The 57671-nt window shown below is 68.6% G+C and carries 56 protein-coding genes (2 of these 56 running past the window's edge); 30 read left to right on the plus strand and 26 right to left on the minus strand.

The window, feature by feature from the left end; all coding sequences use genetic code 11:
• A protein-coding gene (locus LFM09_RS17115) for a bifunctional phosphatase PAP2/diacylglycerol kinase family protein (protein ID WP_414097537.1) crosses the window boundary here: on the minus strand, positions 1–862 show its 5' portion. 503 nt of this gene lie to the left of the window's left edge; only the first 862 of its 1365 coding nucleotides appear in the window; the start codon lies at positions 860–862; its stop codon lies off the left edge, out of view.
• Positions 863–978: 116 nt separating this feature from the next.
• Between LFM09_RS17115 and pafA the strand changes: the two genes are divergently transcribed.
• Positions 979–2337, plus strand: coding sequence for a Pup--protein ligase (pafA, locus tag LFM09_RS17120; protein WP_414097438.1), 1359 nt, complete (start codon positions 979–981; stop codon positions 2335–2337).
• Positions 2338–2340: 3 nt separating this feature from the next.
• Here the strand turns inward: pafA and LFM09_RS17125 are convergent, their stop codons facing one another.
• Positions 2341–6579: a hypothetical protein gene (locus LFM09_RS17125; RefSeq protein WP_414097439.1), complete on the minus strand. Its 4239-nt coding sequence runs from the start codon at positions 6577–6579 to the stop codon at positions 2341–2343.
• An 87-nt stretch (positions 6580–6666) separates the two neighbouring features.
• On the opposite strand from LFM09_RS17125, the gene LFM09_RS17130 reads away from it, so the two are divergent.
• From LFM09_RS17130 to LFM09_RS17190, 13 genes are all read left to right on the plus strand, one after another.
• Entirely contained in the window at positions 6667–7671 is a 1005-nt protein-coding gene (locus LFM09_RS17130) for an oxidoreductase (protein ID WP_414097440.1), read from the plus strand.
• Positions 7672–7707: 36 nt separating this feature from the next.
• The gene (locus LFM09_RS17135) at positions 7708–8535 is read left to right on the plus strand and encodes an alpha/beta hydrolase (RefSeq protein WP_414097441.1); all 828 of its coding nucleotides are present in this window, start codon (positions 7708–7710) and stop codon (positions 8533–8535) included.
• Positions 8536–8595: 60 nt separating this feature from the next.
• On the plus strand, positions 8596–9561 hold the full coding sequence (locus LFM09_RS17140) for a helix-turn-helix transcriptional regulator (RefSeq protein WP_414097442.1): 966 nt from the start codon (positions 8596–8598) through the stop codon (positions 9559–9561).
• Complete coding sequence (locus tag LFM09_RS17145; RefSeq protein ID WP_414097443.1) at positions 9558–10529, plus strand: helix-turn-helix transcriptional regulator; 972 nt, start codon at positions 9558–9560, stop codon at positions 10527–10529. The genes LFM09_RS17140 and LFM09_RS17145 overlap by 4 nt, the downstream gene beginning before the upstream one ends.
• 18 nt (positions 10530–10547) lie before the next feature.
• Positions 10548–10820: a bacteriophage holin gene (locus LFM09_RS17150; RefSeq protein ID WP_414097444.1), complete on the plus strand. Its 273-nt coding sequence runs from the start codon at positions 10548–10550 to the stop codon at positions 10818–10820.
• Positions 10813–11106, plus strand: coding sequence for a Sec-independent protein translocase subunit TatA (gene tatA, locus LFM09_RS17155; protein WP_414097445.1), 294 nt, complete (start codon positions 10813–10815; stop codon positions 11104–11106). Before LFM09_RS17150 ends, tatA begins: the two co-directional genes overlap by 8 nt.
• A 111-nt stretch (positions 11107–11217) precedes the next feature.
• Positions 11218–12126 (plus strand): twin-arginine translocase subunit TatC, encoded by a 909-nt coding sequence (gene tatC / locus LFM09_RS17160; RefSeq protein WP_414097538.1) that lies wholly within the window; start codon positions 11218–11220, stop codon positions 12124–12126.
• Positions 12123–12983, plus strand: coding sequence for a diacylglycerol kinase family protein (locus LFM09_RS17165; RefSeq protein WP_414097446.1), 861 nt, complete (start codon positions 12123–12125; stop codon positions 12981–12983). The genes tatC and LFM09_RS17165 overlap by 4 nt, the downstream gene beginning before the upstream one ends.
• Before the next feature lie 45 nt (positions 12984–13028).
• On the plus strand, positions 13029–14870 hold the full coding sequence (gene htpG, locus LFM09_RS17170; RefSeq protein WP_414097447.1) for a molecular chaperone HtpG: 1842 nt from the start codon (positions 13029–13031) through the stop codon (positions 14868–14870).
• Positions 14871–15284: 414 nt separating this feature from the next.
• Positions 15285–18023 (plus strand): DEAD/DEAH box helicase, encoded by a 2739-nt coding sequence (locus tag LFM09_RS17175; protein ID WP_414097448.1) that lies wholly within the window; start codon positions 15285–15287, stop codon positions 18021–18023.
• Between the two features lie 96 nt (positions 18024–18119).
• Entirely contained in the window at positions 18120–18800 is a 681-nt protein-coding gene (locus tag LFM09_RS17180; protein WP_414097449.1) for a DUF4333 domain-containing protein, read from the plus strand.
• A gap of 58 nt (positions 18801–18858) precedes the next feature.
• Entirely contained in the window at positions 18859–19653 is a 795-nt protein-coding gene (locus tag LFM09_RS17185) for a hypothetical protein (RefSeq protein WP_414097450.1), read from the plus strand.
• Positions 19654–19690: 37 nt separating this feature from the next.
• A complete protein-coding gene (locus LFM09_RS17190; protein ID WP_414097451.1) occupies positions 19691–20860 on the plus strand; it encodes a GNAT family N-acetyltransferase in 1170 nt (389 codons plus the stop codon).
• Here LFM09_RS17190 and LFM09_RS17195 read toward each other — a convergent pair.
• Both LFM09_RS17195 and LFM09_RS17200 read right to left on the minus strand, forming a co-directional pair.
• On the minus strand, positions 20857–22407 hold the full coding sequence (locus LFM09_RS17195; protein WP_414097452.1) for a hypothetical protein: 1551 nt from the start codon (positions 22405–22407) through the stop codon (positions 20857–20859). The two genes, LFM09_RS17190 and LFM09_RS17195, sit on opposite strands and share 4 nt — an antisense overlap.
• Before the next feature lie 30 nt (positions 22408–22437).
• A complete protein-coding gene (locus tag LFM09_RS17200; RefSeq protein WP_414097453.1) occupies positions 22438–23382 on the minus strand; it encodes a 5'-3' exonuclease in 945 nt (314 codons plus the stop codon).
• A 127-nt stretch (positions 23383–23509) separates the two neighbouring features.
• Between LFM09_RS17200 and LFM09_RS17205 the strand changes: the two genes are divergently transcribed.
• On the plus strand, positions 23510–24631 hold the full coding sequence (locus LFM09_RS17205; protein ID WP_414097454.1) for a M24 family metallopeptidase: 1122 nt from the start codon (positions 23510–23512) through the stop codon (positions 24629–24631).
• Entirely contained in the window at positions 24628–25074 is a 447-nt protein-coding gene (locus LFM09_RS17210; RefSeq protein ID WP_414097455.1) for an Lrp/AsnC family transcriptional regulator, read from the plus strand. Before LFM09_RS17205 ends, LFM09_RS17210 begins: the two co-directional genes overlap by 4 nt.
• Positions 25075–25077: 3 nt before the next feature.
• Here LFM09_RS17210 and LFM09_RS17215 read toward each other — a convergent pair whose 3' ends face one another.
• Positions 25078–25647 carry a hypothetical protein gene (locus tag LFM09_RS17215; RefSeq protein ID WP_414097456.1) on the minus strand — a complete coding sequence of 190 codons (570 nt, stop codon included), beginning with the start codon at positions 25645–25647 and terminating at the stop codon, positions 25078–25080.
• 27 nt (positions 25648–25674) lie between these two features.
• On the opposite strand from LFM09_RS17215, the gene LFM09_RS17220 reads away from it, so the two are divergent.
• Positions 25675–26079 (plus strand): winged helix-turn-helix transcriptional regulator, encoded by a 405-nt coding sequence (locus tag LFM09_RS17220; RefSeq protein WP_414097457.1) that lies wholly within the window; start codon positions 25675–25677, stop codon positions 26077–26079.
• Here LFM09_RS17220 and LFM09_RS17225 read toward each other — a convergent pair.
• From LFM09_RS17225 to LFM09_RS17235, 3 genes are read right to left on the minus strand one after another with little or no spacing between them, the layout of a single operon-like run.
• Complete coding sequence (locus LFM09_RS17225) at positions 26069–26668, minus strand: ABC transporter ATP-binding protein (protein ID WP_414097458.1); 600 nt, start codon at positions 26666–26668, stop codon at positions 26069–26071. The two genes, LFM09_RS17220 and LFM09_RS17225, sit on opposite strands and share 11 nt — an antisense overlap.
• Positions 26665–27264, minus strand: a complete 600-nt coding sequence (locus LFM09_RS17230; RefSeq protein ID WP_414097459.1) for an ABC transporter ATP-binding protein — start codon at positions 27262–27264, stop codon at positions 26665–26667. The genes LFM09_RS17225 and LFM09_RS17230 overlap by 4 nt, the downstream gene beginning before the upstream one ends.
• Positions 27261–29708 carry an ABC transporter permease gene (locus LFM09_RS17235; protein ID WP_414097460.1) on the minus strand — a complete coding sequence of 816 codons (2448 nt, stop codon included), beginning with the start codon at positions 29706–29708 and terminating at the stop codon, positions 27261–27263. The genes LFM09_RS17230 and LFM09_RS17235 overlap by 4 nt, the downstream gene beginning before the upstream one ends.
• Positions 29709–29880: 172 nt before the next feature.
• Here LFM09_RS17235 and LFM09_RS17240 point away from each other — a divergent pair, with 172 nt between their 5' ends.
• The gene (locus LFM09_RS17240; RefSeq protein ID WP_414097461.1) at positions 29881–30153 is read left to right on the plus strand and encodes a sigma factor; all 273 of its coding nucleotides are present in this window, start codon (positions 29881–29883) and stop codon (positions 30151–30153) included.
• A gap of 449 nt (positions 30154–30602) precedes the next feature.
• Here the strand turns inward: LFM09_RS17240 and LFM09_RS17245 are convergent, their stop codons facing one another.
• Genes LFM09_RS17245 through LFM09_RS17275 form a run of 7 tightly spaced genes read right to left on the minus strand, consistent with a single transcriptional unit; the run spans position 30603 to position 36414 of the window.
• Positions 30603–31466, minus strand: coding sequence for a hypothetical protein (locus tag LFM09_RS17245; RefSeq protein ID WP_414097462.1), 864 nt, complete (start codon positions 31464–31466; stop codon positions 30603–30605).
• Between the two features lie 17 nt (positions 31467–31483).
• Entirely contained in the window at positions 31484–32476 is a 993-nt protein-coding gene (locus LFM09_RS17250) for a proline racemase family protein (protein WP_414097463.1), read from the minus strand.
• Entirely contained in the window at positions 32473–33381 is a 909-nt protein-coding gene (locus tag LFM09_RS17255; RefSeq protein WP_414097464.1) for a dihydrodipicolinate synthase family protein, read from the minus strand. Before LFM09_RS17255 ends, LFM09_RS17250 begins: the two co-directional genes overlap by 4 nt.
• A complete protein-coding gene (locus LFM09_RS17260) occupies positions 33378–34568 on the minus strand; it encodes an FAD-dependent oxidoreductase (protein WP_414097465.1) in 1191 nt (396 codons plus the stop codon). The genes LFM09_RS17255 and LFM09_RS17260 overlap by 4 nt, the downstream gene beginning before the upstream one ends.
• Positions 34565–34747: a 2Fe-2S iron-sulfur cluster-binding protein gene (locus tag LFM09_RS17265; protein WP_414097466.1), complete on the minus strand. Its 183-nt coding sequence runs from the start codon at positions 34745–34747 to the stop codon at positions 34565–34567. The genes LFM09_RS17260 and LFM09_RS17265 overlap by 4 nt, the downstream gene beginning before the upstream one ends.
• A complete protein-coding gene (locus LFM09_RS17270) occupies positions 34744–35841 on the minus strand; it encodes an NAD(P)/FAD-dependent oxidoreductase (RefSeq protein WP_414097467.1) in 1098 nt (365 codons plus the stop codon). The genes LFM09_RS17265 and LFM09_RS17270 overlap by 4 nt, the downstream gene beginning before the upstream one ends.
• A 27-nt stretch (positions 35842–35868) precedes the next feature.
• Positions 35869–36414 carry a helix-turn-helix domain-containing protein gene (locus tag LFM09_RS17275; RefSeq protein WP_414097468.1) on the minus strand — a complete coding sequence of 182 codons (546 nt, stop codon included), beginning with the start codon at positions 36412–36414 and terminating at the stop codon, positions 35869–35871.
• Between the two features lie 30 nt (positions 36415–36444).
• Here LFM09_RS17275 and LFM09_RS17280 point away from each other — a divergent pair, with 30 nt between their 5' ends.
• The gene (locus tag LFM09_RS17280; RefSeq protein ID WP_414097469.1) at positions 36445–36831 is read left to right on the plus strand and encodes a hypothetical protein; all 387 of its coding nucleotides are present in this window, start codon (positions 36445–36447) and stop codon (positions 36829–36831) included.
• Here LFM09_RS17280 and LFM09_RS17285 read toward each other — a convergent pair.
• Complete coding sequence (locus tag LFM09_RS17285; protein WP_414097470.1) at positions 36828–37247, minus strand: hypothetical protein; 420 nt, start codon at positions 37245–37247, stop codon at positions 36828–36830. The genes LFM09_RS17280 and LFM09_RS17285 overlap by 4 nt on opposite strands.
• A gap of 23 nt (positions 37248–37270) precedes the next feature.
• A complete protein-coding gene (locus LFM09_RS17290) occupies positions 37271–37471 on the minus strand; it encodes an LLM class flavin-dependent oxidoreductase (RefSeq protein WP_414097539.1) in 201 nt (66 codons plus the stop codon).
• Between LFM09_RS17290 and LFM09_RS17295 the strand changes: the two genes are divergently transcribed.
• Positions 37404–37574 (plus strand): hypothetical protein, encoded by a 171-nt coding sequence (locus LFM09_RS17295; RefSeq protein WP_414097471.1) that lies wholly within the window; start codon positions 37404–37406, stop codon positions 37572–37574. The genes LFM09_RS17290 and LFM09_RS17295 overlap by 68 nt on opposite strands.
• Here LFM09_RS17295 and LFM09_RS17300 read toward each other — a convergent pair.
• Together LFM09_RS17300 and LFM09_RS17305 are read right to left on the minus strand one after the other, a co-directional pair.
• On the minus strand, positions 37565–37906 hold the full coding sequence (locus LFM09_RS17300; protein ID WP_414097472.1) for a hypothetical protein: 342 nt from the start codon (positions 37904–37906) through the stop codon (positions 37565–37567). The genes LFM09_RS17295 and LFM09_RS17300 overlap by 10 nt on opposite strands.
• Positions 37876–38739 (minus strand): DUF4231 domain-containing protein, encoded by an 864-nt coding sequence (locus LFM09_RS17305; RefSeq protein ID WP_414097473.1) that lies wholly within the window; start codon positions 38737–38739, stop codon positions 37876–37878. Before LFM09_RS17305 ends, LFM09_RS17300 begins: the two co-directional genes overlap by 31 nt.
• 244 nt (positions 38740–38983) lie before the next feature.
• Between LFM09_RS17305 and LFM09_RS17310 the strand changes: the two genes are divergently transcribed.
• Genes LFM09_RS17310 through LFM09_RS17320 form a run of 3 tightly spaced genes read left to right on the plus strand, consistent with a single transcriptional unit; the run spans position 38984 to position 43322 of the window.
• Positions 38984–41860: an alpha-L-fucosidase gene (locus LFM09_RS17310; protein WP_414097474.1), complete on the plus strand. Its 2877-nt coding sequence runs from the start codon at positions 38984–38986 to the stop codon at positions 41858–41860.
• A 43-nt stretch (positions 41861–41903) separates the two neighbouring features.
• Complete coding sequence (locus LFM09_RS17315) at positions 41904–42446, plus strand: hypothetical protein (RefSeq protein ID WP_414097475.1); 543 nt, start codon at positions 41904–41906, stop codon at positions 42444–42446.
• Positions 42447–42491: 45 nt separating this feature from the next.
• Positions 42492–43322, plus strand: coding sequence for an oxygenase MpaB family protein (locus tag LFM09_RS17320; RefSeq protein WP_414097476.1), 831 nt, complete (start codon positions 42492–42494; stop codon positions 43320–43322).
• Here LFM09_RS17320 and LFM09_RS17325 read toward each other — a convergent pair whose 3' ends face one another.
• Both LFM09_RS17325 and LFM09_RS17330 read right to left on the minus strand, forming a co-directional pair.
• The gene (locus LFM09_RS17325; protein WP_414097477.1) at positions 43323–44375 is read right to left on the minus strand and encodes a hypothetical protein; all 1053 of its coding nucleotides are present in this window, start codon (positions 44373–44375) and stop codon (positions 43323–43325) included. It lies immediately after the preceding gene.
• A 13-nt stretch (positions 44376–44388) separates the two neighbouring features.
• Positions 44389–45153 (minus strand): alpha/beta fold hydrolase, encoded by a 765-nt coding sequence (locus tag LFM09_RS17330; RefSeq protein ID WP_414097478.1) that lies wholly within the window; start codon positions 45151–45153, stop codon positions 44389–44391.
• 93 nt (positions 45154–45246) lie between these two features.
• Here LFM09_RS17330 and LFM09_RS17335 point away from each other — a divergent pair, with 93 nt between their 5' ends.
• Positions 45247–46734 (plus strand): chitinase, encoded by a 1488-nt coding sequence (locus LFM09_RS17335; protein WP_414097479.1) that lies wholly within the window; start codon positions 45247–45249, stop codon positions 46732–46734.
• 6 nt (positions 46735–46740) lie between these two features.
• On the opposite strand, the gene LFM09_RS17340 is transcribed toward LFM09_RS17335, so the two are convergent.
• Positions 46741–47037 carry a YiaA/YiaB family inner membrane protein gene (locus LFM09_RS17340; protein ID WP_414097480.1) on the minus strand — a complete coding sequence of 99 codons (297 nt, stop codon included), beginning with the start codon at positions 47035–47037 and terminating at the stop codon, positions 46741–46743.
• 65 nt (positions 47038–47102) lie between these two features.
• Positions 47103–47744 (minus strand): transcriptional regulator, encoded by a 642-nt coding sequence (locus LFM09_RS17345; RefSeq protein WP_414097481.1) that lies wholly within the window; start codon positions 47742–47744, stop codon positions 47103–47105.
• A gap of 70 nt (positions 47745–47814) precedes the next feature.
• Here LFM09_RS17345 and LFM09_RS17350 point away from each other — a divergent pair, with 70 nt between their 5' ends.
• Positions 47815–48141 (plus strand): DUF6204 family protein, encoded by a 327-nt coding sequence (locus LFM09_RS17350; RefSeq protein WP_414097482.1) that lies wholly within the window; start codon positions 47815–47817, stop codon positions 48139–48141.
• On the opposite strand, the gene LFM09_RS17355 is transcribed toward LFM09_RS17350, so the two are convergent.
• Positions 48116–49375, minus strand: a complete 1260-nt coding sequence (locus LFM09_RS17355; RefSeq protein WP_414097483.1) for an amidase family protein — start codon at positions 49373–49375, stop codon at positions 48116–48118. The two genes, LFM09_RS17350 and LFM09_RS17355, sit on opposite strands and share 26 nt — an antisense overlap.
• Before the next feature lie 60 nt (positions 49376–49435).
• Positions 49436–51571: an RICIN domain-containing protein gene (locus LFM09_RS17360; protein WP_414097484.1), complete on the minus strand. Its 2136-nt coding sequence runs from the start codon at positions 51569–51571 to the stop codon at positions 49436–49438.
• A 106-nt stretch (positions 51572–51677) separates the two neighbouring features.
• Between LFM09_RS17360 and LFM09_RS17365 the strand changes: the two genes are divergently transcribed.
• Genes LFM09_RS17365 through LFM09_RS17380 form a run of 4 tightly spaced genes read left to right on the plus strand, consistent with a single transcriptional unit; the run spans position 51678 to position 55734 of the window.
• Entirely contained in the window at positions 51678–52172 is a 495-nt protein-coding gene (locus tag LFM09_RS17365; protein WP_414097485.1) for a helix-turn-helix domain-containing protein, read from the plus strand.
• On the plus strand, positions 52169–52747 hold the full coding sequence (locus tag LFM09_RS17370) for an SRPBCC family protein (protein WP_414097486.1): 579 nt from the start codon (positions 52169–52171) through the stop codon (positions 52745–52747). The genes LFM09_RS17365 and LFM09_RS17370 overlap by 4 nt, the downstream gene beginning before the upstream one ends.
• A gap of 22 nt (positions 52748–52769) precedes the next feature.
• Complete coding sequence (locus LFM09_RS17375; RefSeq protein ID WP_414097487.1) at positions 52770–53375, plus strand: TIR domain-containing protein; 606 nt, start codon at positions 52770–52772, stop codon at positions 53373–53375.
• 7 nt (positions 53376–53382) lie between these two features.
• Positions 53383–55734, plus strand: coding sequence for a KGGVGR-motif variant AAA ATPase (locus tag LFM09_RS17380; RefSeq protein WP_414097488.1), 2352 nt, complete (start codon positions 53383–53385; stop codon positions 55732–55734).
• On the opposite strand, the gene LFM09_RS17385 is transcribed toward LFM09_RS17380, so the two are convergent.
• Positions 55707–56909: an FAD-binding protein gene (locus LFM09_RS17385; RefSeq protein ID WP_414097489.1), complete on the minus strand. Its 1203-nt coding sequence runs from the start codon at positions 56907–56909 to the stop codon at positions 55707–55709. The two genes, LFM09_RS17380 and LFM09_RS17385, sit on opposite strands and share 28 nt — an antisense overlap.
• 78 nt (positions 56910–56987) lie before the next feature.
• Between LFM09_RS17385 and LFM09_RS17390 the strand changes: the two genes are divergently transcribed.
• On the plus strand, positions 56988–57671 hold the 5' portion of the coding sequence (locus LFM09_RS17390; RefSeq protein WP_414097490.1) for a methyltransferase. Its footprint extends 312 nt past the window's final position; the window shows 684 of its 996 coding nt (coding positions 1–684); it begins with the start codon at positions 56988–56990; the stop codon falls past the right edge of the window.

A 57671-nucleotide genomic window follows, 5' to 3' on the forward strand; every position in this document is an offset into this window, starting at 1 on the left:
CCAGGTCGACCCGCACGCCCACGCCGTCGGCCACCGCCTGTGCCGTGTCGTGCAGGCCCGTGATGCCCACGTCGCGCGCGAAGTGGTTCAACGTGCCGGAGGGGATGAGCACCAGCGGTAGGTCGCGCTCTACGGCGATGGAGGCCACGGCCGCAACGGTGCCGTCGCCACCGGCCACGCCCAGCGCTTTCGCATCGGGCAGATCGGACAGTTCGGAGATCGTCACGACCTGCGCCTTCGGCCACTCCTCGATGATCTGCTGCGTCGGGTCCGGGCCGATCCCCGAGTGCGGGTTCACCACGACCACCAGCCCGTCGCCCTCCTGCAGCGACGTCAGGTCGGCGTGTTCGTAGGCCGACGCGGGCTCGTTGCGACCGAGCGGCCACCACCGGCGCGTCAACATCGCGGCACCCACGCCCACGGCCGCTCCGGCCGCGACATCTGTCGGCCAATGAACGCCCGTGTGTACGCGTGAATAGGCCACGGCAGCCGCGAGCGGGGCCACCACCGCACCCGCGCGAGGTGATTCCATCGCCACCGCCGTGGCGAAAGCGGCCGCTGACGCCGAGTGACCGGACGGGAATGACGACGACGTCGGCCGGCGCGACAACCGGCGCTCCACGGCGAGCAGATCAGCGGCGGGCCGGCGCCGTGGGAAAAGGGACTTGCCGACCAGGTTCGCGCTGGCAGAGGCCCCGGCGATGGCCGCGAGCCCACGCATCGCACCACGCCGCAAGGGGCCTTTCCCAGTTGCCAGAATCGCCGCGATGACGAACCACAACAGGCTGTGGTTCGCCGCCTTGGAAAGCCGCTTGAAACCCCGGTCGAGCCTGCTCGGAGGCAGTCCGGCCGATGAGCTCATGAGCTTCTTGTCGAGAGCGCTGACCCGTTTCCACACCCCACCGACACTAAACCGCAACCGGCGTGCCGCCCGAACGGATCACCCTCGCGCGGCCGGAAGTCGCCTACTGTTGAGGGATGCAGCGGCGGATCTTCGGCATTGAGACAGAATTCGGGGTGACCTGCACCTTCCACGGGCAGCGTCGTCTGTCCCCGGACGAGGTCGCGCGGTACTTGTTCCGCCGGGTCGTCTCCTGGGGACGTTCGTCCAACGTGTTCCTGCGCAACGGTTCCCGGCTCTACCTGGACGTCGGCTCTCACCCGGAGTACGCCACCGCGGAGTGCGACGACCTGGCCCAGCTGGTCACGCACGACAAGGCGGGGGAGCGGATCCTCGAGGACCTGCTCGTCGACGCCGAGCGCAGGCTGGCCGACGAGGGCATCGGCGGCGACATCTTCCTGTTCAAGAACAACACCGACTCGGCGGGCAACTCGTACGGCTGCCACGAGAACTACCTGGTCGCACGGGCCGGCGAGTTCTCCAGGATCGCGGACGTGCTGCTGCCGTTCCTGGTCACCCGCCAGCTGATCTGCGGTGCCGGCAAGGTGCTGCAGACCCCGCGCGGCGCCGTGTACTGCCTCTCGCAGCGCGCCGAGCACATCTGGGAGGGCGTGTCGTCGGCGACGACCCGTTCGCGCCCGATCATCAACACGCGCGACGAGCCTCATGCAGACGCCGAACGCTACCGCCGCCTGCACGTCATCGTCGGCGACTCGAACATGTCCGAGGTGACGACGCTGCTCAAGGTGGGCAGCGCGAACCTCGTGCTGGAGATGATCGAGCAGGGCGTCCAGTTCCGCGACTTCTCCCTGGACAACCCGATCCGCGCCATCCGCGAGATCTCGCACGACCTGACGGGCCGCCGCACGGTCCGGCTGGCGGGCGGCAAGGAAGCCTCCGCGCTCGACATCCAGCGCGAGTACTTCGAGAAGGCCGTCGAGCACGTGGCCAAGCGCTCACCGGACCCGATGGCCGAGCGCGTCCTCGAACTGTGGGGCCGCACCCTGGACGCCGTCGAGTCGCAGGACCTCACCAAGATCGACCGCGAGATCGACTGGGCCATCAAGAACCGCCTGATGGAGCGGTACATGGCCAAGCACAACATGGACCTGTCCAACCCGCGCATCGCCCAGCTCGACCTCGCCTACCACGACATCCGCCGCGGCCGGGGCGTGTTCGACCTGCTGCAGCGCAAGGGCCAGGTCGAACGGGTCACCGACGACGGCGAGATCGAGGCCGCCAAGGACACCCCGCCGCAGACCACGCGGGCCAAGCTGCGCGGTGACTTCATCGCCGCCGCGCAGGCCGCCGGGCGCGACTTCACCGTCGACTGGGTGCACCTGAAGCTGAACGACCAGGCGCAGCGCACGGTGCTGTGCAAGGACCCGTTCCGGGCTGTGGACGAGCGCGTCGAGCGGCTCATCTCGTCGCTCTGAGAGTCACAGGCTCGGCACCAGACCGAGCCTGCGGACTCGCTCGAGCACCTCGCGAGGTGATGTTCGGGTCCGGTAGGCCGCGAGCATCACCTCACCGCGTGGGAACGGGCTGTCCAGGGACCTGAAGGGTTCCCTGCCGAACAGGTCCCTGCTGAGCAACGCCAGGTCGGTCGGGTCGATCGACCTGGGGAGATTCTCCGCGGGCTCGACCGGAATGGCGAGGTCACGTAGCCGGTGGGCGATGTCCGTCGGCGGCAGGGCGGTCCGGCTCGCGGCAATCAGCAGGTGCAGGCGATCAGCGGGCTTGCTCACACCGAGCCAGGGGAACTCGGTCTTTCGCCCGTTCGCCCAGTGCAGTTGGTGGACGGTTCGGTCGAGCAGCAGGGTGTCCTGGGGATTCACTGTCGCGGAAGGCCGAACCTCTTCGGCGCGCAGGCCCAGTTCCCCCAGCCGCGTCACGATCTCGGCAGGCGTCCTGCCGAGGCGGGCCGCCGCGGCGAGCACGTAGCCGAGCGGCAGGGTGAGCTCGGTGCCGACGAGTGCCGGGTGGTCCGCGGTCAGCCACGGCGGCCGGCTGTCCAGGGCGACGCTGAGCAGTAGCGCGTCGTCTGGCCCGACATCGAGGTCGAGCTGTGCTTCCGGTGGTGTGCGGAAGCCGAGTTCGCCGAGTTTTCGCGCGACGGCACGAGGAGTGCGCCGCGTTTTGACCGCGGCCAGGAAGACGTGTTGCGGGGACACCTCCTGGCCGGTGCGCAGCCAGGCGTGATCGGGGTCGTTGTAGCCGTGCCCGCGGTCGGACCCGATGGCGGTCGACACGAGCACCAGATCATCAGCGTCCACGGTGGTGGGCAGCAGGTCGGATGGAGGCGTGGTGTAGCCGAGCTCGGTTAGACGGCCCGCTGCCCGCACCGGCGACTGGGCGGTCTTCAGAGCCGCCCAGAGCACGTGCCCGATCTCGACCACCTCGTCGAGGTGGAACTTGTCGGTTCGGGGATCCAGGAGGTTCTGGGCTCGGATGAGAGTGGCGTCGGAAGGCCCTGTCGACTCGGGCAGGCTCGCTTCCGGCGGCACCTCGAACCCTGCTTCAGCGAGGCGGGCCGCGACCCGCGCGGGTGTCCGGCCCGATCTGATCGAGGCGATGGTGATGTGCCTGCGCGACACCGGGCTTTCCACGTGACGATTGGTCAGGAGGTCTGTCTGACTCCGGAACACGATCTCATCGTGGTTGTCGTGATCGGCCGGCAGCTCCTCCGGGCCTGGAACGGGGTAGCCGAGCTCGGCGAGACGGCGCGCCACCTCGGCCGGAGTTCGCCCGGTCCTGGCTGCGCCGGCCATGATGTGAGCGACAGAAACCTTCTCCGACAACGAGAGGTCGAACGAGTACACGTCGTCGTCCCGAAGCAACTTCCTGTCGATCGGGTGCACCGCTGACGGGAGACGTGCGGCGGTCGGTACTTCGTAACCGAGTTCGGACAGCCGTTCCGCGACGGCATGAGGTGCGAGCCCTGCGTTGATCGCCGCGATCAGCACGCCGTCATGTGGGACCGCAGTCGCCCTGTTCAGCCACGGTGGCTCTCCGGGACTGTACTGGCCGAGAATCAAGGGATCGGTCGGCCTCGCGTCGGCCGGCAACCCGTCTGGCACCGACCAACCGAGCTTCGTGAGTCTGGCTGCCACCTCGGCGGGTGAGCGGTGTGCTCTGAGCGCGGCGAAGAGAACATGGCCGATGTCCGGCTGCTGACGGTTGTACAGCCACCCGATTCTGTTGTGGGCACTGTTGACATCGCGGTGGTTTCGTTGCAGCAGGAGGATGTCCGACGGGAGTGCGGGAACGACAGGGCCGACTTCGTCACCCGAGTGGTCCGGGTTCGCCCGCAACCAGGCGGCCAGCCGCCAGGCGCCGATGTGGTCGTTCCAGCTGCTCAGGCGAGGTGGCTCGTGTCCCGCGAACAGGAACTCGTCCTCGCGGAAGCAACCAACGACCTCGATCGGCATCTCCGCACCGGCGACCAGCCACGGCCGGTACCCGACGTCGATCGCGCGTTCGCAGATCTCGTCAGCCAGCCGGGGCATGTCGTTGACGAGCGTGGACAGCCACCGGTGCGACAGCGGCGACCGCGACGCGCCGAGAAGCGCCGGTATCGCGTCCCGCATCAGAGCCTCGACCAGGGGCAGGTCGAGGTCGATGATCGTCTTGCGGTCGATCGTCAGCCGGGGCAGGTCGTGGCCGGTGAGGTTGACGACCGCGCCGAAGACGCTGGTGCCCGCCCAGATCCCGTCGGCGAGGACCGCGCCTGACTCGTCGCACCACCACACCCTGCCGCGGTCCGCGGGGACGATCACGTCGGCAGTCCTGCGCGCACTTTCAGCCAGCGCGTCCGATCCGATCGGCGCCATCGGTGACAGTTCTCCGGGTTCCCAGGTCTGTGCACCGCTCAGGTCCTCCGACTCGACGCGGTAGTCGCTGACCCAGAGGATGCGGCGGAGCAGCTCCGTGCAATGCAGGGGTTTGTCCGCCGGGCGCAGCCAGAGCCTGACCACGGTCCCTGCGTCGTCCCCCGCGCCGAGGTCACGCACGCGGAACAGCGCGCCAGGTCCCGCGATGTGAACCTCGAGGCGCCGGTCGGGGTTGCCTTTGCGGTCGAGCCGGCACGTCGTCACCGTGATCTCGTCGGCCAGCATGAAGTAGCTCAGCACGCCGATGCCGAAGCGGCTGTTGGGATGCGACTCGATGCCTTCGGCTGCCCAGTCGGCCTGCTCCTCCACGTACTCGGGCATGTCCGCGAACCTGACCCCCGCGCGGGAGAACACGTCCACCAGTTCGCGGTCGCCCATGCCGATGCCGTTGTCCGCGCATTCGAGGAACGGGCGCCCGTCCTCGGTGCCCTGCCTGAAGCTGATGGAGCCGCTCCAGTCCGCAGGTTTCGCGGGGGCGGTCTTCTCGAGGTACGCGATCCGGGCCTCGCGGTAGCGGCAGGCGTCGAGCGCGTTCTGGTACAGCTCGCGGACGGCCAGCTCCGGCGTTCCGTAGAGCTGCTCGCCCATGAGCAACTCCTGGATCCGGTCGTCAGCCAGCCTGAACCGGTGGCCGACGGCGGCCGGTACGGGCACACCGTCTTCACCTGTCGTGCCGACGCCATCGGCCGACGCATGAGTCGGCATGTGCCGGAGAGGCTCGAGATGGGGTGTCTCCTCGATCGCGGCGACGATCTCGGTGAGCACCGAGTCCACCGCGGCGGCCTGACCGCGCAGCGCGAGCACGGTCGCGGGGTGTGCGCACTCGGCGACGAGCACACGGGTCCGTTCGCCGGTCCACGACGCGGTCCTGATCGACTCGAGGACTTCCGCCGGTGTCACACCGTCCTTGATGCCGACGTGCTCGACGATGAGACGTGGCAGGACAGCCGGGTCGATCGCGGTCCGGTGCGCGAAGACGAGCAGGTAGCCCAGCAGCTGCTCGCGCATGTCCTGCTCGAGTGATGTTCCGCCCGCCACTTTCACCAACGGCTTCAGCTTCGAGGCGCGGTCGGTGCGACGCAGGAACGCGGGATCGATCTGGACCACGCGCATCAGTTCCGTGAGTCGAGCCGGCGTGAGCACCGACCTGACCGGGGTGGGAGTCGGCGTCGGGAGCAGCGCCCCGAGGTTGGCCGTGCTGTAGCAGGTCGGGAGGCCTGCGAGCCACTGGTGGAACAGCCACCACCCGATGACCTTCGCGGTGTCGTCGCCGGAGTCGAACGCATGCGCGCCGCGGCGGTACAGCGCGCCCTTGTCGGCGGCGACCGCGCTGAAGGCCGGGAGTTCGGTGTCGCGAGCAAAGGCAGCGACAGCGGGGTCCACGCCCCGCAGGATCTCCACGGCCTGCTTCGCCCAGAAGGCCTGATGCAGGTAGGGGAACGTGACCAGCAGGGCGACCTCGCCCGCGGACAGCCGCAGTTCGTCCGGGGGCAGGACGCGTCCGATCACCCACCGGACCCGTTCCGTGAACAGGTCGGCGAAATGCGGGTCCAGCCACGGGTCCTGCGCGAGTGCGGCACGGTCCCGTTCCCATGCGGTGCCCAGCTCGTGCACGACCGCCAGGGTGGCGTTCCGGATCTTGGTCGCTCTCGGGTCCTCGGCCAGGCGGTCCCACCCCTCGTGCTCACCGGCGGCTTCCGCCCACCGGTGCGGTGCGGTGACGTCCGCGAACGACCGCTCAGGCCGGCTGGCACGGATCTCGGGGTAGGGGCCGCTCTCGGGCATGGGAAGATCTTCGTCCCTGCTCGCACGCCGTGCCGACCGCCGATCGGGGCTAGGAAGCGATCATCTGCTTCGACCAGAGTTGCCCGCATGCGACTTCTCACCGCGGCGCTCGTCGCCACCTTCGCCGTGTCCGGCACGGCGTATGCCTCCGACGACTCCTTCTGGGAGCTGAAACCGACCGGCACGGACGCGCGCCTGCGTGGTTTGTCCGCGGTGTCCGGTCAGGTCGCGTGGGCCAGCGGCTCAAAAGGCACTGTCCTGCGCACCACCAACGCCGGCCGGTCGTGGGAGTCCGTCGGCCCGCCCGGCACGTCGGCGCTGGAGTTCCGCGACATCGAGGCGTTCGACGCGCGCAACGCGGTGACGCTGTCCATCGGTCCGGGTGAGTCGTCGCGGATCTACCGCACGTCGGACGGTGGCAAGACGTGGCAGGAGTCGTTCCGCAACACCGACCCGAACGCGTTCTACGACTGCGTGGCGTTCTTCGACCGGTTCCGCGGGCTGGCGCTGAGCGACCCGGTCGACGGCAAGTTCCGGGTGCTGCGGACGTGGGACGGCGGCCGGTCGTGGCACGTCAACGACACCAAGGGCATGCCGGACGCGCTGCCGGGGGAGTTCGCGTTCGCAGCAAGCGGCCAGTGTGTGACGACCAGTGGCAACCACGCGTGGATCGCGACCGGCGGCGGCGCGAAAGCACGGGTGCTGGAGTCACGTGACGGTGGTCGGTCGTGGAAGGCCTCCGAGGTTCCGTTGCCCAGCGGCGAGGCGGCCGGGGTGTTCGCGGTGGCGTTCAAGACGCCGTGGCGCGGTGTGGCGATCGGTGGCGACTACCTGAAGCCGACCGATCCGACGCCGGCGTTCGCGATGAACGACGGGCGCGGCTGGAAGGCCGGGACGCAGGCTCCCGTCGGTTACCGGTCGGGCATCGCCTACCGGGGCAACGGACTGGTCGCGGTCGGACCGTCCGGCACGGACACCAGCAGGGACGGCAGGAGCTGGAAGATCGCGGACACCGGGAGCTTCGACACCGTGGACTGCGTTGGTAACACCTGCTGGGCCTCCGGCGAAAAAGGACGTGTCGGCCGCACCTGACCGGGGTAGCCGAAGCGAGTGTTCGAGGGTTTTTCGTTGCGTCGCAGGGACGTTGGCGAGGCCGTGCTGCGAGTGAGGACCGGTGGTGCAGGGCCGCCGGTCCTCCTCCTGCACGGCCACCCTCGGACGCACACGACGTGGCACCGCGTCGCGCCGTTGCTCGCCACGGATCACACGGTCGTGTGTCCGGATCTGCGCGGGTACGGCGAGTCCAGCAAGCCCGGCGACTACTCGAAACGGGCCATGGCACGGGATTTCGTGCACCTGATGCGCGAACTGGGCCACGACGAGTTCGCGGTCGTCGGACACGACAGGGGTGCGGCGGCGGCGATCCGGCTGGCGCTCGACCACCCGGACAGGGTCACGAGCCTGGCCGTGCTCGACGGACTGCCCATCGGGGCTCATCTCGAACGGTGTGACGCCCGGTTCGCACAGTCCTGGTACCACTGGTTCTTCCTGGCACAGCAGGAACTCGCCGCCGCGATGATCAACCAGGACCCCGACCTCTGGTACGGAGGGCGCTACCACGACACGCCGCTCGCGATGGGCGTGGAGAACTGGGCGGACTTCCAGCGCGCGATCCACGACCCCGAGACGGTGCTGGCGATGTGCGGTGACTACCGGGCCGGGCTGGAGGTCGACCGCCAGCACGACGACGAGGACCGGGCGGCCGGGCGCAAGATCGCGTGTCCCGTTCTGGCGTTGTGGGCGGCGAAGGACGACCTCGGCGAGCTTTACGAAAATCTTGCTGCCGTGTGGGCTGAGTGGGCCGATGACGTGCAGGTACGTGCCATCGACTGTGGACACCACATGGCCGAGGAAGCGCCCGTGGAGCTGGTACGAGAGTTGCGCACGCTGCTCTGAACGGACCGTTCACAACAGGTGTTGTCAAGGTTTCCACACACACGGGGTTAGGGTTTGTCCGTGGCCATCGCACGTGCCGAACGCCTCGTCAACCTGGTGTTGTGTCTTCTGTCGACGCGCCAGTACCTGACAGCGGACCGCATCCGCGCCATCGTCCCCGGGTATCACGAAGCCCCGACGGACGAGGCGTTCTTCCGCATGTTCGAACGGGACAAGTCCGAGCTGCGCGATCTCGGCGTGCCGCTGGAGACCGGGCGGCAGTCCAACGCCGAGGGCGCGGAGGACGGGTACCGGATCGCGCGGCGCGACTACGAGCTCGGCGACATCGACCTCGAACCCGACGAGGCCGCCGCGGTGGCACTGGCGGCACGGCTGTGGGACTCGCCGCAGCTCACGGGCGCGGTGCACGGGGCGTTGATCAAGCTGCGGGCCGCGGGGGTGGACGTCGACCAGGACACGCCGGCCGCCGTCGAGCCCAAGGTGCGCGCGAACGAGCCCGCGTTCCCGCCGCTGCTGCAGGCCGTGCAGGCCGGGCAGGTGGTCACGTTCGGCTACCGCAAGCCGCCGCCGGGCGGGCAGAAGGACCGCACGGTCGAGCCGTGGGGTGTGGTCGCCTGGCGCGGCAAGTGGTACCTCGTCGGCTGGGACCGCGACCGCGACGACACGCGCTGTTTCCGGCTCTCCCGAGTCGTGGGTGCGGTCAGAACTGTCGGCAAGCCCGGTGCGTTCAAGGTGCCTGAAGGCACGGACCTGATGAGCCTCATCGCGCGCACGGAGGTGGATCCGCACCACACGGCGCCTGCGAAGATCTGGGTGGCCAAGGGACGGGCGCAGGGCCTTCGCCGGCACGCGAAGGTCGTGGAGGAACGCGACGGTGGCGACGTCGTCGAGATCGACCTGAAGTTCCCCGACTCGGCGGCCAAGTGGCTGGCCGGGTTCGGGCCCGACGTCGTGGTGCTGGAACCCGAGGTCCTGGCCAAATCGGTTCGCGACCGCCTGCAGGGCGCACTGGAAGGAGCGCGGTGACCGCGTCGAACGAACGGCTGCCGCGGCTGCTCGCACTCGTGCCGTACCTGCTCAACCGCCCCGCGATCACGGTCAGGGAGGCCGCGGCCGACTTCGGCATCACGCCCAAGCAGCTGCGCAAGGACCTCGAGCTGCTGTGGATGTGCGGCCTGCCGGGCTACGGGCCGGGCGACCTGATCGACCTGTCCTTCGAGGGCGAGACGATCACGGTCTCGTTCGACGCGGGCATGAACCGGCCGCTGCGGCTCACCGCGGCCGAGGCGGCGTCGTTGCTGGTGGCGCTGCGGGCACTCGCGGACACGCCCGGCGTGGTCGACACCGACGCGGTGCAGCGGGCGCTGGCCAAGATCGAGTCCGCGGTCGGCAAGGCACAGCCCGCGGGCATGGTGGTCGGGCTGGGCGCGTTCGAGCGCGGGGAGACGGCGGAGATCCGAGCTGCGGTGCAGGACGCCGTGAAGCGCGAACGGGCCGTGCGCATCCGCTACTACTCGCAGTCGCATGACGAGATCAGCGACCGTGTGGTCGACCCGATGCGTCTGCTGCTCGTCGAGGGCCGCGGCTACCTGGAGGCGTGGTGCCGGTCGGCGCTCGGCGTGCGGCTGTTCCGGCTCGACCGGATCGACGACGTGGAGGTCCTCGACGAGCCGTCGTCGCCCCCGCCGCACGCCCGGCTCACGGATACATCGGAGGGGTTGTTCCAACCACGGGACGATCAGAAGATCGCGGTCCTTCTTCTCGAACCGGACGCGCACTGGGTCGCCGAGTACTACCCCGTTGATCACGTCGCGGAGCTCTCCGACGGCCGCACGCGTGTCCTCATGCGCTACGACGACCCGTCGTGGATGGTCCGCCTGCTCCTCGGACTCGGCGGTGACGTGCACGTCGAGCAGCCGGTGGAGCTCGCGGACGCGGTGCGGACCAGAGCGGCGGAAGCGTTGCGCCGGGCAGATCACCTGCTGTCCACCTAAGCCGTATAACGTGTGCTTGTGCCGTACACACCGACCCTGGCGCTGATCGCGTTCGGCCTGATCGTGCTGGTCGCGATCGGGGTCCGAGTCATCCGATCCTTGCGTCGATTCGCCAGCGCCCGCACTCTGGTGGGGGACAGGGTCGGCGATCGCGTCGGACTGCTGAAGGCGCGCACTGCCGCGCTGAAGGTGGCCATCGCGCAGCGACGGCCTTCGGGACAGGCCCGCACCAGGGCAAACCCCGCGTACGATCGACGTCGCGGGGCAGACAGGAGGACCAGCAATGCCTAACCTCGGACCCACCGAGCTGATCATCATCGCTGTGGTGATCATCCTGCTGTTCGGTGCGAAGAAGCTTCCTGACATGGCACGGTCGCTCGGCCGGTCGGCGAAGATCTTCAAGGCCGAGACCAAGGGCCTGCGCGACCCGGACGCCAAGGACGACGAGCCTGCTCAGCAGCCCGTCCAGCAGCCGGTGCAGCAGCTTCCTCCGGCCCAGCCGCCGGTGCAGCAGCAGCCGCAGGTCGCGCCTCCCATCGAGCAGACCACCCAGAACAAGGCCACCAACAACAACTGACCTTCTGGTCTCTGACTTGTAAGGACGGTTAGCGCGGTGGCAAACCCGTTCCGGTGGTTCGCCGAGCGCCGGGAACGCGGCAGGCGCCGTCGGGGCAACCCCGACGGCACGATGTCGCTCAAAGAGCACCTGTACGAGCTGCGGTACCGGCTCGGCCTGGCGATGCTGGTCATCGCCGTCGGTGCGATCTTCGGCTTCATCTGGTTCCAGGTGCGACTCGGTCCCATCCCGTCGCTGGGCGACATCCTGACGGGGCCGTACTGCCAGCCCGACCTGGAGAAGTACCGGGCCAAGATCACCAGCGACGGCAGCTGCGCGCTGCTGCAGACCGAGCCGTTCGAGATCTTCCTCGTTCAGCTGCAGGTCGGCACGGCCGCGGGCGCGGTGCTCCTCAGCCCGCTGTGGCTCTACCAGATCTGGGCGTTCATCACGCCGGGCCTGTACACGAAGGAACGCAACTTCGCGCGGGTGTTCGTCGGCATCGGTGCGTTGCTGTTCGTCGCCGGTGCGGTGCTCGCCTACCTCGTGGTGCCCGAGGGATTGAAGGTGCTGCTCGGCTTCGGTGGCGAGAACTGGACCACGGCGCTCACGGGTAGCAAGTACATCAACTTCGTGATCACCATGCTGTTCATCTTCGGCGTGAGCTTCCTGCTCCCGCTGGTCGTGGTGATGCTCAACCGCGCGGGCGTGGTGTCGTACGAACGGCTGGCGAAGTGGCGGCGCGGCCTGATGATGGGCCTGTTCGTGTTCGCCGCGATCGCGACGCCGGGCACGGACCCGATCTCGATGGTCGTGCTGGCGATCGCGCTGGTGCTGCTGTTCGAGATGGCGATCCAGGTCGCCCGGATCCACGACAAGCGCAAGGCCAAGCTCCGCGCCGCCGAGGGCTGGGACGCTCTCGACGACAACGAGGCCGCGCCGTTCGACTACACGCCGTCCGACTCCGACGGCGACCTGCCCGGTGAGAAGCCTGTCGCTGCGGAGCCTTCCAAGCGCGTGAACTACGACGACGCCACGTGACGCGGGCCGCCTTGCTGGTCTGCCCCGCGTCGGGCAAGGGGCGGGCGGCCCGCATGGCCGGGTCGACCGCCGCCGCGCTGCGCCCGCACGTCTCGTCGCTGACGCAGCTGGTCGCGCACGACGCCGAGGGCACGTTGAAGATGGCCCGCGAGGCCGTCGCCGACGGCGTGGACCTGCTGGTCGTGCTGGGCGGTGACGGTGCCGCTCACCTGGGCATTCAGGCGTGTGCGGACACCTCGACCGCGCTGGGCATCGTGCCGGCGGGCACCGGCAACGACCTGGCGGCCGCGATCGGGTCCGCGTCCGTCGACGACGTCGTGTTCGGGGTTCGCAAGAAGCTGGACCTGGGCCGGTTGTCGACGGGCCAGTGGTTCGCGACGGTGCTGTGCGCGGGCTTCGACTCCGCGGTGAACGAGCGGGCGAACGCGATGCGCTGGCCCGCCGGTCCGCGCCGCTACGACCTGGCGATCCTGGCCGAGCTGGCGTCGTTGCGCTCGGCACCTCTGCTCGTGACGACCGAGAGCGACACGTTCTCGCTGGACGCGACCCTGGTGGCGGTGGGCAACACGCCGAACTACGGCGGCGGCATTCCGGTGTGTCCCTCCGCCGATGCTTCGGACGGGCTGTTCGACGTGACGGTCGTGGAGCACGCGAGCCGTTCGATGCTCATGCGGATGCTGCCGACGTTGCGCACGGGCAAGCACACCGAGCACCCGTCCGTGCGCACATTCCGCGCGCGTGAGGTCTCTCTGTCCGGCGGTAACGGCTGGATCGCTTACGCCGACGGTGAACGTCAGGAAGCACTACCTGTCTCAGTTCGCACGGTCCCAGGCGCTCTCACAGTCGTGGGTCGCTAAGTTCTAGGGCTGTTCGTTCTCGTTTTTGATTTCGGTGGGGAAGCAATGGAGACTCTCGAGTTTCAGTCCGAGGCCCGTCAGCTGCTGCAGCTGATGATCCACTCGATCTACTCGAACAAGGACACGTTCCTGCGCGAGCTGGTCTCGAACGCCTCGGACGCGCTGGACAAGCTGCGGCTGGAGTCCTTCCGCGACAAGGACATGAAGGTCGACGTCGACGACCTGCACATCGTGATCGAGTCCGATCCTTCCGAACGCACGCTGACCGTGCGCGACAACGGCATCGGCATGACGCGCGAGGACGTCGTGCGGCTCATCGGCACGATCGCCAAGTCCGGCACCGCGGAGTTCCTGCGCAAGCTCAAGGAACAGCAGTCGTCGTCCTCGGACCTGATCGGCCAGTTCGGCATCGGCTTCTACTCGACCTTCATGGTCGCCGACAAGGTCACCCTCGTGACCCGCCACCCGCACGCTTCGGAGGGTGTGCGCTGGGAGTCGACCGGCGAGAGCACCTACACGATCGAGGACGTCCCGGACGCGCCGCAGGGCACCACGGTGACGCTGCACCTCAAGCCGTCCGACGACGAGGACCAGCTGCCGGACTACACCGAGCCCGCGAAGATCCGCGAGATCGTCAAGCGCTACTCGGACTTCATCACCTGGCCCGTCCGCCTGGGCGGCGAGGACATCAACTCCCGCAAGGCGCTGTGGGCGCGCCCGGCCTCCGAGGTGACGGAGGAGGAGTACGCCGAGTTCTACCGCCACATCAGCCACGACTGGAACGCGCCGCTGGAGACCATCCGCATGCAGGCGGAGGGCACGTTCGAGTACCAGGCTCTGCTCTTCCTGCCCGCGCAGGCGCCTCTCGACCTCTTCATGCGGGACAGCCGCCGCGGTGTCCAGCTCTACGTGAAGCGCGTCTTCATCATGGACGACTGCGCCGAGCTGATGCCCGAGTACCTCCGCTTCGTGAAGGGCGTCGTCGACGCGGCGGACCTCTCGCTGAACGTCTCGCGCGAGATCCTGCAGCAGGACCGCCAGATCCAGCTGATGCGCCGCCGGCTGGTGAAGAAGGTGCTTTCTTCGATCAAGTCGCTGCAGTCCTCGCGTCCTGACGACTACGCGAAGCTGTGGCGCGAGGTCGGCGCGGCCCTGAAGGAGGGCCTGCTGTCCGATGTGGACAACCGCACCGCCATCCTCGACGTCTGCTCCTTCGCCTCCACGCACTCCGAGGACGAGTTGACCACGCTGGCCGACTACGTCTCGCGGATGAAGGAGGGCCAGGAGCACATCTACTTCATGACCGGCGACTCGCGGACCGCCGTCGAGCACTCGCCGCACATGGAGGCGTTGCGCGCCAAGGGCTTCGAGGTCCTCATCCTCACCGACCCGATCGACGAGATGTGGGTCGACGCCGTCCCCTCGTACTCCGAGAAGCTCTTCCAGTCCGTCGCCAAGGGCCAGGTGGACCTCGAAACCGAGGAGGAGAAGTCCGCCGCCACCGAGAAGGCCGCCGAGTTCTCCGACCTGCTGTCCTGGATGGGTTCGCAGTTGGAGGAGGACGTCAAGGAGGTGCGGCTCTCGTCGCGCCTGACGACCTCACCGGCGTGCGTTGTCGGCGACACGCACGACATCACTCCGACCCTGGAGAAGATGTACAAGGCGATGGGGCAGGAGCTTCCCAAGATCAAGCGGATCCTGGAGCTCAACCCGTCGCACCCTCTGGTGGAGGGCTTGCACAAGGCGTTCGCGGCGGGTGAACGCGACTCGCTCACCGACACCGCCGAGCTCGTCTACGGGCTGGCGCTGCTCGCGGAGGGCGGGGAGCTCGCCGATCCCTCCCGGTTCGTGAAGCTGGTCGCCGACCGGGTGCAGCGCACGTTCTGACGCTTGACGGCAGGCGGGTGGCTTCGCAACGGCCACCCGCCCGCAAGCTGGCCTCTCGCCTGGAACGCGTCCGCCTGAGCTGGGTGACGGCCCGCCCGGCACCCCGCCCGCTCTCGCAAGGTGACGGCCCGCACGGCAGGCGACCACTCCGCTGGAACTCGCGCCGGCCCACGCAAGCCGACCCGCCCGCACGGCACTCGCCGCCCTCGCACAGTGCCAGCCCTTCGACGGCACCCCAACCACGCTGGACCCCGACCACCGCCAGGCAACCACCCCCGAACCGCCGCCACCCCACTCCGATCGACCCCTCAACCCCAGCCACGACCACCCGCCAGCCCGCTCAATACCTTCAGTGCAACCTGAAGTTAATCAATGTCGGCGGCGTTTGTCGGTGCGATGTGAAAGCCTGAAGGGGTGTCACGTGCTTCGCGGTCCCCGGCCGAGGCCTACGCCGACTCCCGGCGTCGAGCTGAGCGGCCCAAGCTGACCGACTTCGGCTCCGTCATCTCGTTCGAGCTGGACCCGTTCCAGCGCCAGGCCTGCGAGGCCCTGGAGGACGGTCACGGAGTGCTCGTCTGCGCCCCCACCGGTGCCGGTAAGACGGTGGTGGGCGAGTTCGCCGTGCACCTGGCCCTCACCGAGGGGCGCAAGTGCTTCTACACGACGCCGATCAAGGCGCTCAGCAACCAGAAGTTCGCCGATCTCACGGCCAGGTACGGCGCCGAGAGCATCGGCCTGCTGACGGGTGACACGAGCGTGAACGGCAACGCGCCGGTCGTCGTGATGACCACCGAGGTGCTGCGGAACATGCTCTACTCGGGTTCGTCCACTCTGGACGGACTCGCTTATGTCGTGATGGACGAGGTGCACTACCTCGCGGACAGGTTCCGCGGTCCCGTGTGGGAAGAGGTCATCCTGCACCTGCCGGAGCACGTGCAGGTGGTCGGTCTGTCCGCGACGGTCAGCAACGCCGAGGAGTTCGGCGAGTGGCTGGTCGCGGTGCGCGGCGACACCGCGGTCGTCGTCGACGAGCACCGGCCTGTGCCGTTGTGGCAGCACATGCTGGTGGGCAACCAGATGCTCGACCTGTTCGAGGGCGACGAGACGCACGCGCGGATCAACGTGCAGGTGCTGCGCAAGACCGAGGAGCTCGCGCGCTACCACGTGCCGTTCAACCGCAACCGCAATCGCGGCAACAGCGGGCGTCCCAACCGCAACAGCGGGTTCAAGCCGCCGTCCCGCACGGACATGATCCAGCGGATGGACGCGGCGAGCCTGCTGCCCGCGATCGTGTTCGTGTTCTCCAGGGCCGGCTGTGACGCGGCGGTCGCGCAGACGGCGCGGGCGGGGCTGCGGCTCAACACGCCGGAGGAGACCGACCAGGTCCGCCGGATCATCGACGAGAAGACGCGGGACCTGCCCGAGGCCGACCTCACCGTGCTCGGCTTCTGGGAGTGGCGGGAGGCGCTGGAGCGGGGCATCGCGTCGCACCACGCCGGGTTGCTGCCCGCGTTCAAGGAGACCGTCGAGGAGCTGTTCGTCCGCGGGCTGGTCAAGGTCGTGTTCGCGACCGAGACGCTCGCGCTGGGCATCAACATGCCCGCGCGGACGGTCGTGCTCGAAAAGCTGGTCAAGTACAACGGCGAGGCGCACGTCGACCTCACGCCGGGGGAGTACACGCAGCTCACCGGGCGTGCGGGGCGTCGTGGCATCGACGTCGAGGGCCATGCGGTCGTCGTCTGGCAGCCGGGGATCGACCCGAAGGCGGTCGGCGGGCTGGCTTCCACGCGGACGTACCCGCTGCGGTCGAGCTTCCGGCCGGGCTACAACATGGCCGTCAACCTCGTGCACCAGCTCGGTGCGTCGGCCGCGCGCGAAATCCTGGAGCAGTCGTTCGCGCAGTTCCAGGCGGACCGGTCGGTGGTCGGGCTGGCGCGCCGGATCGAGCGCAACAAGGAGGCGCTCGCGGGCTACGCCGAGTCGATGACGTGCCACCTCGGCGACTTCACGGAGTACGCCGGGCTGCGCCGCAGGGTCGCGGACCGGGAGAAGCAGCTCGCGAAGCAGAACACCAACGCGCGCCGCATCGAGACGGCCAAGTCGCTGGAGACGTTGCGCAAGGGTGACGTGATCGCGGTGCCGTCCGGGCGTCGCAGCGGTCTCGCGGTCGTCATCGACCCCGGTATCGAGCCGCTGGGGGAGGCGCGGCCGCTGGTCGTCACGGAGGACCGCTGGTCGGGCCGGCTCACCAGCGCCGACTTCCCGGCGCCGGTCGAGGTGCTCGGCCACATCCGGCTGCCCCGGCAGGTGGACGTGCGCTCGCCCAAGTCGCGGCGCGACCTGGCGTCGACCATCCGCAACACCGGCATCACGGTGCCCTCGCGCGGCCGCAAGAAGACCACCGCGGACGACGACCCCGAGCTCGCGACGCTGCGCAGGGCCCTGCGCAACCACCCGTGCCACGGCTGTGACCAGCGCGAAGACCACGCGCGGTGGGGCGAGCGCTACCACCGACTGCTGGCCGAGACCGAGCAGCTGGAGCGCAAGGTCGCCGCGACCACGCACTCGCTGGCGCGCCAGTTCGACCGCATCCGGGCGTTGCTGCGCGAGCGCGGCTACCTCAGCGAGGCCGACGAGGTGACGCCGGACGGCATGCGCCTGACCAGGCTCTACAGCGAGTCGGACCTGCTCGCCGCCGAGTGCCTGCGCCAGGGCGTGTGGAAGGGCCTCAAGCCCGAGGAGCTCGCGGCCGTGGTGTCGTCGCTGGTCTACGAGGCGCGGCGGGACGGCCCGGTCGAGGCACGGCTGCCGCAGGGACCGGTGTCGGACGCGATGCTCAAGACCACGCGGTTGTGGGCGGAGATCGAGGACGACGAGCGCCGCCACAAGCTGGAGCGCATCACGCGGCAGCCGGATCCCGGCTTCGCGTGGCCGGTGTTCCGGTGGGCGCGCGGCGAGTCGCTGGAGAAGGTCCTCGTCGCTGCCGAGGCGGGTGGCAACGAGCTCGGCGCGGGCGACTTCGTGCGGTGGTGCCGGCAGGTGATCGACCTTTTGGACCAGATCCGTGAGGTGGTCGGCCGCAAGGACCCGGTCGGCGCCGCAGCGGCCAAGGCCGTGGACGCGCTACGGCGCGGAGTTGTGGCAATGATGTGACATGGGCCTGACGAAGGTTTTGCGAGTCGGAGTAAAGACTGACGTCAACGGTGTGGTTGGATCGCGCCGCAACGTCGTACACACGGAGGTCGACAGATGAGCAGCCCGTACGGACCGTCCGGAGGGAACGATCCGCAGCAGCCCTGGGGCCAGCCGCAGCAGCCGCAGCAGCCCTACGGAGGCGGTTTCCCTCCCGGCACACCGTCCGGCGGCTTCCCGGCTCAGAACCCCTACGGCCAGCCGCAGCAGCCCCAGCCGGGCCAGCAGCAGCCGTACCCCGGTTTCGATCCGTCGCAGCAGCAGACGCAGCAGTACGGCGTGCCCCAGCAGCCCCAGTCGAACCCGTACGGCACGCCCGCGCAGGACCCGTACGGCCAGCAGACGCAGCAGTACCCCGGCCAGCAGCCGAACCCGTACGGGCAGCAGCCCGGCTACGGCCAGCCGGTGCCGCAGAAGAAGTCCAGCGCGGCCATCTGGGTCGCCGCGGTGGTCGTCGTGCTGCTCGTGGGTGGCGTGCTGTTCGCCGGGTTCGTGTCGCCGGCGTTCTTCAAGAAGAAGATCTTCGACAACACCGCCGTGCAGACCGGCATCGTCCAGATCCTGAAGGACGAGTACAAGATCTCCGAGGTCGGCCAGGCCACCTGTTCCGGTGAGAACGAGGTCAAGCCGAACACGTCGTTCGAGTGCAAGGTCCAGGTCGGCGGCAAGGACAAGAAGGTCAAGATCGTCGTCAAGACCGAGGACGGCGAGTACGAGGTCGGCCAGCCGACGGGCTGACCTTCCCGCAGAGCACGGGTTAACCTTCCCCCAGGAGTTCCTGGGGGAAGGTTTTCTTTTGCGCTATTTCGTTCTTCCTGCCGACGATCCGGATCCGAAGTGCCCCCTCGCCGTGGTGCGGGTCGAGGGCGGCAGCGAGCAGGCGTTCACGCGTGAGCTGCGCTGGGAGCCGTCCACCCGGCTCAGGCGGGGTGCGTTCAAAGTCGACTCGGAGTGGGCCGAGGGCTTCATGATCGACATGATCGTGCAGATGCGCAGGATCCGGTACGGCGGCGACGATCCCAGCGTTCGGGCGGACTCCGAAGGTGTGTGGGGTCTGCGGCGCACCCGCCCGCGCATCGAGCTGGGCGACGGCGAGGCCGTGCTCGTGGATCACGGTCCCCCGTCGCGCTGGTTCCGGTCCGAGGACGGTGTGCTGAAGGTGGGCGAGGACGGGACCGGGCAGCGGTTCACCGCCGATCTGCGCTGGGAGCCGTCGGAGGTGCCCGCGTCGGCGGAGGAAGTGCCGGAGCACGCCGCGATGTGGACGATCGCCGATCTGGTCGAGTCCACCCGTGAGCGGTGGCGGCGGCACTGGCCCGGACCGTCCTACTTCGCGATCTTCTGGCACGCCAGGCATGTCCTGGATCTGTCGGCTGCCCTCGCTGTGGTGCGGCCGATCCACGGTCACGACGACGGCGTCGCCGAGTCGTTCAGCCTGGGCAGTGACTGGGGGCGGTCCGACACGTTGCGGGACTTCGCCATGGGCAACCACCACGGGGTGAAGATCCCGATCGCCGAGTCCGAGGCCGAGCACCTCGTGGACGTGATCCGCGAGCGCCGCGAGATGCGGCGCAGGGCGTACGGAAACTGAGGTGCGCTCGCGGGCTCGCTGAGACACGATCGCGGGCGTGACCGAGATCCGCGTTCTCAACGACGAAGCGCAGTTCCGCGCCCACACGTCGGTCTTCCGCCGCGCTATGCACTGGGGACCGCCCACGGACGAGCAGTGGGAGGTCGTCCGGCCGTCCTACGAGCCCGGTCGTGCGCTCGCGGCCTTCGACGGCGACGAGATGATCGGCACGACCATGTCGTTCGGGTCGTCCATCCTGGTGCCCGGTGGTGCTGTTCTGCCGCACGCGGCCATTTCACGCGTGGGTGTGCGGGCTGACTACACGCGCCGTGGCGTGCTGACGGCCCTGATGCGCGAGCAACTCTCGACGATGTCCGACCCCATCGCCACCTTGCGTGCCTCCGAGGGGCGCATCTACGGCCGGTTCGGCTACGGGCTCGCCGGGCGCTGGCGCTGGGTGGAGATCGACGCGAAGCGGGCGGCGATCGTCGGCGAGATGACCGGCCGGGTGCGGATGGTCGACCACGACACCGCCGACAAGCTCCTGCCCGAGCTGCACGACGCCATCGGGCTCGCGCGGCCGGGCAACATCAGTCGCTGGCCCGGCTGGTGGGTGCGGGCCCGTGACCGCAAGGGCGACGCGGGCAACTCGGTCACGGTGGTCCACAGTGGACCGAATGGAGACGACGGTTTCCTGACCTACAAGGTGTCCGAGGAGAAGGACTTCAAGCACAAGATGTCCATTGAGGACTTCGTGTGGGCGACCCCGGACGCGTGGCGGGACCTGTGGATGTTCGTGGCACGACTGGACCTCGTCGACACGATCGAGATCGACCTCTCGCTCGACGACCCGGTGAGTCTGCTGTTCGATGACCCGCGGGTGATCGTCACCAAGGACCTGCAGGACGAGATCTGGCTGCGGCTGGTCGACGTGCCGCACGCGCTGCAAGCCCGTACCTACGGCGTTGCCGAGCCGGTCGTCATCGAGGTGCACGACAAGCTGCTGCCCGCCAACGACGGCTGCTACCGGGTGTCGCCGGACGGGGTCGAGCGCGTCGAGGCGCCGGCCGACCTCACGATCCCGGTCGACCTGCTCGGCGCCGTGTATCTCGGCGACACCACGTTCTCGCAGCTCGCGGCCGTCAAACGGATCGACGGCGCGCGCTTCGACGAGGCCGACGCGTTGTTCGCCGTGGCGCAGAAGCCGTTCTGCGGGACGTTCTTCTAAGTCCTGCGGACCGCGCCGGTGAACCCGGCGATGAACAACGTGGCGAACGCCCACGCCAGCAGCCGGAGCACCCAGCCTGCGATGGTGAGGGCTTGGCCCGCGCCGGAGTTCGTTGCCTCGCAACGGACGCGGGCCGGTGTGGTGATCAACGGCGCGCCCAGTTCGAGCCCGACCGCGATCCGGTCGATCACCGGGCACGTCACGGGTGAGGCACCGGCGCGCGGCTGGACCAGGCCGGTGCCGCCGAGCACGACCGCGAGCAACGCACTCGTGACGAGCACGGCGAGCAGGACGAGCAGCGCGCGCCACGGCTGGTAGCCGTAGCCGAGGGTGAGTCCGGTGAAGCGTGCCCACGCCCGTTCGCCGCGGCCGGTGAGCGCACGGCGGTCGATCTGGTCGCGCCGCTGGGCCATCAGCGCGCGGCGCGCTTCGCGGTCGTGTCCGGCGGCGCGGTGTCCGGCGGCGAGTTGCTGGTAGGGCTGGGCTTCGTACTCAGGAGTGCCTTCGCGCAGCAACGTGAGCCACTCGCCGGCGCCGATGCCCAGCGGGACTCCGCTGTACACGAGCCGGTCCACGCGGAGCCGGTGCGCGGGGTCGGCGTGGTCCAGTCGCGACAGGGTCAGGTACAGCCCACCGCCGACGGTGACCTCGGTCAGGTCGGCCGCGACGCCGTGCGCGCCGCCGGTGGCCGCGAAGTCCTTGAGCATGACGTCCCGCTCGACCCGCAGGCCGCCGGCGAGGAGCCCGGGACCGCTGTCGTTGCTGATGATCACGCCGTGGCCCTGCCACCCGCCGAACTCGGCGAGCAGCAACCGGGCGGCTCCCTGCCCGCCGGCCCCGGCGGCGGTGAACCCCGGACCCCACAGCACGCGGCCGTCCACCTGCAGGCCGTCCGCCATCAACGCGGGACCCGAGTCGTTCCGCAGCGTCGTGGCCGCGCACTTCAGGTGGCCGCAGACGTGGGCGTCGGCCAGGACGAACGTGCCGCTCTTGCCCGCACCGACGGCGTCGAACCCGTGGAGCTGGACGTCTCGGCCGGTGTGCAGTCCGGTGGCGTTGAGCGCCGGTCCGGTGGTGTTGCGCAGGCGCACGTCCCGGCAGATCAGGCTGCCGCCGATCTTCGCGTTCGCCAGGCTGATCGCGGCCCGCGTGCCGCCAGTGGTGGCCTGCACGTTGTCGCACAGCAGAACCTGCTCGACCCGGATTCGGTCGGCGTCGAGCGCCGGTTCGTCCGGGTGTTCGAGCCGGCAGCCGACCAGGGTGAAGGCGGGGAGCTGGGCGTCGCGGGCGATCACGCCCTCGGCCAGGACGCAGTCCTCCAGTTCGAGCCCGATCGCGCTGGTGACGTTCTCCAGGTCGAGCCGGCCGACGATGCGGGCACCCTTGATCCGCAGGCCGTGCGGGTCCGGGGCGGGAGCGAGGCGCCCTCTCAGGACGTCGCGCACGACCCACGCCCGGATGTGCACGTCGTCCGTCAGCTCGAGCAGGTCTCCGCGTTCGACGTGGTCGACCAACGCCTGTTCCACCGGCCACAGCGCATCCGTCACGTATGCGGAGTCGGCCGGGGAGATCAGGTGTTACGGACGGCGCTCCATCGCGTTGACGAGGCGCGGTACCGAGCTGCCCAGACCCCAGCGCTGCGTGAGCTCACGCAGCCGCTCGGGGTCGGCGGGCACGCGCGGCACCTCGTCGTCGCGGTCGAGCACGACGGGGGCGTCCAGCGCGGTGCGCACGACCGTGGGCGCGACCGCCAGGTAGTCCTCGGCCGCGATGAGGGCGTTGCGGGCCTTGGTGGTGAGCTTGCGGTCCATCGGGTCGGTCACGGCCTTCAGCACCGCCTCCAGCGAGCCGAACTCGGTGATGAGCTTCGCCGCGGTCTTCTCACCGATGCCCGCGACGCCCGGCAGGCCGTCGGAGGGGTCGCCGCGCAGCACGGCCATGTCGGCGTACGCGGAACCGGCGTTCTCGACGGGCAGCGAGTACTTGGCCGCCAGCTCCTCAGGCCCGAGGATCTCGGCCTTGTTCCAGCCACGGCCCACGTAGACGACGCGCACAGGCGTGGGCTCGTCACGCACGACCTGGAACATGTCGCGGTCGCCCGTGATCACCTCAACGGGTGACACGGTCTCGCGGTGCGCGAGCGCGCCGATGACGTCGTCCGCCTCGTAGCCCGCCGCCTCGCCGGTGCAGATGCCGGCCGCGTCGAGGACGTCGAGGATGATCGGGATCTGCGGCGTGAGGGTGTCCGGGACCTCTTCGGAGCCGTCGGTGGCGTCCTCGGCCACGCGTTGCGCCTTGTAGGAGGGCAGCAGCTTCACGCGGAACTCGGGGCGCCAGTCGGCGTCGAGGCACGCGACGAGGCGACCTGCGCCGCGTTCGGTGATGACGCGCGCGATCGTGTCGACGAACCCGCGCACGGCGTTCACCGGCGTGCCGTCGGGCGCGGTCATCGAGTCCGGCAGCGCGTAGTACGCCCGGAAGTAGAGGCTCGCGGAGTCCAGCAGCACCAGGGGAGAGCTCACGAATGGACAAGCTACTAGTGCGTTGACCGCTAACGCTTGCCGGGCGCGGGGCCGGTGCCGCGAGGTGTCCCGCTGAGTGCCGAATGCGCCCGGCGAGCATTGCGGTCAACGCACTAGGCTTTCGACCATGGCAACGATCACCGGCCCCATCGACGTGTCCGCGCTCCGTGCGCGGCTGGACCGCGCCGCCGCTGCTGCCGGGCAGGCGGGCGTGGACGCCCTCCTCATCTCGCCGGGCTCGGACCTGCGGTACCTGATCGGTGCCGGTGGCGACTCGTTCGAGCGCCTCACCTGCCTCGCGCTGCCCGTGGACGGCACGCCGACGCTCGTCGTGCCGAAGCTGGAGCAGCCCGGTTACGCGGCCATCCCGACCGACGAGCTGGGTGTCCAGGTCGTCACGTGGGTCGACGGCGAGGACCCGTACGCGCTGGTCAAGGCCGCGATCAAAGGCAACCGCACCGCGGTGGCGGACATGATGCCCGCCCTGCACACCATCAAGCTCGGCAACGCGCTGGGCGGCCCGCAGACGTTGGCCGGGCCGATCATCCGCGAGCTGCGCATGCGCAAGGACGCCGCGGAGATCGCCGCCCTGCGCAAGGCCGGTCAGGCGATCGACCGGGTGCACGCGCGCATGGGTGAGTTCCTGCGCGTGGGTCGGACCGAGCGCGAGGTCGCGAAGGACATCGCCGCAGCGATCGTCGAGGAAGGCCACACCGTCGCCGACTTCGTGATCGTCGGCTCCGGCCCGAACGGCGCCTCGCCGCACCACCGCGACTCCGACCGCGTCGTCGAGGCGGGGGAGGTCGTCGTCATCGACATCGGTGGCCCGGTCGCCGAGGGCTACAACTCCGACTCGACCCGCACGTACGTGATGGGGGAGCCGAAGCACGACGACGTCCGCGACACGTACGCCGTTCTGCAGGCCGCGCAGCAGGCCGCCGTCGAGGCCGTGAAGCCCGGCGTCACCTGCGAGGAGATCGACAACGTCGCCCGCGAGGTCATCACCGACGCCGGCTTCGGCGAGTACTTCGTGCACCGCACGGGCCACGGGATCGGGCTGGACGTGCACGAGGAGCCCTACATCGTGAGCGGCAACGCGTTGCCGCTCGAAGAAGGCATGGCGTTCAGCGTCGAGCCCGGCATCTACCTGCCCGGCCGTTGGGGCGCCCGCATCGAGGACATCGTCGTGGCCACCGAGAACGGCGTCGAGTCCTTCAACAACCGTCCTCACGAGCTGGTGGTGCTTTGACCCTCGAGCAGATCGACAGAGCGATCCTGAAGGAACTGGCCTCGGACGGCCGGTGCAGTTTCACAGATTTGGCCGAGCGGGTGGGCCTGTCCGTGTCGGCCGTCCACCAGCGCGTGAAGCGGCTGGAGCAGCGCGGCATCGTGAAGGGCTACGCCGCCCGCCTGGACGGCCCCGAGATCGGCCTGCCGATGTCGGCGTTCATCTCGCTCTTCCCGATCAACCCCTCCGAGCCGGACGACTACCCGAAGCGCCTGGAGCACCTGCAGGAGATCGAGGCCTGCTACTCGGTGGCGGGCGACGCGTCGTACGTGTTGCGCGTCCGCGTCGCCTCGCCGGTGGCGCTGGAGGAGCTGCTGCAGAAGATCCGGGAGTCCGCGAACGTGTCGACGCGGACGACCGTGGTCCTCTCGACGCCGTACGAGGACCGGCCGCCCGCGGTCTGAGCGTCAGCGGCGGCGGTCGACCGCGAACCAGTTGGTCTCCCAGGTCGCACCGCCGTCCGCGGAGAACGCCTGCTCGAACGTGGCCCGGTCCGCGCCCTGACGGCGGATCAGGAAGCGCACCTTGATCGGGCGTCCGCCGAGCTGGTCGTCGCCGTAGAACTCGCCGACCCCGTCGCGGAAGCCGCCGTACACCGACGGGGTCAGCAGTCCGTCGCGGATGTTGACGAACGTCAGGCTCCAGCGGCTCGCCTGCGGTTCGTAGAGCCGCATGTTGAGCCCTTCGATCCGCCCGGCCGTGCCGGCGACCTTCAGCTCGACGACGTTCGCCCGCCGGTCCAGCAGCGGACGCACGACGGACGTGCCGGAGAAGCTGAGCCATTCGTCCTCGGTCTCCGACAACGGATCGGTGAGCACCCGGACGTCCGTGCGCCAGGTGCCGATCTCCCAGTCGAAGTCGTGCTGGCCCGTCTCGGTACCGGCCGCCGCCGGTACCGAGGCGGTCAGGGTGAGAACGGCGAACAACGCCACCAGGGTTCGTCCGTGTGGCACGGTGAGCAGCCTGCGAAGGTTCATGATCCGACCCTCCGACGGAGCGCTGCCGTGAACAAGAAGGCACCTGCGGGTAACCCCTCGCGCCCCAACCCGTTGCCCGGCTGTCCGATGGCCGCCGCGTTCGCCGCGATCGGCGGCAAGTGGAAGCTGACGCTGGTGTACTGGCTCGCCCACGGCGAGTCCCACTTCGCCGGCCTCAAGCGCCGCGGCACGCCGATCACGCCCAAGGTGCTGGCCGAGCAGCTGCGCGAACTGGAGGCCGACGGGCTCGTCGAGCGCGTCGTGACCGGCCCGGTCCCGGCACCGGTCATCTACCGCCTCACGCCCTACGGAGAAACGGTCCTGCCCGTCGTGGAGAGCGTCCGCGTGTGGGGTGAGGCGCACCTCGAACGCACGCACGGCGAGATCGCGCCGAACGACGCGATGAGCTGCATGCAGCCGATCAGCCGCTGACCTGTCCGTCGGCCAACACGAGCACACGATCGGCCACGGCGTGCACGGCGTCGTGGTGCGTGGCGATCAGCACCGCCGTGCCCTCGTCAGCCACCCGCCGCAACAACCCCACCGCGGCCTCAGCGCTGGCGGAGTCCAGGTGCGCGGTGGGCTCGTCCGCGAGCAGCACGGCCGGCTTCCCGATCACTGCCCGCGCCAGCGCCGCACGCTGCTGCTGCCCGAACGACACCTGTCCCGGATAACGGGCTCCCAGCCCCGAGATCCCCAGCTCGTCCAGCAACCCGGACACGCCCTCGACCGCACGCCCGGCGAGCCGCAGCGGCAACGCGACGTTCTCCTCCAGCGTCAGCTCCGTGGCGAGCCCCAGCGACTGCGGCAGCACGGCACACGCCGACCACGACGACAGGCCGGGCGTCACCGACCCGCTGTCCGGGAAGTCGAAGCCGCACAACAACGACAGCAACGCCGTCTTGCCCGACCCGGACGGCCCGCTCAGCGTCACGAGCTCCCCGGCCGACACCGCCAGGTCGACCCCGCGCAGGACCGCCACGTCACCGAACCGCCGGTGCACCCCGGTCGCCCGGATCATGACGCGGCCAGCGGGATGCACAGGTCCGCCAACTCGACCAGCCGCGGGTCGTGGGAAGCCACCACCGCGGGCACCGGCAACTCCGACAACGTCTCCAGCACCAGATCCGCCGATTTCACGTCGAGCTGCGAGGTGGGTTCGTCCGCGACCAGCACGGAAGCCCCGCGCGCCAACGCACATCCGAACGACAGCCGTTGTTGTTGCCCGCCAGACAAAGCGCCGATCCTCCAGGTGGCCGATCCGCCCAGCCCCAGCCTGTCCAACCAGGACAGATCAGTGGCTCCGGCGGCACGCAGGTTCTCTCCCACGGTCAGGTGCGCGATCAGGTTGTCCGCGGGGTTCTGGAACACGACCGCGATCTCCTCGCGCCGCAACGACCGCAGCTGCGCCCACGACAGCTCCGAGGTCGGCCGGTCGTTCACGAACACCTCACCCTCGGAGGGCCGTTCGACCAGCGACAGCACCCGCAGCAACGTCGACTTGCCCGAGCCGGAAGGCCCGGACAGCACGGTGAGACCGGGTGCGATCGTCAGCGACATGTCCGAGACGGCCCGCACCGGACCGTAGGACACCCCAACGCCACAAGCGCGGATCACCTGAGCAGCTCTCCCATCCGCGCGGTGCGGACACCGCGCAACGCAAGCCATGCCGCCGCCACGACGACGACGCTGCCGCACAACAACATCAGGCCCAGCAGCGACGTGAGGTCGGGCAGCATCGGGGCGGGGTTCAGCCACGGCGCGGGATCCAGCCGCGGTACCGCGAACCCGGCGCTCACGAACGACGCGACCGCACCGATCGCCACTGCCAGCAGCGCGATGGCTCCTACTTCGAGCAGATGGCTGGACCACAGCACGGACGGCCGCATGCCCATGCGCGTCGACAGCGCGCCCGACACGGCGTTCTGGCGCCGGCGCACCTCGATGGCCAGCAGCAGCGCCACCGCCGCCACCACGGCCAGCACCACGCCGATCGCGGCGACGAAGCCGAAGGTCCACTCCACGGTCAGGAACGGCAGTCCGTCGAGCACCTTCGCGCGGTCCGCGACGTTCGTGTAGTGGATGCCTGCGGCCTGGAGTTCGGTCGTCAGCGTGGACAACGGCAACGACGACCACAGGTGCCACGAGCCGACCTGTTCGACCGCGGGCACCGAGTCGCGCACCACGACGTAGCCCTTCGAGCCGAGCTTCGGGAACGACGGCAGTGACGCCACCGGTTTCAGCAGCGGCAGCCCGGGAACCTGGATCTCCTTGTTGGCCGAGCGTCCGATGCGCAACGCCGGGGCGATCTCACCGGTGCGCTTCAGCCCGGCCAGCAACGACCGCACTTCGGCCGGGTCGTCCAGCACGGCCGCGTCGGTGAACGTCGCCGGGTCCACGACCAGCGCGCCGGTGCTCGACCCGACCAGGGTCGTGTTGCCGCGCAACGACTCCGGCAGCTTCACCCGCCCGAGCGCGATGTCCTGCGACACCTGCGCCGAGCTGTTCGCGCCGACGAACACGCCGGACTTCGAGTCCAAAGCGGACCGTTGCGCCCCCGCCACCGCGCTGCCGACCGCGATGGTGCCGACCGCCAGCACGCCGACCAGCAGCACACCGGTCACCGGCCCCGCGGCGGCGGCCAGCCGGCGCAACGCGAGCTGCGCGGCCGGCACCTTCCACCACTGCACCTGGTGCGACGCGACCAGCGACCAGCGCGCCAGCCGGGTCGCGAACAGTGCCGCCGTCAGCACCACCAGCAGCGGGAACGTCAGCGCGGCCACGTCGATCTTCGGCAGCGTGCCCGCCTTGAGCGTCGTGCCCAGCCCGTTGGCGGACAATCGGATCCACGCGAGGACGGCCAGCGCGGCCACCACCAGCTCCCACGGCACGAGGCTGAGCCGCCACGACTTCACCTGCTTCTGGAACGTCCGGTGCGTCTTCCAGCTCGCCACCAGCACGGTCACCGCGAGGCTCAGCACGACCACGATCAGCACCGCGGCCGCCGCCACCCAGAGCGCACCGGACTCCAGCACGACGCCAGGTGCGTAGAGCGGCAACAACAACCGCGACGCCACCAGCCCCAGCAGCCCACCGAGCACCAGCGGCAGCCCCAGCTCCAGCACCCCTCTGAACCCGAGCGCGAGCGGCCCCGCACCGCGCACCCACAGCAGCCGCAGCTCGGAATGCCTGCGCTGGGCCCATTGCACGGTCACCGTGCCCACACCGGCCAGCCCGATCAGCACGCTGATGATCACCAACGGCAGCAGTGCCGACGACACGTTGTTCTGCGAGGTGCGCGAGGCTTCGATGGCCCCGGACAGCACGTCGGTGCGCGTCAACGGCAGGCCGAGCGAGGCCAGGATCGCCTTTCCGTTTTCCCGCACCGCTTCCGCCTCGGCGATGGTGCTCAGCGGCTCCTCGGTGGGCCACCGCAACGACACCGAGTTGAACATGTCGTACCCGGGCGGCAGCTTCGACAGCTCGTCGAACGACGACACCCAGATCACCGACGTGCTCGCGCCGTCACCGGCCAGCGGGTTCGGCACGACCTTCGTCGCCTCCGAACACCACCAACCCTCCACCGGTTGCGCGAGGTCGGCGTAGATCGCGCTGACCACCAGCGGTGAGCCGGTGATCCGATCCCCGATCTTCACCTTCGCCGCGGTGGCGATCGTCTGCGGCACCCACAACCCGTCGCCGCCGCCCTGCAGCACCTTCAGGTGTTCGCGGGCGCCTGGCCGATAGCCGAAGCGGCCCCAGGTGGCGATGCCGTTGAAGTCCGGCCGGCCGATCGGCGTGTAGACCGCGCCCAGCGGGCTTTTCTTGGCCATCTCCACGGCGTGTGGGAGCGCGAACGCATCTCCGTCCAACGCCGGTTGCACTGTGTGCGGGCACGTTCTTGTCTGTTGGTAGGCCAGCGCGGCGCTGCCCGCGGAGGACGAGTGCAGCACGGATGCGGCAACCACGAACCCCAGGAGCAATGTCGTGACGATGCTCACCAGCAACGTGAGCGGGCTCGACAGCGCCGCCTTGGGCGCTGATCTCCACGGCAACTGCACCAACGCACGTTAGCTGGCGCTATGAGCTTTTGGGGAGCGTTTCGGGCCAGTGGACCGCTTATCCGCTCACCGCAGCGGACCAGTCACTCGTCGCACATGAGGTGCCCTCATCAGTTAACAACCTTTACTGTTTGGAACCACTCACCCGGCACAGCTGTCCAGGAGGCGCGCCATGTCCGCCGCACGTGACGAAGCCCTGATCAGCTCGCTGTGGGAAACGCACGGTGCGGCGCTGCTGGCTTACGCGCTCCGGGTGCACGGGAGCCGGGGCAAGGCCGAGGACGTGGTGCACGACGTGCTCGTGCAGGCTTGGCGGCGGGCGGACGAGCTGCCGGGCGGGAAGATCGCCGCGCGCACGTGGTTGCTGGCGCGGGTGGGGAAGCCGAAACGAGGGCTCGTTCCCGTTTCGTTCCCCCAGCGCAGACGCTCGGCTCAGCTCGTGTGAGCGGTGTGGCGCCACTGGCGGGTGGACTGGGTCTGCCAAGGGCAAGCGCCCGCGACAACAACGTTGAGCACGGCGGGCGTCACCCCGTACGCCAGTGGCGATGCGAAGCGAGCCCGTGAAGGCCTGTGCCGCGCTGGGTACCGGTTTGGTGACGTGTCGTGCCAACGCAACCACGCACGCTGGCGATTGGGGCTTGACTTCGGGTTCGAGGCGCTACCGTGTTCGGATCGGCCGGACGCTTTACATGCCCGGCTTTTCAAGGCCGACCAGCGCCTCGTGAGGGCCCCGAGGTCAAGCCCCAATCGCAATCGTCGCGAAGCGGCGATGACGTGACCAGCGCCCGTCTAAGTACCCGCCCGGCCACGCACGCAAGGCGACCGCCCGCACGGCAGGCGACCCCTCCGCTGGAACCGGCGGCCAGCTCACGCAAGCCGACCAACGCAGCTCGTCTAAGCCCACTTCCAGCGGATGCCGACCCAGTTCACCGAGACGTTCGGCTCGAAGTGGTGCACGGAGTTCGTGTGGTCGAGCGCCAGATCGATGGTCCGGTGCGGCTCGTCCTCCTGCCAGTCCTGCAGGTAGACGTGCGGGTCCACAGGCAGAGCGGCCGGGTCGAAGTGCACCTCGATCAGGCTCTGCTCGAGGAAGCACCGCACGCCCTGCGCGTACTCGAAGCTGTCCAGCGTGGTCGGGTCGTGGACGACGAACTCGAACACCCACGTCTCGCCGGCCGCCAGCGGATGGTCGAACAGCAGCTCCTGGACGCTCACGTGTTCGCCGTCGTTGCACGCGGACCGGCCGATCCGGCAGTTGCGCACTGGCTCGTGCGTCACGTCTGAGGTCTTCACGGAGTCGTCGCTGTAGTAATGCGCGTGATAGCGGTCGACGCCGTCGTGGCGCGCGCGTACGACCATCTGCACGTGGATGCGAGACGCGTGCCTCTCGGCGTTCACGAACACCCTGTCGTGCCTGGAGACGATCTCCAGGTCGTAGGTGTTGAAGCCGGGCATCATGCCGGGGACGACGTCCGGCCAGCCGCTCGGGCCCGAGTGCTCCAGCAGTGCCAGCAACGAGCGGGACGGCACCTCCAGCAGTTCCTCCAGAACCGAGACCGCCCGCAGCGACTTCGGGGAGATCGGCCGGACCCGGCCCTGCTGCCAGTCGCTGAGCGTCGACAGCGCGACGGCCACGTCCTGTTGCGCCAGCCGTAGCCGGAGCCGTTCCAGCGTGAGGCCACGCCTGCGGATCGCCGCGCGCAGGGCCGAGTGGAAGGGTCCGATGCGCAGCAGCGCTTCAAGACTAGGCGTTGTCACGACACTGAGCGTAACGACTAGAGCGAGAACCCTTCCGGGAACGGATCGGTGGCGTCCAGGAGGTACTGGCCCATCCCGGTGATCCACGCGCGACCGGCCACAGTGGGCACTACCGCGGTGCGGTCCCCGAGCGGAACCTCTTCCAGCAACCGGCCGATGAACCTGGTGCCGATGAACGACTCGTTCACGAAGTCTGCACCGATTCCGAGCTCACCGCGGGCGTGCAGCTGGGCCATGCGGGCGCAAGTGCCTGTGCCGCAGGGTGAGCGGTCGAACCAGCCGGGGTGGATCGCCATCGCGTTGCGCGAGTGGGCGCCGTCCTGACCGGGTGCGGTGAACTGGACGTGCTTGCAGCCGTTGATGGCCGGGTCGAGCGGGTGCGCCGGGCGGTTGGCCGCGTTGATCTCGTCCATGATGGACAGTCCGGCGGCGAGGATTCGATCCTTTTCCGTTCGATCGAACGGGATGCCGAGCTGGTCGAGCGGCAGGATGGCGTAGAAGTTGCCGCCGTACGCCATGTCATATCGGACCTCGCCGAGTCCCGGGACCTGGACCGTCGCGTCCAGCTCGTGTGCGTATGCCGGGACGTTGCGAATGGTCACCAGTTTCGTGCGCGTGTCGTAGTCGGCGAGCACCAACCCGGCCGGGGTGTCGAGCCGGACGGTGGTGATCGGCTCGGTCACCTCGACCATGCCGGTCTCGACCAGCACGGTCGCCACGCCTATCGTGCCGTGGCCGCACATCGGCAGGCAGCCGGACACCTCGATGTAGAGCACGCCCCAGTCCGCGTCCGGGCGGGTCGGCGGTTGCAGGATCGCGCCGCTCATCGCCGCGTGGCCGCGCGGTTCGTTGACCAGGAGCCGGCGGATGTGGTCGTGGTTCTTGATGAAGTTCAACCGCTTGTCGGCCATGGTCTCGCCGGGGATCACGCCGACGCCGCCGGTGATCACCCGCGTCGGCATGCCCTCGGTGTGCGAGTCGACCGCGCTGAAGTACTTGGCGAATCTCATGCTGTGTCCATTTCTTGGGCAGCCAGCTTCATGTCGGCGTCGATCTGGGCGCGCTGTTCGGGGCTGAGCGGGCCGCGCGGGGGACGGCACGGACCGCCGTAGCGGCCGACGAAGTCCATCGAGTGCTTGATCGCCTGCACGAACTCGGTGCGCGAGTCCCAGCGGAACGCGGGCACGAGGCGTTCGTAGAGAGACCGCGCCTCGTCGAGCTTGCCGTCGAGCGCGAGGGTGAACAGTTCGACGCTCTCGGCGGGGAAGACGTTGGGGTAGCCCGCGAACCAGCCCGTGGCGCCCATCAGCAGGCTCTCCAGCACCACGTCGTCCGCACCCGCCACGACGGTGAGGTGCGGCGCGGCGGCCTTGATCTCCAGCACGCGCCGGACGTCGCCGGAGAACTCCTTCACCGCCACCACGTGCTCGATCTGGCCGAGCTCGGCGATCAGGTCCGGGGTGAGGTCGACCTTGGTGTCGATCGGGTTGTTGTAGACCATGATCGGCAGCCCGGCCTTCGCGACCTCGCGGAAGTGGTGCACGACCTCGGTCCTGTTGGCCCGGTACATGGTGGGCGGCAGGCACAGCACGCCGTCCGCGCCGTCCTCGGCCGCGAGCTCGGCCCAGTGGCGGGCCTGGTGCGCGCCGACGCCGTGGACGCCGATGACCGCGACACTCCTGCCCTTCACCGCCGCGATCGCGGTCTGGGCGACCTCACGGCGTTCGGTGTCGGTGAGGGAGGAGTACTCGCCCAGAGAGCCGTTCGGCCCGACGCCGCGGCAGCCGTTCTCGACGACCCACTGGCAGTGCTCGGCGAACTTCTCCAGGTCGGGCCTGAGGCCCGCCGGGGCTTTCGGGTCCTCGGCGTAGGGGAGTGCGGTGGCGACGATGACGCCGTCGAGACGCTCGGTCATGCTTGCTCCTCCGGGAGTTCTGCGAGTTCGCCAAGGGGGATCGGGACCGCGATGACGCGGCGTTGGTCGTCGAACGGGACGCCGGTCAGCTCGGCGGCGTTGCGGGCGCAGATGCGGCCCTGGCAGCGGCCCATCGCGACCCGGCTGGTGAGCTTGAGCTCGCGCGTGCTCGTGGCCGGTTCGAGGTCCTGGAGGCTGACCTTTTCGCAGCGGCACACGGTGGTGTCGGGGTTCAGCCACGTCCGCCAGCCGGGCTGGACCGCGTGCGCTCTCGCGAGTGCCTGCGCGAACATCCGGCCCTTCCTGACGGCCTCCAGTGCTTTCGGTGGCGGTTCCTGGTGGGCCGCAGCGGCTCCGGCGACGATGCCTTCGGCTTCGGCCAGGTCGGCGCCACCGATTCCGGTGACCTCGCCGGCCGCGTAGACGTTGTCGACCGAGGTCTGCTGGCGTTCGTCGACTTCCAGGAAGTCGTTGACGCGCTTGGCGTTCGGAACGAGGTCGGTGCGGGGGAGGAAGCCGTAGCCGACGCACACCAGGTCGGCGTGCTCGGTGCGGTGGCTGACCGGGTGCCAGTGGCGGTCGAGTTTCGCGACGGTGACCCGGCTGCCGTGTTTGGCGATGACCGCGGTGCGGGTTTCCAGGTGGGGCAGCACTTTGCGGTAGTGCGTGAGCTCGGCGATCTTGTGGCGGTTGGCGCTGATCGCCTTGGCTTCGCGGAGCCACCTTGCGGGGGAGTTCGCCTCGTAGAGGCCTACGACGGTGGCGCCCAGGTCCTGGAGGGCGGTGGCCACGGGGAGGAGGAACGGGCCGGTGCCGGAGATGATCACGCGTTCGGCGAGCGTGACGCCCTGTTTGGCGAGTGCTTGGGCGGCGCCCGCGGTGATCACGCCGGGGCCGTCCCAGCCCGGGAAGGGGAGTGGGCGGTCATAGGCGCCGGTCGCGATGATCAACGCGTCGAACTGGAGTTGTGCAGGTCCACGCAAATGGATCGTGTGGCCTTCGACCAGCCAGGCTTCGGTGTTCTTGAGGTGCGTGACGCGCTCGTGCTGGAACCTGGCCCGGCCGCGCAGGAACTGGCCGCCCGCGTCCTGTTCCGCGTCGACCATCGTGACGTCCGCGCCCGCGTCGGCGGCTGTTCTGGCGGCGGCCATCCCGGCTGGTCCCGCGCCCACCACGACAATTTTCACGGTTTGGTCCTGATCACATCGCCGTCGCGCAGCTGGTGTCGGCACGCGCGGACCTCGGGGGTGCCGTTGATCTCGGCGACGCAGCCGAAGCAGACGCCGATGCCGCAGAAGTACCTGCCGGGCAACAGTTCCGCGACGTGGGCGACCTCGCGCGGCAGGCCGTTGAAAGTCACCTTCACACCATCACCTCTGGCCGGTCGACGCGGAACGGACGTGGATCGACGAGCGGGGTGTCGCCGGTCATGAGCTCGGCGAGCAGGCGTCCGGTGGCGGGCGCGAGGCCGACGCCAGCGCCCTCGTGGCCGGTGGCGTGCCAGAGGCCGGGCGTGCGCGGGTCCTCACCGATGATCGGCAGGTGGTCCGGCGCGTACGGGCGGAAGCCGCCGTACGCGCGCATGACCGGGATGTCCGTGAGCATCGGGAAGAGTGCGATTGCTTTGCGTGCCAATGCTTTCAGCACCTTGCTCTCGATCGTGTCGTCGAAGCCCTTGCGCTGGCGGCTCGACCCGATCAGCACCGTGCCGGCCTGCGTCGACTCGACGACACCGGAGGTCTGCAGGTCCGCGTCGCCGCTCGCGACCGCGCCGACGTAGTCCGCGTCGTAGACCTTGTGCCGGATCAGGCCGGGGAGCGGGGTGGTCACCAGGACCACGCCGCGTCTGGGCAGCACGTTGACGCCGAAGTTCCGCGCCCAGGGGCCGGTGGCGTTCACGACCGCGCCGCAGCTGATCACGCCGGTCGAGGTGGTGACGCTGCGGCCGTCCGTTGTGGACACCTCAGCTCGGGTGACCTCGATGCCGCGCAGCAGGGTTCTGGTGGCCTTGACCGGGTTGAGCTGCGCGTCCTGCAGGTAGTGGACGGCGGCGGTGATCTCCGGGTTGAGGTGCGGCTCGTGGGTGAGGGCTTCTTCTCTGCTCAGTTCGCAGGCGTCGATGCCCGCAGCTCGTTGCTTGGCGGCGAACGCTTTGAGGGGCTCGGCGGCTTCGGTGGTCGTGGCGACGACCAGACCGCCCTTCTCCTCCCACTCGAAACTTCTGGCCGACTCGGCGTCTTCGGCCAGTCCGGGCCACAGCTCGCGGCTCGCCTTGGCGAGTTCGAGCTCCGGGCCGGGCTCCTTGTCGCTGACCAGGACGTTGCCCTCACCGGCGGCGCTGGTGCCCGAGGCCGGTCCGTGGCGATCCACGACGAGCACCGCGAGCCCGCGTTGGCGCAACGCCTGCGCGCACGCGGCCCCGATGATGCCCGCTCCCATGACCACGACGTCCGGATGCATCACCACCTCCGTTCATTAGAATGAACGTTAGTGCTTCGGGTACTCCAGCACCAGTACCGAGCTGACCTCACCTTCGACGGTTTCGTACGAGTGCGGGGCCGAGCCGGGGAAGCACACGTAGTCGCCGGGCCCGAGCTCGAACGGGTTGTCGGTGGGGCCTACTTTCAGGTGCCCGCTGACGACCAGCACGTGTTCCTTGCCGGGATGACCTTCGCTGGTCTGGACCGCGCCAGGCCGCACGCGCTGGTCGTAGATCTCGATGACGGTGTCCGCGATGTCCATCCGCCGCATCAGCCGCAGGTCGACGGCGTTGCTGCTGAGCACCTCGACGTCCCTGGCCCGCACCAGCACGACCTCCGGCGGCTGCCGCTCGGTCACCAGCTCCGACACGGGCACGTCCAAAGCGTTCGACAAACTGAACACCGTCTCGATGGTCGGGTTGCCCGCACCGCTCTCCAGCTGGGACAGCGTGCCCTTGGCGATGGACGACCGCCGCGCGAGCTCCGACAGGGACAACCCGCGCTGTTCCCGGAACGCCCTGATGTTGGCGCCAAGCACCTGACCCGCACTCATAGCCACTGATCGTTGCATAGGCTTGCGCCCATGACTGCGTACACGGAGGCGGAGGGGCAGACCCTCCGCACGGCCGTTTTCGGTGCCATGGTGCTGGTGTCCACGGCGGACCCCGGCTCGGTCGACGAGGAGAGCTACGCCGGCATCAGGGCCATGTCCCTGCTCTCGGACGACCTGCGCGCCGTCATCGCCGCCGCCCCACCCGCCCTGCCCAAGGGCACGACGTCCGATGTGGAGTCCGGCGTCCTGGCCGCACTGCGCTCCGCCGTGGAGATCATCAACGCCCACGAACCAGCGGACCTCCCGATCTTCCGCGTCGCCGTGACGGAGATGTGCCGCTCGGTGGCGGGCGCGGACGGCGAGATCGCCGTGGCCGAGAAGGAGATGGTGACCCGAGTCGTCGAGGCCCTCGCCTAACGGATCCGGTCGGCGAACTCGCCGGCCAGGTCGACGAGGTGCTGTTCACTGGTGGCGGTGAGCTGCAGGTCGATCAGCACCTCGTCCACGATCTCGCCCTCTCCCTCGAGGTAGTCGGCGAACTGCCCGATCGTGCCGCGCACCGGCACGTGGTCAGTCGGCTCGTCGGTGAGCACCGGGTTGACCCGCGTCGGCGTGCGCAACGGCCTGTCCGTCATGCGCCGCAGCGCGTCGGCGGTCTGTTTCAGCAACGGCAGCGGCAACCCGACCCCGAGCCACCCGTCCGCCTTCTGCGCGATCCGTGCGAGCCCCTGCGGCGTGAACGCGGCCAGCAGGATCGGCGGATGCGGCGACCGGACCGGCTTGGCCTCCACGACCGACTCCGGCACCGTCCACAACGCACCCCGGTGCGCCACGGGTTCCCCGGTTCACACGGCCTTCAGCACGTCCAGCGTCTCGTCGAGCCGCGCACCCCGCCCCTCCCACGGCACGCCGCGTACTCGTCGCGCGACCAGCCGAGCCCGATGCCGACGTCCAGCCGGCCGCCGCTGAGCTGGTCGATCGTGGTGAGGGTGCGCGCCAGCAACGCGGGTGGCTGCCACAGCGCGTTCAACGTGCAGGTGCCGAGCCTGGTTCTGATGGTGACGGTGGCTGCCGCGGTCAGCAGGATCGCTGAGCGCCTTGGTGCGCTCGTCGTCGTTGGTGGCGAGGAGGACGTCCAGCCGCGCCTCGCTCACGAGTGACACCGTGTCGTCCACCGCGAGCCGGCCTGCCTCCCGGAACGCGTCTCGCGCTCCGGCGAGATCGCCGGACGCCGTGCGGGCTTCGCGAAGGTGGTGTGGTGGATGGGCCTGGCTGTCTGGCGGTCCCTTTCGATGATCAGCACCGCCTCACGGCCGAGGCGCTCACCGACCGCGGCGCACTCCGGCTCGTGGAGGTGCTTCTTGATCTCTTCGAGGTTGTTCCACTCCGCGTGCTCGCCGAACGTGGTGCCCGGCGTCGCCACGAAGATCGCCAACGGTTCCACTGCGGCCTCCGGAAGGATCAGGTCGTGCTCGGTCGCGACGCCAGCCACGCGGAGTGCTCCCGGCCGATCGCTTCCTCCGCGTCCGCCACCGCCGCGGCCCACTCCTCCTCGGCCGCGTCGGCGAGCTTCTCCTCCATCAGCGCGAGGTTCGTGGCCGCCGTCCCGTAGGTCATCCGCAGCGTCTCGTGCTGCTTGACGCCGAGCCACGCGGCACCACCCGCGACGGCGGCGGCCAGCACGCCTGAGGCGTCGATGTCCCAGAACCCGACCGCTTTGGCGCCGGCCAGCAGGACCGCGAGCAGCTCGCCCACGATCAGCCCGCCGCGCCACAGCGACGCGCGATCCTTGTTGCCCCTCGCCTTGTCCGCGTACCAGGTCTTCTGGACGCGCACGCGGCCCTCGATGTACTGGCGGCGGCGTTGCTCGAACGGTTTGCCGCGCAGCTCGGTCATCTCCGGGGTGGCGGACGGGTTCGCGCTGTCGAAGGTCAGGTTCTGGCCGTACTTGCGGACCACCTCGCCGGTCTGCGCCGCCAGCTCCTGGCGGGCCTTGGGCAGGTCGTGCGGGAACGGGTTGCCCGCCACGGCGAACCGCCACGCCAGCGACTTCACCGCCTCGGCCACCGCGCGGCCGGACCTCCAGTCCTCCTCCGGCTTGAGGTTCCACAGCCGGAACTCCGCGTACAGGGCCGCGAGGAAGCCCGCCACCGAGACGAAGCCCCAGAAGTCGAGCTTTCCCATCTTCCAGCTGGCGGCACCTCCGATCGCCGCGACGATGGCGCTGAGCAGGCGCAGTCGGCTGAGCGAAAGCGTCTGCTTCTGCCCGAGGACGGAGGCCTTGTCCGCGTCGTGGAAGAAACCGGGCAGGTCCGCGTCGATCATTCGATGTCCAACTCCCTCTGCTGCCATCGCTGATCGTGAGAGATCAAACGTGTGTTATCACGCTTGCGGCCTCAACAACGCACCGATTCGGGGCGATGCAGTGCTGTTCACCCGTACAGCCGAGTGACCGTGCGCTGCGGACAGATCGGATGAGTCCGCGCAAGTCAGGCGTGCCGAAAGCTTGACCCGCGTAGTTCCGGTTGTAATCATCGGACCTCTCGCCGCCGCCCCGACGAGAAAAGCGATGGTCATGGCACTACGACGGTTGTGTGTGGCCTTGGTGGCCGCGCTGCTCGCTGGTCTCATCAACCTGGTCGCGTCGGTACCGGCGCAGGCCGAAGTGCAACACCCGAGACAGGAGTGGCTGCGCAAGTCCACCGCGGGCCTCTTCCTGCACTGGGGCATGTTCACCGCCCCGAAGCACCTCAACTGCGCCGAGTGGGAGCGTGACGTCACCGGCGGAGGGTGGACCCCCGACTACTGGATCGACGAGGCGCGCAAGCTCGGCGCCTCCTACGTCGTGCTGGCGACGTTCCACAGCAGGCTCGGCTATGCGCGCCCGTGGCCGTCGAAGATCCCCGGCAGTTGCGCGACCGAACGCGACCTGCTCGGCGAGCTGGCCAAGGCCGGCAAGGCGAAGGGCGTCAAGGTCATCCTCTACATGACCGACGACCCGCAGTGGCACAGCGAGCAGGGCGTGCAGATGCTCGACTCGGCCGCCTACAGCGCGTACAAGGGCGAGCAGGTCGACCTCACCACCCGCGAGGGCTTCGGCAAGTACAGCTACGACCTCTTCTTCGAGGTCATGAAGAACTACAACGACCTCGCCGGGTTCTGGATCGACAACGACAACGAGTACTGGGAGCGCAACAAGCTCTACGAGCAGATCCGGCAGCTGCAGCCCACCTGGTTGTTGAGCAACAACAACGAGGACACGCCGATCATGGACACGGTCTCGAACGAGCAGAAGACCGGCATGTTCCCGTCCTACGACTACCCGGCCGCGACGTTCACGCCGATGCCGCGCCTGTCCGAGGCCTGCTACAAGCTCCCGAACACCGGCGACTGGTGGTACGACGGCGGCAACCACGCCGTCGACACGCGCCTGAACACCGGCCGGTACATCACCAACGCGGGTTCCTCGATCAAGTCGCTGATGGCCGAGACGCCGATGGTGAACGGTCGTATGCCCGCGCAGCAGGAGGCCTACAACAACTTCATGTCCACGTGGGTGCCGCCGATCCGCGAGTCGATCCAGGGTGTCGAGGGCGCCGGGTACATGTACGGCGGCATGCAGCCGGGGTTCTGGAACGACGGCGCGCACGGCGTGATCACCATCAACCCGTCGACCGGCAAGCAGTACGTGCACGTCGTGACTCGTCCGCGCGCCGACTTCGTTCGGTTGCGGGACAACGGGTATCGGGTTACCTCAGTTCGTGATCTGCGTACCGGCGAACGGATGCGGTTCTCGCAGTCGGCCGGTCACCTCACGATCGAGGGCATCACCAAGTGGGACGAGTACGACACCGTGTTCGCCGTGGAAACCCACGGGCAGCAGGGCTTCTACACCGGCGTCAAGGCGTACGCGACGTCCTCCGAGGCCGGCTTCCCCGCGTCGAACCTCACCGATGGCAGCTACGAGACGTACTGGGACGCCAACGCCGCTCAGCCCGTCTCGATCTCGCTGGACCTGGGGCGGCGCAAGGAGGCCTCGTTCCTCGCGATCAACCAGCGCGAGTCGTCGCCCACGCACGCCCGTGTGTCGTTCGGCCGGCCGGAGGACTCCTCGCGGATCAAGGACTATCAGCTGACGGCGTCCGATGACGGCCGCAACTGGCGGCACGTGCGGACCGGTTCGCTGCCTTCCGCGCGTGGCACCCAGTTCATCGACATCGGGGCGCAGAACGCCAGGTGGTTGCGGCTGACCGTGCTCAACACGTGGGGCGGACCGCAGGCTCCGGTCTACTTCAAGGAACTGAAGATCGACGAGATCCGGGTCGGCCACAGCTACCCGCGCTCGTACCGGGACGGCGCTCTGGAGGCTGAGGACGCGGCGCGGTCCGGCTCGGCGCGCAGTGAGTTCTGCGAGGCCTGCTCCGGCACCCGCCAGGTGACCGGGCTCGGCGGCGGCGCGGTGACCTACCGCGATGTCTCCGTTGCCGCTGCTGGTACTCACCGGCTGCAGATGGATCTCACGTCCGGGTCCGCGTCGTCGGTTTCGGTGTCGGTGAACGGTGGTGCGCCGGTTTCCGTTGCGGTGCCTGCTGATCGTGCCGACGTGCCATCGCCGACCTCCGTTGCGGTGCCGTTGAACGCAGGCCGCAACACGGTGAAGATCTCCGGTACGGGCACGCTCGGCCTCGACAGGATCTCGGTCGGCGGACTGCCGCCGTCGAACTACACGCCGAAGACCACGCTGACCGTCGCACCCCATGGCGTGCAATGGGTCGCGCCGGGCCAGCAGTCCGTGAAGATCACCGCACGCCTGCGTCTCGACGCCGACGACCAGATCGACAACGTGTCGCTGGCACCGGTGTTGCCGGCCGGCTGGACGCTGACCGGAGCGCCTGCCACGCGGTCGTCGATGCGTCTGGCGGGTGTGCTGGAAGGGGTGTGGACCGCGACCTCGCCTGCCGGGCAGGACGTGGGCTCGGTGAGCATTCCGGTGGCGGCGTCGTTCAAGCTGTTGAGCGCTGACCGCAAGGTGTCGGGCACGGTGCCGGTGCAGACGCGGCCGGCCAACCGGGTGTTCGTGCGGGAGGCGGAGGACTCGGCGAACGTGTTCGGCAGCACCGGGTTGACCGGCTGCGGGTCGTGCTCGGGCAGCGAGAAGGTGCGCAACATCGGCGGCAGCCCGGAGGCCTCGGTGACCTTCCCGAACGTCAGCGTGCCCGCGGCGGGCACGTACACGTTGTTCATCCGCTACACGGTGAACGGGCCGCGGTCGTACTTCGTGTCCGTCAACGGTGGTGCGCCGGTTGAGGTCAAGCTGGACGGGCTTGGCAACAACACGCCCTACACCGCTGAGGTTCCCGTGACGTTGAACGCGGGGGCGAACACGATCAAGTTCGGCAACGACCGAGCCGGGGCACCTGATCTGGATCAGATCGCGATCGGCTGAGTGACCCCCGAACGGCACCCTGCCTCGGTAGGGTGCCGTTCTCATGGGGGTTGCAGAGGAACGCGATCGGCTCGTGGCAGCACTGGGCGGTTTCCCGCAGCACGACGGCTTCAGCGTGGCGTGCATCGCGGGCATCGACGCGGAGACGGTCGTCCGGTTGCTGGAGGCGGAACTCGTCGAGGTGACCGACGAGCAGGCTGAGTACTGGTGGGAGAACCCGTTCGACGGCTACGAGGACACGATCGGCGTGACCACCGTGCCCGGCGGGTGCGTGCTCGTGCAGCCGTGGGGCTACGACGCCAGAAACTCGAAGATGCTCGACCGCTTGACGGTGGGCGCCGTCGCGTACGCCATGTACGCCAACCCGAAGAGCGGCGACCAGGGGCAGATCCACCGCGACGGCGAGGTGGTCGGGTGGGACCTGCACCCCGGTGGCGGCCCGTACGAGGACGATGACGACGCGACCGCGCTGCTGGCCGAGCTCTACTCGGGTGAACCCGTGGCGTTCTGCTGCGCGTACGCCGGACTGCGGCCCACCGACAACCGCGCCTTCAAGACCCCGGACCTGTGGTTGCGCCGCAGCTGAGCAAGCGGGGTGCCTTTCTCAGCTGCCGCGCCGCATCATGGGTGGATGCTGGAAGCACTGCGGCGACAGCTGAGCGACGGCCTCTTCGAGAAGGTCGCCGGACCCGACCGGCAGGAACACGCCCGCCGGATCCACGAGACCCCGGGCCCGCGCATGTTCGCGGACGACCGCCCGATCCGGCACGTCCACGCCGACCACGCCATGTTCATCGGCGGGCTGCGGGCGTTGCTGCTGCAGTCGTTGCACCCGTTGGCGATGGCGGCCGTGGCGCAGCACTCCGACTACCGCACCGATCCGTGGGGGCGGTTGCAGCGCACCAGCCTGTTCGTCGGCACCACCACCTACGGCACTGAGAAGGCTGCCCTCGAAGCCGTCGAACGGCTCGGGCGCATCCACCAGCACATCTACGGCACGGCGCCGGACGGGCGGCCGTACCGGGCCGACGACCCGCATCTGCTCGCCTGGGTGCACGTGGCCGAGGTCGACAGTTTCCTGCGCTGCCACCAGAAGTACGGCGACAAGCCGCTCGACGACTACGACGGGTACGTCGCCGACATGGCCGTGATCGCCGACGCGATGGGCATCCCGGATCCGCCGCGCACCAAGGCCGAACTCGACACGAGACTGCAGTCCTACCGGCCGGAGCTCAAAGGCACGCACGAGGCTCGGGAAGCGGCCAGGTTCCTGCTGCTCAAGGCACCGTTGCCGTTCGTAGCGAAAGGCCCGTACGCGATCCTCACCGCGACGGCGGTGGCCAGCTTGCCGGTGTGGGCGCGGATCCCCCTCAGGCTGCCCTACCTGCCGATCGCCGAGGCCACGGGCGTGCGGTTCGCAGGCCACGCGTTGATGCGCGGCCTGCGCTGGGTCACGGGCTGATCAACGGAAGTCGCTGATCCGGAACGCCGCGAGCATGTCGTGGGAACGCGGCACGGCGGAGTCGTTGCGCGGGTAGAACGACGCCTCGACGCCCACCCAGCCGTGGAATTCGCCGTCGTCGTCGAGGATCTGCAGCATCGGCTTCACGTGGGAGTTGCCGGTGTAGCACTTCTCCTTGTCGGTGCCGTCCGGGTTCCTGGTCAGGCAGGTGCACCAGCTCCACCACGTGTCCCGGCGGTCGCCGCTCGCGATGCGCTGGATGTAGTTCTGGATCGACCGGTCGTTGATCGCGCTGCCGCCGCCCGTGCCGATGCAGCTGGGCTTTTCGGCGCAAGCCTCTTTCGGGTTGGTCAGGAGGTAGGTCAGGCACCAGGTCGTGGTCGTGCAGGTGCGGTACTTCCCGATTTCGAACGGGTGGTTCTCCAGATGGCCGGTCTTGTCGTGCGCCCACTCCTCCTTGTCCAGCATGAGCGTGCCCGGGTAGTCCCGGACCGTCTGCATCGAACGGCCGGTGTTCAGCGAGGCGTTGCTGCCGTACGCGTAACCGGCCGTGGCGAGGGAGTTGAACGTCTGGTCGAGCCGGACGAGCTTGTTGTCGGCGCGAGCGGTGATGGCCCACTGCTCGGACCAGGTCTGATCGGTCCGCCAGGTGATGTGCAGCTTCGTGCCGGAGACGGAGAAGGTGCCCGTCTTGGTCTCGTCCGGGGCGCGCAGGAAGCCGCCTGCGGTCTGCACCGGGCAGGCGCGCACCACGGTTTGGCCGACGGCCTGCGCGTTCGTGGAGCAATCGCCGTTGGGCGTTGTGCCGGTGCTTTGACGCGCGGCGGGATGCCGTTGCCACCAGAGGTAGGTCCGCGCGGTCACGGTGCCTGTGGTCGAGAACGTGTAGTCGCCCAGCCGCACCCAGTTGTCCCGCTCGGTGCCGGCCTTGAACGACCCGAGCGCCACGACGAAGTTCGTCTTGCCTCCTGGCAGCGTGGCGGCGGCCGTGGCCGGTGTGGTCAGCAGAGCGAACAACGACAGCACGAGCAGGACGAACGGCACCTTGCGCATGGATCCCCCAGAGTCAGCCCTGCAGGAAGTTCACCACGAGAGGCGTGGCCGCGTCCGCGAACTCCTCGAAATAGCCGTGCCGCGCTCCCTCGATCAGGTGCATCCGCGCGCCCGGAATACGCCCGGTGATCAGCGGAGCGTTCGCCGTCGGGTTGAAGATGTCCTCGGTTCCGTGGACCACCAGCGTCGGCGCGGTGATCGACGGCAGCACGTCCCACGCGTCGTGCTCGGCGCTCGCGAAGAGGTGCAGCTTGCGCGTGTAGGCAGGCATTCGGGGGTCGCCGATCGTGTTGTACGGGCCGGTGTAGGCCGGCGTGTACATCAGGTCGATCAACGCCTGACGCGCCTTCTTCTGGTCGACCTGCGCCAACGACTTGCGCACCTCGGCGCTGCGTTCGATGCCGTGCGGCCCGCCGGGGGAGGTGCAGCCGAGGACCAGCCGGGAGACGCGTGAAGGATGCGAGGCCGCGATCCACTGAGCGATCCGGCCGCCCATCGACGTGCCGTAGACGTGGGCCTCGCCGATGCCCGCGTCGTCGAGGATCGCGATGCAGTCCGAGGCGAACAGCTGGGTGGTGTAAGGGGAGTCGGGCTTGTCGCTGGAACCGGTTCCGCGGTGGTCGGTGACGATCGTCGTGAACTCGGCGGCGAAGGCCGTCCGCACCTGTGACCACCACCGGGACGAGTTCGACTGGCCCGCGATGAGCAACAGGGGTGGGCCCGAACCTTCGACCGAGTAGAAGAGCGCGGTTCCGTCGGAGGCACGAGCGTGAGGCACGACTGGGCAGTCTACGACCTTGACTTCCGCCTAGATGGTCTAGTCCAATTCGAATGACCCCCTGCCGGCCGCCACGTCAGGATCGGAGCAACCATGCTGTTGTTCGCCCGAATATCCGCGGTGGCCGCACTGGTGCTCGGCACCGTGATCGTCAGCCTCGCCCCTGCCAATGCCGCCGGTGTCACGGCGACGTTCGCCAAGCAGTCCTGGGCCACCGGGTACACCGCGACGGTGACGATCAAGAACGAGACCAGCGCGCCCATCAGCTCCTGGAAGGTCGAGTTCGACTACCCGGCGTCGACGTCGGTCGGTGCGTACTGGGACTCGCTGCTCACCAAGAGCGGCAACCACTACGCGTTCGGCAACCGCGAGTACAACGGCTCGGTCGCGCCCGGTGCCAGCGTCACGTTCGGCTACAACGCCTCAGGCACCGCGGATCCGTCGAACTGCACGATCAACGGCGCCGCGTGCACCGGCGGTGGCAACCCGCCGACCTCCACGAGCACCACGACGACGACAACAACCACCACCACGACTACGACCACGACCGGTCCGCCGCCCACCGGCAGCCTGCCGCGCAAGGTGCTCGTCGGCTACCTGCACGCGAGCTTCGCCAACGGTTCCGGCTACATCCGGATGAGCGACGTGCCGGACGAGTGGGACGTGATCAACCTGTCGTTCGCCGAGCCGACCAGCTCGACGAGCGGTGAGCTGCGGTTCGCGCAGTGCCCGGTCGCCGAGTGCCCGAACGTCGAGTCCGAGGCCGAGTTCATCGCGGGCATCCGGGCGCAGCAGGCCAAGGGCAAGAAGGTGCTGATCTCCATCGGCGGCCAGAACGGCCAGGTGCGGCTGGAGACCACGGCGGCGCGCGACGCGTTCGTGCGGTCGGCGTCCGCGATCATCGACAAGTACGGCCTGAACGGGCTCGACGTCGACTTCGAGGGCCACTCGCTGTCGCTCAACGCCGGTGACGTCGACTTCAAGAACCCGACCACGCCGGTGATCGTGAACCTGATCTCGGCGCTGCGCAGCCTGAAGTCCCGCTATGGCGCCAACTTCGTGCTCACGATGGCGCCGGAGACGTTCTTCGTCCAGGTCGGCTACCAGTTCTACGGCGGCGCGGGCGGCGGTGACGCGCGCACCGGTGCGTACCTGCCGGTGATCGAGGCGATGCGCAACGACCTGACGTTGTTGCACGTCCAGCACTACAACTCGGGACCCGTGATGGGACTGGACAACCAGTGGCACTTCATGGGCGGCGCGGACTTCCACATCGCGATGGCCGACATGGTGCTCGCCGGCTTCCCGGTGCGAGGCGACACGTCGAAGGTTTTCGCGCCGTTGCGCCAGGAACAGGTCGCGATCGGCCTGCCCGCGGCGGTTCCCGCGGGCAACGGGTTCACTTCTGTCGCCGACGTCCACACCGCGTTGAACTGCCTGACGAAGGGGTCGAACTGCGGCAGCTACAAGCCGAAGGGCGTGTACCCGAACCTGCGCGGCCTGATGACGTGGTCGATCAACTGGGACAAGTTCAACAACTACGAGTTCTCCAAGCAGCACAGGGCTTACCTGCCGAGGTGAACCCGGTCAGGGCACGTCGATCTTGAAGGGATCGTGGTCGGTCAGCAGCTTGTCCAGCCTGGCTCTGTCCACCCGGCTGGTGATGTAGGTGTCCTCCTGCCGATCCCTGATGACCTTGGCCAGCGTGAACGCCGAGGTGATCGAGTACAGCATCGCGATGCCCAGGAACGCGCGAACCCAACCGTCAACGGGAAGGAACACGACTCCGAAGCCCACGGCGGTCAGCGAGAGCCCGAACGAGAGGACCGCCTGCACGAAGAACGCCGCGGTCGTCGGTGTGTGATTCGATGTGGCAGAAGTCATGATCCCGAGCGTCCTGCGTGACGCTCGGGATGTCATGAGTACAGCTACTCAGTCCAGGTCACGGCTTAGGCAAGCGTGGACCAGAACTGGAGCTCGTAGGCCTGCAGGAGGCGGCCGTAGCGCCACGCGTGCTTCGGCTGCCACCCGCCGTCCAGCGCCGCCTGCACCGCCGCGATCGCGCGTTCTTCCAGCTGCGGCGCGGGAGTCGCGAAGAAGTCGACGAACGCACACGCCTCGTCGCTGAAGTCGTAGTGCTCGCGCAGCCCCTTCGCCATGCGGGCGCAGTAACCGCCCCACGCGGTGAAGTTGGCCAGGATCGCGAGGATCACGTCGGCCGGCTCGCCGTTGAGCGCCATCCACGCCTGGTAGGCCGGGTAGGCCTGGCAGCCGGGGAACGGCTCGTAGTTGTGGAAGTCCTTGGAGGACATGCCGGCCGCGTTCGCGAGCGGCTCCAGCATCGGAAGCACCAGTTCCTCGCCGCCCGCGAGCAGCGTGAAGAACGCCCGCGCGTTCGGCTCCTCGGCCTTGGCCGCGAGTGTGAGGAATGTTCGCCAGTCCGACGACACGATGTGGTTCTCCTCGGCGGCGAACGTGGCGATCACGGCGCGCGGAGCCTGTCCGGTTTCGATCAGTTTGACCACGAGGTTGTCGTGCTCACCGGGGTGCAGCTCCGTCCGGATGCGCGTGACCAGCTCTTTTGCGTTCATGGACCATGATTCTTCCGCACCCCGGAAATCGTTCGCCAGACCGGCGGGTGTTCGGCCACGATGTTTTCTCGTGGCTGAACACACCTACCGAGTACTCGTCCGCGGCCGGTTCGCCGACCTCACTCCCGACCAGCGCACTTCGTTGCAGGAGCACCTGAAGGGCTTCGACTTCCTGCGCAGCGGCGGGTTCAGCGAGGAAGGCGCGCTGACGTTCGACGAGAAGCTCGACTTCTTCAGCTACCGCGTGATCCTCTCGGCTGAGGACAGGCCAGACGATGCGGGACTGCGGCGCGCGACCACTGCCCTCGACGCGCTGGGCGTCGACTTCAAGGGGTTGCGCGCCACCGTCACCGACATGGACGAGATGAAGATCAACCGGCCGAAACGGCTGGCCTGAGCGGAGTTTCGAGGACTGCCGCCGCGTCCAGGGCAAGGTCTTCCCGGTACATCCGGGAGATCACCTGGACGCCGGTCGGCAGCCCGTCGCGCAGCCCCGTCGGCACCGCGACCGCCGGCAGCCCGGCGAAGCTGGTCGCCTCGCACAGCTTCATCGCCTCGAAGTAGGCCTCCAGATCGGCTGCGCTGCGCCGGTCCTGGTCCGGTTCGAACGACGGGATCGTGCTGACGGGCCCGATCACCACCGGGTAGCGGTCGAGCAGCTGTGCCCACTCCCGTTGAACGGCCAGCCGGGTGCTCGTCACCTCGATGAACGCCGCGAGGTCCAGTCCTGGACGCACCTCCAGCAGGTGGCGGGCGTACTGGGCGACGTCCTCACCGGCGAACGCGGCGAACTGCTCGTAGCCCAGCGCGATCGGCGTGGCGACCATCCGCATGGACAGCTCCGAGGCCTCGTCGACGCGCGGCGCCTCGACCGGTTCGACCTCGTAACCTGCGTCCATCAGCCGTTTCGCCGCTTCCTCGACGGTGGGGTCGCCCGGGATGAACCCGGCGATCTTCGGTGCAGGCGGTCCATCGGCGGCGACCGGCACCGCTCGTGGATCAGCCGGATCCGCCCCGCACAGGAGCCCGTGGATCAGCCGCAGGTCGGCGGTCGTGCGGGCGAACGGACCCTCGACCGTCATGACCTGGGTGGGGAACGACGGATCGAGCTGCCCGTAGATCGCACCCTGCGCATAACGGCCGTAGCTGGGCTTGAGCGCGCAGATGCCGTTCAGGAACGCCGGCAGCCGCAGCGAACCGCCGCCGTCGTTGCCGATCCCGAACCGCACCATGCCCGTTGCCACCGCGACCGCGTCACCGCCAGAGCTGCCGCCTGGTGATTTCGTGGCGTCCCACGGGTTGATGGTGTGCCCGGCCAGCTCGCTGTACGTGTGCATGCCGCGCGCGTTGAGCGTCGGCATGTTCGCGTGCGCGATTGGTGTGGCACCGGCGGCCCGCAGCCGTGCGACGATCGGCGCATCAGCGGTTTTCATGTTGCCCGCCAACGCTTTCATGCCGTGCGTGGTGGCGGCACCGGCGACGTCGATGTTGGCCTTGACCGAGAACGCCACTCCGGCGAGCGGGCCGTCCGGCTGGTCCGGCACATCGGGCAGGTCGAACACAGAGGTCAACGCGTTGTAGACCGGATTCAAGGCTTCGATGAGCTGCAACTGCTCGGTGAACATCCCCATGCTCCAGTCTATGCGGACCGGAGCACGGGGATGCGCAGTCGAAAACCGCTCAGTGGAACATCACGGGTAATGCGCCAGGTAGGCCTCGGTGGAGCCGGCCGTCACGCGGCCGCCCGAGTTGTTGATGATTCGCTCGATGGTTCCCTTACCGCCCAACGAGATCGTCACCATGCTGTGGAACCTGACGTTCGGGTTGTTCGGCACCTCGAACGCCCTGTCGGCCACCACGCTCGGGTTGGCGTTGGCGAAGATGTAGCTGCCCAGACCCCACGCCTCGTGCGACGTGACGTGGTTGGCGACCTTGTAGGCCGCGTAGCCGCGGGTCGAGCCGTTCATCCACGCCGCCTGGTTCGGCGCCTCGTACGGCATCTCGTTCTGGTAGAAGTACGTCCGGCCACCCTGACCGTTCCAGATGGTCTGGTACTTCTGGTAGTGCTCGACGAAGAGTCCGTACATCGTCACGTTGTTGCCGTTGACGATCAACCCGGTATCGGCCCGGTTCACGTCCCAGCCGACGCCGTAGGAGTGGTCACCGCGCCACAGCCAGAGGTGGTCGCCGATCACGTCGTGGCTGTTGACCACCAACGAGGTCGTGGCCCGCCCGATGGCCGAACCGCCGATGCGCACGTACAGGTCGTGCACCGAGATCGGGTTGGCCTGGTGCCGCGCCGAGCTGCCCGGAGCACCGATCTGCATCAGCAACGGGGAGTTCGTCGGGGCGGCGTCGATCAGGATGCCCGCGACCTTCACACCGTCCACATCGGCCACGTCGAGCGCCATGTTCCCGTTGGTGGGCATGACGGTCGCGAGTCCGAGACCGAACACCACGGTGTCCGGACGGGTGACGCGGATCGGCTCGCTCACCTGGTGGATGCCCGGCGTGAGCAGCAGGTGCTTGCCCGCCGCGAGCTGCTGGTTCATCGTCGCCGCGCTCGTACCCGGCTTGGCGACGAAGAAGTCCGACAGCGGGATGTTCGTGCCCTGCTGGTTGCCGCTCGCCCAGGTGGTGCCGCTGGTGTTGGACCGCAGCGCCGGGACGAACACGCTGTACTTGCCGCTGCCGTCGATGTTCAGGAACGGCTTCTCACGGACGACAGGGGTCTGCGCGACGTTGGTGTACGGCGGCTCGGGGAACGTGGTCTGCGGGGCGTTGCGGGCACCGACGAACACCATGTTCCAGTTCTCACCGGTCCACGAGCCCCACTCGGTGTTGCGCGACAGCCACTGCTGCTGGCTGCCGGAGCGGACCTGGCCCGTCACCACGGAGTCGGCGAGGAAACCACCGCTGGACCAGCCGTTGTCGTCGAGCTGCATGTTGCCGTAGACGTGCGTGCGGCGCATGGCACTCGCCTGCGAGACGGCCCAGGTGTTGGTGCCACCCGGCGGCCGGATCGCGAGGTTCTCGGCGCCACGCCAGAAGTTGTGCGTCGCGTTGCCCTCGAACCAGTCGGCCTCGACGTGCACCTGGCCGTTGATGTTGACCTGGTTCGGGTTCAGGCCGAGCCCGAGCACCTGGGTGAAGAAGCCGATGTTGACGTCGACGTTGTAGTTGCCCGGCTTGAACATGATCGCGTACCGGCGCGCGTCGTACTGACCCTCTTCCTGCTGCCGGAAGATGTCGTTGAGCCGCGCCTGGATCGTGCTGGCGGACATCGACGGGTCGAAGATCAGCACGTTCGGGCCGAAGTCGGGCTGGCCGGGGTCGGGCGGGTTGCCTCCGGTGGTCAGTTTGAAGGCCTGGGCGTTGGTGCCGTTGCAGGTGTACTGCACCAACTGGACGTCACTGGTCGACGCGCCGGGCACGTCGAGGCACTTGCCGCTGTGCCGGCTCACGAACCGGTAGGTGTCGGTACCGACCTGTTCGGGGCGCCACTGTTGGTTGTTGGCGCTGAAGGACTGCCACATGTGGATCGGCGCGTTGTCCGCGGTGGACACGTTCGAGACGTCCCACACCTGACCCTGGCCGACGGTGAAGTAGCCGTCGCTCGTGGCCGTGAAGGTCCACGTCTGCCCAGAGCATCCTTGTTGGCGGAGCTGTGCGCCGTTGGCCGTGCCCAGCGACTCCACGCACTTTCCGCTGCCGACGTTCGTCACTTGATAAGCGGTTCCGGGCACTACGTCGGCCTGCGCCGCAACCGTCCACACAGGAACGATCGCCGCTGCTGCCAACGCTGCCACCAGCAGGGGGGTTCTCACGGGTCACAGGGTGGGGCTGGTTTGTTGCAACCGTCAACGAACCTACCTGTTTCCGGTCGAGTTCCGGTATTGACAAATGAATTTGTCAAATGAGACCGTGCTACACGTGGAGCTGTCACCGTTGCGCCGTTCGCTGCTGGAGCTGCTGAAGTCGCCCGCGTCGGCGACCCAGCTCGCGGCGGTGCTGGATCTGCCGCGCCAACGGGTCAACTACCACGTGCGCGCCCTGGAACAGGCCGGACTGGTCGAGCTGGTCGAGGAACGCCAACGCCGCGGCTGCGTGGAACGCGTCCTGCGCGCTCGCCCTGGGGGTGCGGTGTCCGCAGACGTCCAGGACCAGTTCGCCGCAACGCATCTGGTGTCGGTCGCCTCTGATGTCTCTGCTCAGGTCGAGCGGATGTCCTCGGCGGCGGCTTCGGCTGGAAAGCGCTTGCTCACCTTCACCGTCGAAACCACGGTCCGCTTCGGCGAGCCCGGCGACGTCCACGAGTTCACCAGCGACCTGGCCGAAGCGGTGCGGCAGATCGCCTTGAAGTACGACACCGAATCCGGCCGCCCCTACCGGGTGGTCGCACTGGGCCACCCAGGAGTCTCCTCATGATCTTCCACGAGAGCGACGCCGACGGCGTCCGCATTGAGATCACAGTCGCCGCCCCCGTAGAGGAGGTCTGGCAGTCGTTCCGCGACAAGGAGAAGATCTTCCACTGGCACGGCTGGGACGCCCCCGAGCTGGAAGCCGAGATCGACCTGATCTTCTTCTCGCACGCGGAGGAGGGCGACCGCACGCTGACCGTGCAGGGGCACGACACGTTCACGTTGAGTTCGGTTCCTGAGGGCACGCGGATCGTGCTGACTCGGGCGCCCAAGGGCACGTCGCCTGAGTGGGACGACTACTACGACGACATCACCGAGGGCTGGATCACCTTCCTGCACCAGCTGAAGTTCGCGCACGAGTTCCAGCCCGGGGTCGCTCGTCGGACGCTGTTCTGGCCGCGTGAGGTTTCTCTTGGCGTTTCGGGCAAGCCGTTCTTCGAGTCTCCGAACCAGCGCGGGTACGTGGTCGAGGAGTGGGGGCCCGGGTTGTTGATCACCTGCCCGAAGATGACGGTGGTGACGACGTACGGGTTCTCGGACGAGGAGCTGGAGGCGCTGCGCCAGAAGGGTGAAGACTCGTAATACCTCTCGGGAAGATCCCGATGTGAGGGCCGTGGGCTACGAGTTCGACGTCTTCCTCAGCTACACGCGCCGCGGTGGCGGCGACGTGTGGGTGCGGGAGCACTTCTACCGCGCCCTGAAGGAATGGCTCGGTAACGAGATGGCCGACGAACCCCGGATCTTCGTGGACTGGAACCAGGAGACCGGGGTCGTGTGGCCCCAGAACCTCGAACGCGCGTTGTTGCGGTCGAAGGTGATGGTCGCTGTGTTCTCGCCGCCGTACTTCCGGTCGGAGTGGTGCTGTGCCGAGTGGAACAGCATGCTCGAGCGGCACCGGATGCTCGGGTACGACAGCGCCGACCACCCGAGGCATCTCGTCCTGCCCGTCAAGTTCGCCGACGGGCAGCACTACCCGCCGGAGGCACAGGCCACGCAGCAACGGGACTTCACGCCGTGGAACAAGCCGTTGCCTTACGAGACCTACAGCAGGTCGAGGGAGTACGAACACTTCTACACCGCCGTGCAGGAGCTGTCCGTCGAGGTGGCGAAACGCGTTGACGAAGTGCCACCGTGGGACCCGGCGTGGCGGGTGGTGCGGCCGGCCTTGGATCCGAAGTCGGTGCCGCCCGGCCCGCTGCCAAGGCTGTGAGGCGACCGTGATCGTCACCTTCTACTCCTACAAGGGCGGCGTTGGCCGTTCGTTCTGCCTCGCCAACGTCGCGGTCCAGCTCGCCCGCTGGGGCAACCGCGTGCTGTGCGTCGACTTCGACCTCGACGCACCCGGTCTGCACGAGTACTTCCGGCCGTTCCTCAACCAAGCGATCGACGGTGGCTTGGCAGAAGTGATCACCGGGGAAGCGGAGTGGACCGACGTCGTGGTGTCTCCTGCCGTGCCGGAGACCACTGACCTGCATCTGCTTGCTGCCGGCCGCATGGACGAGAGCTACGCGGATCGCGCGCAAGCGTTGTCGTGGCCGGATCTCTTCGCCGAGCACGACCTGGGCTGGCGGTTCGAGAAGATGCGCGAGGAGTGGGAGGAGTACTTCGACTTCGTGCTGATCGACAGCCGGACGGGCGTGACCGACATCGGCGGCATCTGCACGGCCCAGCTGCCGGACGTCCTGGTCCTGTGCGTCGCGCCGAACCGGCAGAACCTCGTCGGCACACTGGATGTGGCCAAGCGGGCGGCGGCTGCCCGCGATCGGCTGCCTTATGACCGGGCGGGCCTCCTCTACCTGCCTGTGCTGTCGCGCTTCGACGGCCGGGAGGAGTACGAACGGGCTCGGACGTGGCGGACCACAATGGCGGAGCAACTCGCCCCGCTCTACACGAGCTGGCTGCCGACCGACCAGAACGACGATCAGCTGGAGCTGGGACTGGTAGAGCGCACCACCGTGCCCTACCTGCCGTATTGGAGCTTCGGTGAAGAGATCGCCGTGGTGGGCGAACGCAGTGGCAACCCCGAGACGGTCTCCTACTTCATGGACAACATCGCGGCGTTGCTTGCACATGGACTGTCGGATGCGGATGTTCTGGTCAGCAACCGCGATACGTATGTGTCCGCGGCGCGCGAGGGCGGTCAGCGCACTGCTGGGTCGGGATTCCGCTACGACGTGCTCGTGCACGGCACCTCCGCGCGTGCCGAGCAGCTCACCGACGGGCTAAAGGCGTTGGGTGTGCAGACGATGCACGGCCGGTCGGCTGAGCTGAGCGTTGCCAGGCACTTCGTCATCGTTGATCCGCCTGCGCGTATTTCGGCCGGTGTTCAGGAGATTCTCGACGAGGTCCAACTCGACCCCACCCGGATTGTGATCGTCGTGGCCGCGTCCAGAACCGACGTGCTTCGCGCGCTGGCGTCGGTACCGAGAGTCCACGCCTCGGATGACATCGCGTCGATGGCGGTGGACGTGGTGCGCATGCTGCCTGCCGAGGCCGCAGGATCGCACTGGGAGTCGGTGCTGGTCAGAGCCTCATCGTGGCTGCGGCACCTGGGTCATTATCGTGGTGCGTACGAGTTGGCTGATCGCGCGACCACGACGGTGGAATCGCCCCTCGCTTCGGTGCTGCAGCTCGCACGGCTGGCTGTGGACCTCGGGCGGTTCGACCAAGCCGAGAACGACCTGCAGCGAGTTCTCGGTCACGTGTCACCAGACTCACGGCCGGCCTATCACGCGCATCGGCTGCTCGGCGAGATCTACACCAACAAAGACGATCTTGTACTCGCGGCACGCCACTTCGAAGTGGCGCTGAAGGGAAGCACCACCGATGTGGAGCGCGCATTGGTGTACCGAGCGCTTGGGTACATCGAAAGGCGCAACACGAACTACGAGCTTGCCTCTGACCACATGATCAAGGCACTCCGGTTCAGTGAAGGAAACGACGAGCTTGCGGCCGTGCTCACGTTCGAGCTGGGAGCGATGAAGGCCGATCAGGGCCAGGTGGAGCAAGCGGACTTCTTGCTGCGGACCACCGTCGAGATGGCAGCGCTACCGGCCGATTACAGGGTCGCCGCGCTGCGCCTGCTCGCTTACCTGGCGGCCGACAACTCGCAAGATGACAGTGCGGTGGACTTTCTGCGGCGTGCTCGCGATGAAGCGACCGAGCCGCAGGACCGCGTCGACATCTCGATCGAGCTCGCTCGGGTGCAGCAAGTCGCTCACGGAGCGGACACCGCATACCAGGAGCTTGCGAGATTCCTGCCGTCGCTCGCCTCGGACGACCATGCGGGCAAGGCCAGGCTGTGGGAGGCGATGGGGAACCTGCGGCTCGATGATCAATCCCGAGATCTCGCGCTGGAGGCGTTCGCTGAGGCGCACCGGATGTCTCTCCGCGCTGGTGATCGCGCAGGCGAGGTGCGCGCACTGATCGGACTCGCGGAGGCTCACCGGATCCACAACCCCGGCGAATCCCGCGCCAATCGAGAAGAAGCGCGCCGATTGCTGACCCGGTTGAGCGGGCCGGAGGCCGACCTGCTGCGGCGTCAGCTCGACGCCGTCGACCCCAGGTAGCGGGTCAGGAAGTCGTTGCGGAACACGCCCTTCGGGTCGTGTTCCCGAAGCAAAGCCCGGAAAGCCTCCCACTGCGGATACCGAGCGGCGAGCAACGTGGGCGGCACCGTGAAGAGCTTGCCCCAGTGCGGCCGCGGCGCGATGGCCTCCTCCAGCCGAGGCAGCAAGGCAAGCACCGCAGGACTGTTCGGCACCCAAGTGAAGTGGATCGCCAGGCTGTCGCGGTCATAGGCAGGGCTGAGCCACTGCGGCTCGGCCGCAACAGTGCGGATCTCACAAGCCTGCACCAACGGGGAGATGACCGTGGACATCTCCGCCAACGCCCGCAACGCAGTCACCGCGCGGGTGCGGGGGACGAAGTACTCGGTCTGCAGTTCCTCGCCCACGGACGGGGTGAACTCGGCGCGGAAGTGGGGGAGACGCTCGTGCCAAGGACCGGGCACACCGCCCTGCACTGTGCAGCGGGAGGGCGGCTGGCCGACCACGGGGTGCCGAGGGCCGTCCGCCTCACGCCCCGGGAAGGGGAACGGCGGGTCGCCCACGCGGTGCTTCACCCACAGGGTTGCGCCGCCCTGCCAGTCGACGAACGCGCTCACGCTGTAGGCGCCGTCGAAGATCTGTTCCAGTGAGCCGAGCAGGGTGGTCCAGGCGACGTCCTCGTAGACGGTTTGCGCCACCTGGAACGTCGGCACCGCGTCGAGGGTCACCGACACGACGACGCCCAGACCGCCCAGTGACACGGGGGCGCCTGCTGAGGTCAGTTCGACCAGAGAGCCGTCGGCGCGCATGACCTCAACGCAACGGACGGCACCGGCCAGGGATTGGGAGCCGGAGCCGTGGGTGGCGGTGGCGATCGCGCCGGCGATGGTGATGTGCGGGAGTGACGGGAGGGTGTGCAGGGCCAGGCCCGCGGACTCCAGGAGCACCGAGAGGGTGGCGAGCGTGGTGCCGGCGCTGACACGGACGGTTGTGCCGGAGACCTCGAAGATCTGGGGCATGGCGGCCAGGGACACGAGGGTGCCTGCGGTGTCGGCGATCGGGCTGAACGAGTGGCCTGAGCCGACCACGTGGACGGCGGTCGCGTCGCGGACGACCAGGCGCAGGTCGTCCTCGGTCGCGGGGGTTGCCACCTCGGCCGCGGTGAACGTGACGTTGCCCGCCCAGTTGGTCCTCATGTGGACACGGTAAGCGTCGCGGGACACGAACTAGTGGACCCTATTGCTTCAGTGTTGACCGAAATGCAGTTGTCAGGCGTGGCAGGGTTGATCTACGTGACCGATGACGTGCAGACGCTTCGACAGATGGCCGGACTGGTGACCCCGATGGCGTTGCGGGTGGCGGTGACTTTCGGGTTGCCGGACCGCTTGCGCACCGACGCGCCGGCCGCAAAGGTCGCGGCCGAGCTCGACATCGACGCAGGCGCCTTGGAGCTGCTGCTCGGGCACCTCGTCACGCTGAACGTCGTCGAACGCACCAAGAGCGGCTATCGCACCACCGAGTTCGGCGCGAATCTCTGCGAAGACGCCGGCAACGGGCTGCACAACCTGCTGCACCACGACACCGCCGCCGGGCGCGCTGATCTGGCGTTCGTCGACCTGGCGCACAGCGTGAAGACCGGCGAGCCCGCCTACCCGCTGCGCTACGGGCAGGACTTCTGGACCGATCTGAAACAACTGCCGCACCTGCGTGAGGCGTTCGACCGGCAGATGACCTGGCGGGTCCGGCAGCGGGTGCCGAAGTTCGTCGCGGCGGTCGACTGGTCGCGGTTCGGGACGATCGTCGACCTCGGAGGCGGGCCCGGTGACCTGCTCGCCGCCGTGCTCGCCGCGCATCCGGACACCCGCGGGCATCTCGTCGATCTTGAGGTCGACGCGGCCCGGCAGAACTTGAGCGGCTTCGGAGACCGCGCGAAGGCGACCGCGGGCAGCTTCTTCGAT

Origin of the sequence: Lentzea alba, from assembly GCF_047445655.1 — a bacterium.
In the GTDB taxonomy this organism is placed as follows: domain Bacteria; phylum Actinomycetota; class Actinomycetes; order Mycobacteriales; family Pseudonocardiaceae; genus Lentzea; species Lentzea alba_A.

Coding starts and splice junctions, on each gene's coding strand:
- LFM09_RS17270 (WP_414097467.1), bottom strand. CDS start 35,841: ATGCATCCGGACGTCGTGGTCATGGGAGCGGGCATCATCGGGGCCGCG.
- tatC (WP_414097538.1), top strand. CDS start 11,218: ATGTCGCTCAAAGAGCACCTGTACGAGCTGCGGTACCGGCTCGGCCTG.
- LFM09_RS17130 (WP_414097440.1), top strand. CDS start 6,667: ATGCGACTTCTCACCGCGGCGCTCGTCGCCACCTTCGCCGTGTCCGGC.
- LFM09_RS17370 (WP_414097486.1), top strand. CDS start 52,169: ATGATCTTCCACGAGAGCGACGCCGACGGCGTCCGCATTGAGATCACA.
- LFM09_RS17355 (WP_414097483.1), bottom strand. CDS start 49,375: ATGGGGATGTTCACCGAGCAGTTGCAGCTCATCGAAGCCTTGAATCCG.
- LFM09_RS17345 (WP_414097481.1), bottom strand. CDS start 47,744: ATGAACGCAAAAGAGCTGGTCACGCGCATCCGGACGGAGCTGCACCCC.
- LFM09_RS17315 (WP_414097475.1), top strand. CDS start 41,904: ATGGGGGTTGCAGAGGAACGCGATCGGCTCGTGGCAGCACTGGGCGGT.
- LFM09_RS17310 (WP_414097474.1), top strand. CDS start 38,984: ATGGTCATGGCACTACGACGGTTGTGTGTGGCCTTGGTGGCCGCGCTG.
- htpG (WP_414097447.1), top strand. CDS start 13,029: ATGGAGACTCTCGAGTTTCAGTCCGAGGCCCGTCAGCTGCTGCAGCTG.
- tatA (WP_414097445.1), top strand. CDS start 10,813: ATGCCTAACCTCGGACCCACCGAGCTGATCATCATCGCTGTGGTGATC.
- LFM09_RS17385 (WP_414097489.1), bottom strand. CDS start 56,909: ATGAGGACCAACTGGGCGGGCAACGTCACGTTCACCGCGGCCGAGGTG.
- LFM09_RS17305 (WP_414097473.1), bottom strand. CDS start 38,739: ATGATCGACGCGGACCTGCCCGGTTTCTTCCACGACGCGGACAAGGCC.
- LFM09_RS17340 (WP_414097480.1), bottom strand. CDS start 47,037: ATGACTTCTGCCACATCGAATCACACACCGACGACCGCGGCGTTCTTC.
- LFM09_RS17320 (WP_414097476.1), top strand. CDS start 42,492: ATGCTGGAAGCACTGCGGCGACAGCTGAGCGACGGCCTCTTCGAGAAG.
- LFM09_RS17215 (WP_414097456.1), bottom strand. CDS start 25,647: ATGAACCTTCGCAGGCTGCTCACCGTGCCACACGGACGAACCCTGGTG.
- LFM09_RS17180 (WP_414097449.1), top strand. CDS start 18,120: ATGAGCAGCCCGTACGGACCGTCCGGAGGGAACGATCCGCAGCAGCCC.
- LFM09_RS17275 (WP_414097468.1), bottom strand. CDS start 36,414: ATGAGTGCGGGTCAGGTGCTTGGCGCCAACATCAGGGCGTTCCGGGAA.
- LFM09_RS17250 (WP_414097463.1), bottom strand. CDS start 32,476: ATGAGATTCGCCAAGTACTTCAGCGCGGTCGACTCGCACACCGAGGGC.
- LFM09_RS17125 (WP_414097439.1), bottom strand. CDS start 6,579: ATGCCCGAGAGCGGCCCCTACCCCGAGATCCGTGCCAGCCGGCCTGAG.
- LFM09_RS17240 (WP_414097461.1), top strand. CDS start 29,881: ATGTCCGCCGCACGTGACGAAGCCCTGATCAGCTCGCTGTGGGAAACG.
- LFM09_RS17280 (WP_414097469.1), top strand. CDS start 36,445: ATGACTGCGTACACGGAGGCGGAGGGGCAGACCCTCCGCACGGCCGTT.
- pafA (WP_414097438.1), top strand. CDS start 979: ATGCAGCGGCGGATCTTCGGCATTGAGACAGAATTCGGGGTGACCTGC.
- LFM09_RS17325 (WP_414097477.1), bottom strand. CDS start 44,375: ATGCGCAAGGTGCCGTTCGTCCTGCTCGTGCTGTCGTTGTTCGCTCTG.
- LFM09_RS17205 (WP_414097454.1), top strand. CDS start 23,510: ATGGCAACGATCACCGGCCCCATCGACGTGTCCGCGCTCCGTGCGCGG.
- LFM09_RS17255 (WP_414097464.1), bottom strand. CDS start 33,381: ATGACCGAGCGTCTCGACGGCGTCATCGTCGCCACCGCACTCCCCTAC.
- LFM09_RS17335 (WP_414097479.1), top strand. CDS start 45,247: ATGCTGTTGTTCGCCCGAATATCCGCGGTGGCCGCACTGGTGCTCGGC.
- LFM09_RS17225 (WP_414097458.1), bottom strand. CDS start 26,668: ATGATCCGGGCGACCGGGGTGCACCGGCGGTTCGGTGACGTGGCGGTC.